At 73.1% G+C, this 57,671-nt stretch carries 42 protein-coding genes and 1 riboswitch (1 of these 43 only partly in view); of the genes, 24 read left to right on the top strand and 18 right to left on the bottom strand.

Annotated features, from left to right (window positions below):
• Positions 1-46 precede the first annotated feature (46 nt).
• From ACTWO6_RS21055 to ACTWO6_RS21035, 5 genes are all read right to left on the bottom strand, one after another.
• Complete coding sequence (locus ACTWO6_RS21055) at positions 47-1,321, bottom strand: protein NO VEIN domain-containing protein (protein ID WP_446215535.1); 1,275 nt, start codon at positions 1,319-1,321, stop codon at positions 47-49.
• Between the two features lie 83 nt (positions 1,322-1,404).
• A complete protein-coding gene (locus tag ACTWO6_RS21050) occupies positions 1,405-2,226 on the bottom strand; it encodes a hypothetical protein (protein WP_446215534.1) in 822 nt (273 codons plus the stop codon).
• A gap of 97 nt (positions 2,227-2,323) precedes the next feature.
• Complete coding sequence (locus ACTWO6_RS21045; protein WP_446215533.1) at positions 2,324-3,211, bottom strand: hypothetical protein; 888 nt, start codon at positions 3,209-3,211, stop codon at positions 2,324-2,326.
• A 1-nt stretch (position 3,212) separates the two neighbouring features.
• A complete protein-coding gene (locus tag ACTWO6_RS21040) occupies positions 3,213-5,414 on the bottom strand; it encodes a hypothetical protein (RefSeq protein ID WP_446215532.1) in 2,202 nt (733 codons plus the stop codon).
• Entirely contained in the window at positions 5,396-6,172 is a 777-nt protein-coding gene (locus ACTWO6_RS21035; RefSeq protein ID WP_446220717.1) for a hypothetical protein, read from the bottom strand. Before ACTWO6_RS21035 ends, ACTWO6_RS21040 begins: the two co-directional genes overlap by 19 nt.
• A 151-nt stretch (positions 6,173-6,323) precedes the next feature.
• On the opposite strand from ACTWO6_RS21035, the gene ACTWO6_RS21030 reads away from it, so the two are divergent.
• The 9 genes from ACTWO6_RS21030 (at position 6,324) to ACTWO6_RS20990 (ending at position 21,158) form a co-directional block, all read left to right on the top strand.
• Positions 6,324-6,914 (top strand): hypothetical protein, encoded by a 591-nt coding sequence (locus ACTWO6_RS21030; RefSeq protein ID WP_446215531.1) that lies wholly within the window; start codon positions 6,324-6,326, stop codon positions 6,912-6,914.
• An 81-nt stretch (positions 6,915-6,995) separates the two neighbouring features.
• Complete coding sequence (locus ACTWO6_RS21025; RefSeq protein WP_446215530.1) at positions 6,996-7,688, top strand: Crp/Fnr family transcriptional regulator; 693 nt, start codon at positions 6,996-6,998, stop codon at positions 7,686-7,688.
• Positions 7,689-7,943: 255 nt separating this feature from the next.
• Complete coding sequence (locus ACTWO6_RS21020; RefSeq protein ID WP_446215529.1) at positions 7,944-9,155, top strand: AAA family ATPase; 1,212 nt, start codon at positions 7,944-7,946, stop codon at positions 9,153-9,155.
• Between the two features lie 74 nt (positions 9,156-9,229).
• Positions 9,230-9,802: a hypothetical protein gene (locus tag ACTWO6_RS21015; RefSeq protein ID WP_446215528.1), complete on the top strand. Its 573-nt coding sequence runs from the start codon at positions 9,230-9,232 to the stop codon at positions 9,800-9,802.
• Between the two features lie 164 nt (positions 9,803-9,966).
• Positions 9,967-11,151, top strand: a complete 1,185-nt coding sequence (locus ACTWO6_RS21010) for a DUF262 domain-containing protein (RefSeq protein WP_446215527.1) — start codon at positions 9,967-9,969, stop codon at positions 11,149-11,151.
• 115 nt (positions 11,152-11,266) lie between these two features.
• Positions 11,267-14,995 carry a BREX-2 system ATPase PglY gene (gene pglY / locus ACTWO6_RS21005; protein ID WP_446215526.1) on the top strand — a complete coding sequence of 1,243 codons (3,729 nt, stop codon included), beginning with the start codon at positions 11,267-11,269 and terminating at the stop codon, positions 14,993-14,995.
• Entirely contained in the window at positions 14,992-17,733 is a 2,742-nt protein-coding gene (pglZ, locus tag ACTWO6_RS21000) for a BREX-2 system phosphatase PglZ (protein WP_446215525.1), read from the top strand. Before pglY ends, pglZ begins: the two co-directional genes overlap by 4 nt.
• Positions 17,730-19,043 carry a BREX system ATP-binding protein BrxD gene (gene brxD / locus ACTWO6_RS20995; RefSeq protein ID WP_446215524.1) on the top strand — a complete coding sequence of 438 codons (1,314 nt, stop codon included), beginning with the start codon at positions 17,730-17,732 and terminating at the stop codon, positions 19,041-19,043. Before pglZ ends, brxD begins: the two co-directional genes overlap by 4 nt.
• Positions 19,044-21,158, top strand: a complete 2,115-nt coding sequence (locus ACTWO6_RS20990) for a DEAD/DEAH box helicase (protein ID WP_446215523.1) — start codon at positions 19,044-19,046, stop codon at positions 21,156-21,158.
• A 23-nt stretch (positions 21,159-21,181) separates the two neighbouring features.
• On the opposite strand, the gene ACTWO6_RS20985 is transcribed toward ACTWO6_RS20990, so the two are convergent.
• The 3 genes from ACTWO6_RS20985 to ACTWO6_RS20975 form a co-directional block, all read right to left on the bottom strand.
• On the bottom strand, positions 21,182-22,261 hold the full coding sequence (locus tag ACTWO6_RS20985; protein ID WP_446215522.1) for a hypothetical protein: 1,080 nt from the start codon (positions 22,259-22,261) through the stop codon (positions 21,182-21,184).
• Positions 22,262-22,500: 239 nt separating this feature from the next.
• The gene (locus tag ACTWO6_RS20980) at positions 22,501-24,747 is read right to left on the bottom strand and encodes a hypothetical protein (RefSeq protein ID WP_446215521.1); all 2,247 of its coding nucleotides are present in this window, start codon (positions 24,745-24,747) and stop codon (positions 22,501-22,503) included.
• A gap of 132 nt (positions 24,748-24,879) precedes the next feature.
• Positions 24,880-25,281, bottom strand: coding sequence for a lamin tail domain-containing protein (locus ACTWO6_RS20975; RefSeq protein WP_446215520.1), 402 nt, complete (start codon positions 25,279-25,281; stop codon positions 24,880-24,882).
• 463 nt (positions 25,282-25,744) lie between these two features.
• Here ACTWO6_RS20975 and ACTWO6_RS20970 point away from each other — a divergent pair, with 463 nt between their 5' ends.
• Positions 25,745-28,657: a M36 family metallopeptidase gene (locus ACTWO6_RS20970; protein ID WP_446215519.1), complete on the top strand. Its 2,913-nt coding sequence runs from the start codon at positions 25,745-25,747 to the stop codon at positions 28,655-28,657.
• A 98-nt stretch (positions 28,658-28,755) separates the two neighbouring features.
• Here the strand turns inward: ACTWO6_RS20970 and ACTWO6_RS20965 are convergent, their stop codons facing one another.
• Positions 28,756-29,475 carry an HD domain-containing protein gene (locus ACTWO6_RS20965; protein ID WP_446215518.1) on the bottom strand — a complete coding sequence of 240 codons (720 nt, stop codon included), beginning with the start codon at positions 29,473-29,475 and terminating at the stop codon, positions 28,756-28,758.
• 125 nt (positions 29,476-29,600) lie between these two features.
• Positions 29,601-33,731, bottom strand: a complete 4,131-nt coding sequence (locus ACTWO6_RS20960) for a SpoIIE family protein phosphatase (RefSeq protein ID WP_446215517.1) — start codon at positions 33,729-33,731, stop codon at positions 29,601-29,603.
• Between the two features lie 212 nt (positions 33,732-33,943).
• On the opposite strand from ACTWO6_RS20960, the gene ACTWO6_RS20955 reads away from it, so the two are divergent.
• The gene (locus tag ACTWO6_RS20955; protein WP_446215516.1) at positions 33,944-34,591 is read left to right on the top strand and encodes a DedA family protein; all 648 of its coding nucleotides are present in this window, start codon (positions 33,944-33,946) and stop codon (positions 34,589-34,591) included.
• Between the two features lie 98 nt (positions 34,592-34,689).
• On the opposite strand, the gene ACTWO6_RS20950 is transcribed toward ACTWO6_RS20955, so the two are convergent.
• Together ACTWO6_RS20950 and ACTWO6_RS20945 are read right to left on the bottom strand one after the other, a co-directional pair.
• A complete protein-coding gene (locus tag ACTWO6_RS20950; RefSeq protein WP_446215515.1) occupies positions 34,690-35,133 on the bottom strand; it encodes a hypothetical protein in 444 nt (147 codons plus the stop codon).
• 10 nt (positions 35,134-35,143) lie between these two features.
• A complete protein-coding gene (locus tag ACTWO6_RS20945) occupies positions 35,144-36,376 on the bottom strand; it encodes a DUF6745 domain-containing protein (protein ID WP_446215514.1) in 1,233 nt (410 codons plus the stop codon).
• 130 nt (positions 36,377-36,506) lie between these two features.
• Here ACTWO6_RS20945 and ACTWO6_RS20940 point away from each other — a divergent pair, with 130 nt between their 5' ends.
• Positions 36,507-36,890 carry a cupin domain-containing protein gene (locus ACTWO6_RS20940; RefSeq protein ID WP_446215513.1) on the top strand — a complete coding sequence of 128 codons (384 nt, stop codon included), beginning with the start codon at positions 36,507-36,509 and terminating at the stop codon, positions 36,888-36,890.
• A gap of 30 nt (positions 36,891-36,920) precedes the next feature.
• Here ACTWO6_RS20940 and ACTWO6_RS20935 read toward each other — a convergent pair whose 3' ends face one another.
• On the bottom strand, positions 36,921-37,436 hold the full coding sequence (locus ACTWO6_RS20935) for a nitroreductase/quinone reductase family protein (RefSeq protein WP_446215512.1): 516 nt from the start codon (positions 37,434-37,436) through the stop codon (positions 36,921-36,923).
• A 123-nt stretch (positions 37,437-37,559) separates the two neighbouring features.
• Here ACTWO6_RS20935 and ACTWO6_RS20930 point away from each other — a divergent pair, with 123 nt between their 5' ends.
• The gene (locus tag ACTWO6_RS20930) at positions 37,560-37,982 is read left to right on the top strand and encodes an NUDIX domain-containing protein (RefSeq protein WP_446215511.1); all 423 of its coding nucleotides are present in this window, start codon (positions 37,560-37,562) and stop codon (positions 37,980-37,982) included.
• 60 nt (positions 37,983-38,042) lie between these two features.
• Here ACTWO6_RS20930 and ACTWO6_RS20925 read toward each other — a convergent pair whose 3' ends face one another.
• On the bottom strand, positions 38,043-38,174 hold the full coding sequence (locus tag ACTWO6_RS20925; protein ID WP_446215510.1) for a hypothetical protein: 132 nt from the start codon (positions 38,172-38,174) through the stop codon (positions 38,043-38,045).
• Between the two features lie 65 nt (positions 38,175-38,239).
• Between ACTWO6_RS20925 and ACTWO6_RS20920 the strand changes: the two genes are divergently transcribed.
• The gene (locus ACTWO6_RS20920) at positions 38,240-39,460 is read left to right on the top strand and encodes an FUSC family protein (protein ID WP_446215509.1); all 1,221 of its coding nucleotides are present in this window, start codon (positions 38,240-38,242) and stop codon (positions 39,458-39,460) included.
• A gap of 6 nt (positions 39,461-39,466) precedes the next feature.
• Here ACTWO6_RS20920 and ACTWO6_RS20915 read toward each other — a convergent pair whose 3' ends face one another.
• Positions 39,467-40,162 (bottom strand): alpha/beta hydrolase, encoded by a 696-nt coding sequence (locus ACTWO6_RS20915; protein WP_446215508.1) that lies wholly within the window; start codon positions 40,160-40,162, stop codon positions 39,467-39,469.
• Between the two features lie 118 nt (positions 40,163-40,280).
• Positions 40,281-41,270: a LacI family DNA-binding transcriptional regulator gene (locus ACTWO6_RS20910; RefSeq protein WP_446215507.1), complete on the bottom strand. Its 990-nt coding sequence runs from the start codon at positions 41,268-41,270 to the stop codon at positions 40,281-40,283.
• Positions 41,271-41,435: 165 nt separating this feature from the next.
• Between ACTWO6_RS20910 and ACTWO6_RS20905 the strand changes: the two genes are divergently transcribed.
• Complete coding sequence (locus ACTWO6_RS20905; RefSeq protein ID WP_446215506.1) at positions 41,436-42,653, top strand: MFS transporter; 1,218 nt, start codon at positions 41,436-41,438, stop codon at positions 42,651-42,653.
• Between the two features lie 101 nt (positions 42,654-42,754).
• Positions 42,755-43,093: a hypothetical protein gene (locus ACTWO6_RS20900; RefSeq protein ID WP_446215505.1), complete on the top strand. Its 339-nt coding sequence runs from the start codon at positions 42,755-42,757 to the stop codon at positions 43,091-43,093.
• 34 nt (positions 43,094-43,127) lie between these two features.
• Here the strand turns inward: ACTWO6_RS20900 and ACTWO6_RS20895 are convergent, their stop codons facing one another.
• Together ACTWO6_RS20895 and ACTWO6_RS20890 are read right to left on the bottom strand one after the other, a co-directional pair.
• Positions 43,128-44,726 carry a glycosyltransferase 87 family protein gene (locus ACTWO6_RS20895; protein ID WP_446215504.1) on the bottom strand — a complete coding sequence of 533 codons (1,599 nt, stop codon included), beginning with the start codon at positions 44,724-44,726 and terminating at the stop codon, positions 43,128-43,130.
• Between the two features lie 197 nt (positions 44,727-44,923).
• A complete protein-coding gene (locus ACTWO6_RS20890; RefSeq protein WP_446215503.1) occupies positions 44,924-45,319 on the bottom strand; it encodes an MBL fold metallo-hydrolase in 396 nt (131 codons plus the stop codon).
• Between the two features lie 294 nt (positions 45,320-45,613).
• Positions 45,614-45,790: riboswitch (cobalamin riboswitch) on the top strand.
• Between the two features lie 353 nt (positions 45,791-46,143).
• Here ACTWO6_RS20890 and cobN point away from each other — a divergent pair.
• The 8 genes from cobN to cbiE all read left to right on the top strand — a co-directional run.
• The gene (gene cobN, locus ACTWO6_RS20885) at positions 46,144-49,947 is read left to right on the top strand and encodes a cobaltochelatase subunit CobN (protein WP_446215502.1); all 3,804 of its coding nucleotides are present in this window, start codon (positions 46,144-46,146) and stop codon (positions 49,945-49,947) included.
• Between the two features lie 29 nt (positions 49,948-49,976).
• The gene (locus tag ACTWO6_RS20880; protein ID WP_446220716.1) at positions 49,977-52,259 is read left to right on the top strand and encodes a VWA domain-containing protein; all 2,283 of its coding nucleotides are present in this window, start codon (positions 49,977-49,979) and stop codon (positions 52,257-52,259) included.
• Between the two features lie 98 nt (positions 52,260-52,357).
• Positions 52,358-52,969 carry a cob(I)yrinic acid a,c-diamide adenosyltransferase gene (cobO, locus tag ACTWO6_RS20875; RefSeq protein ID WP_446215501.1) on the top strand — a complete coding sequence of 204 codons (612 nt, stop codon included), beginning with the start codon at positions 52,358-52,360 and terminating at the stop codon, positions 52,967-52,969.
• Positions 52,963-54,321: a cobyrinate a,c-diamide synthase gene (locus ACTWO6_RS20870; protein WP_446215500.1), complete on the top strand. Its 1,359-nt coding sequence runs from the start codon at positions 52,963-52,965 to the stop codon at positions 54,319-54,321. Before cobO ends, ACTWO6_RS20870 begins: the two co-directional genes overlap by 7 nt.
• 32 nt (positions 54,322-54,353) lie before the next feature.
• Positions 54,354-55,094 carry a precorrin-2 C(20)-methyltransferase gene (gene cobI, locus ACTWO6_RS20865; protein WP_446220715.1) on the top strand — a complete coding sequence of 247 codons (741 nt, stop codon included), beginning with the start codon at positions 54,354-54,356 and terminating at the stop codon, positions 55,092-55,094.
• Entirely contained in the window at positions 55,091-55,951 is an 861-nt protein-coding gene (gene cobM, locus ACTWO6_RS20860) for a precorrin-4 C(11)-methyltransferase (protein WP_446215499.1), read from the top strand. The genes cobI and cobM overlap by 4 nt, the downstream gene beginning before the upstream one ends.
• Positions 55,948-57,093 carry a cobalt-precorrin-5B (C(1))-methyltransferase gene (locus ACTWO6_RS20855; RefSeq protein WP_446215498.1) on the top strand — a complete coding sequence of 382 codons (1,146 nt, stop codon included), beginning with the start codon at positions 55,948-55,950 and terminating at the stop codon, positions 57,091-57,093. The genes cobM and ACTWO6_RS20855 overlap by 4 nt, the downstream gene beginning before the upstream one ends.
• Positions 57,094-57,200: 107 nt before the next feature.
• Positions 57,201-57,671, top strand: partial view of a precorrin-6y C5,15-methyltransferase (decarboxylating) subunit CbiE gene (gene cbiE / locus ACTWO6_RS20850; RefSeq protein ID WP_446220714.1) — the 5' end (the start) only. 840 nt of this gene lie beyond the right edge of the window; only the first 471 of its 1,311 coding nucleotides appear in the window; the start codon lies at positions 57,201-57,203; its stop codon lies off the right edge, out of view.

The following is a 57,671-nucleotide window of genomic DNA, read 5'->3' as shown; positions in this document are numbered from 1 at the left end:
CCCACGCGCTACATCATCCGATGCCAAGATCCTTTGAAGGCACCGCCTAGAACCGTCGGAGGTCGACCTGGAACATCATGGGTTCGGCCGCGCGTACCGCCGTCTCCGCGTCGAAGAACTGCACCTCGGGTGCCGCCAAGGCCTTCGTGACGACGGCCAGCCGCCACCCCTGGTCCTCCCTGGCGGAACGGAACTCATTCCGCGTGAGCAGGATGCTCGGGTCTGAGCCGCTGACGCCCTTGACCTCCACCCGGTCCACCGCCCCGGTCGGTGACGTGCAGGTGACGTCCCAGCCGTAGCAGTGCCTGCTGTCGTCCGTGACCTGCCAGCCCATCGCCTCGTAGTGGGCGCGGACCGCGTCCATGGCGGCGGTCTCCACGAGGCGGTTGGTGATCGGGTTGCCGAAGCCCGCGCCGGACGAGCTGACCGTGATCTGCTGCGGTTGCGCCGGCAGGAGGGCGTCGAGAACGGCGAGTTCCTCCTTGCTGACCACCAGAGGGTTGCCCATCTGCGGTTGGCGAAAGACCTCCATGCCGGCCAGCCGCGGGTCGTCCTTCAACACTTGACGGGGGATCGGCCGCTCGAACAGGTGGATGTCCACGGGCGCGAAGTGCTGGGTCCGCTGGCGCTGCCCCTCGTCGAGCCAGAAGCCCGGGTCCTCACCGGTGATGTCCTGCCGCCAGGCCGGGCCGAGCACCGTGCCGGCACCCCACAAACCAGCCTCCGGGTAAGTTCCGTCCCGGCCGGTCACCCAGAACAGGACGCGCTGCCCCTCCGCCATCAGCCTGGTGCGGTAGCTCGGCACCACGGACCAACGGGTAATCACCTCCTCACCGCTGTCGAGGAAGGTGGCGAGATCCCACTTGGCGGGGTTGCACTTGACCATCCAGGCGCCGAGGTTGTCGAGGGTCACGGGCCCCCCGCGTTGGCTCTGCGTCAGGGCGTTCTCGGCAAGCACCTGCCGCAGTTCGTTCCACCAGATCTGCTGGTTGTCACCCCTGCGCTGAAACGGCACCCGGCGGGCGAGCCGGTAGAAGCCACCGGACGGTTCCGACGGCCGGCCGTTCGTCCCCTGCTGGACGACGAGCGCGGAGATCATCGCTCGTCCCGCGGCCTGTTCCCGGAGGGAGGCCTCCTCGAGGATGTGCGGCATCGGCCCCTGGTAGTAGGGGATGTGCACGCCCCGCTCGGCCAGCCGCTCGCTCAACTGGCGGTAGGTGATCAGCGCGTCGGACTCCGTGCGTGAGTTCCGTGCCACCTCTCGCAACAACTCGATCGTCGCTTCGACAGCTGCGTCGAATTCCGCGTCCCCGGCTCGCATTGGTCCATCCTCGTGCGGCCGCGACCGGCGCCCATCCTCGGAACGGCCGAGATGCCGCGACCGACGGCCAGCGCCACCGGCCGTCACCGTAGCCGTCGGGAGATCACGCTGCGGGTACGTTCGCTGAGCTGGGCGCCGATGAAGCTGTTGAGCTTCTCCGGGTCGGGCTCGACACGTCGCGCCTCCTCCAACTCCTCCCAGGTGTCGTAGTCGTACGGGTCGCCGGCCGTCACCACCCCGATGCCGTGCGCCCGGGCGACCGCGGCAACATCCTCGACGTCATCCCTGAGTGAAGCCGCGCGGTTCAGTGGGATGTAGAACAGCACGTAGGATCGGGTGGCCGCGCGACGATGTGCCAGCGCCTCGTAGACCGCCTGGACGTTCACGGCGCTCGGGGACTTGATCTCGAAGGTGTTGACGTCCAGGTGCTTGCCCGGCACGTACTCGAAGGTCCGAACCTCGACGGTAGTGATGTCCGGCCGGGACCAGATGCCGTCGGGTCGGCCACCGCCCAGCGCGGTGATCTCCACGGCCAGCAGGTCCTGTCGGTGTTCCTGGGCCCAGTCGCGCTCGATCACATCGCGCATCGGTGGGTACAGGCTCAACTCGTTGGTGATGGCGGCTTCGATCCGCTCCACGTCCGGCGTGCCGTCCTCGACCATGATGGCGACCAGATGGGTGTCGCCCTGGGTTTCCGCTTGGGCCCGGCGGACAACCCCGCCGCGACCGCGACCCCGGAGCACCAGCCCCTTGTCGACGAGCCCGTCACGGGCCAGGAAGTACCGATTCCTGTTCCAGTGCAGATATTGGCGCAACGACGGGTTGCTGCGCGAGGAGCCGTCCACGGGCAGCGCGTTGTACAGCGTGCACTCGTCCTCCGAAAGCGCTGACAGGTCCGCCGCCATTTCCCGACGTTAACCACCCCGCCGGCGTCCATCCTGACGCCGTGACATGTGGGCCTCTCACTTATCGACGAAAGGCACAATTCATACCCTCAGCGGGTCAGTCTCTGCCGGGGTCGGGGGTGGAACCGTTCCGGGCCGGCTTCCTCGGCTCCGCCGACGCTGCCCGTCCTTGGGCCTTCAGCCGCTCGGCCAAGATGTCGAACGAGGTGGCCTGTTCGAAGGCGTCGTCGCTGCGCAGTCCCTCGGCGAGCAGGTCATCCAGTCGCTGTGCGGCGGCCTGCTGCTTAGCGATGAGTTCCTGCACGACGGCGGCGAGGCTCTCGTTGGTCATCTTCGCTGCGCCCCCGGCGACCGGACTGTCCACCAGCTTCTCCAGAATCGACAACCACTGCCGGCTGAGCCGATCGGCATACTGAGCCCGCTTCACGTTGACGTCGTACTCGCAGTCGAGCTTGATGAGCTGCTCCCAGTAGGGCCGGACGGCCTGCTTGACACCTTCGTCGAGCTCCACCCACACGTACGGCTGACAGGTGACCTGCGCACCACCGCGCTCGTAGCGCCACGGTCCCGTCTCGGCCAGCGCCCGCTGCAACTCCACCTCAAGATCCCTCGCCCGGTGCGCGGCGAAGTTGCGAGCGCGGGCAGCGGCCAGGCGAGTCAGCGCGCGAATGGCGTACGGCATGAAGTACTGCGCCGAGCCGCTCAACATCTCCCGCGGTATCCCCTCGGATGACCAGACGAACGCGGCGCGGATGCGGAAGGTGAACACGTACCCGCGTGCGGGCACGATGATCGGCGCTGACACGTCTCGGCGCTCCGTCAACCGACCGGGCGGTGGCGGCGGTGGCGCCGGCGAGATCGACGCCGGGATGGGCTCCGGCTCCTGCAGCGCCACGAGCAGACGACGCCACAGCGTCAGCAACCACGTCCCGAACCGGCGCCACAGTCCCACCCGCGGCTCTTCTGTGCTGAAGGGGTCTGTCATCTCACCACTCCCTCATCGCGTTCTCGAGCCACCCGGGCAGGCCGTTCTGGAAGTCAGCCAGCCGTACGAGATGGAACTGCAGTCGGCGCCGTAGGGCCGGAACGGCTGCCAGGTCGGTCACCAACGCACCGATTGACTTACGGAAGGTTTCATCGGAATCGGCCTTGTGTAGCCACTGGCCGAAGATCCGCCACGCCCGACGGGACGGGAGCGTGGCGAGCAGCGACACCTGCCAGAGACGAGCGAGATCGGCAGCGTCGACCTGGCTCGCCGCGAGCTTTGTCATCAGGTCGGGAGGGGCGCTAGGAAGATCGTCGGCGGCCCGTGACGCCAGGGTGAGGAGGGCATTGCCGGCGTGCCGTTGCAACTGGCGGTCATCCGACCACCGCGCCAGCTCGAAGATGATCTGGTCCGCGCGATCGGGGGAGTGGATGTAGAGCTGGTGGACACTCTCGGCCACCGCGTAGGTGTGCTGCTGCATCCGATCCTCGGCGATGCGGCGCAGGTCTGCCAGACTCCAGCTCAGGTCTGGTTGCTGAAGTCCGCTGGCGTAGACGAGAGCGGCCGCGTCCCGCTGGTAGTTGCGGTGGCCGCCGGCCCAGTCCCGTACCTTCCGGCGGACGAGGTGGTGCACATGGCCGCCCATGTCCGCCGCAACGATCGCCCAGGCCGCAGCTTGACGGGTCCGACCCCTGGGCGCGGACGCCCAGCCGTCTATCAGGTCTGTGCAGACCCGGTCGAAGTCGTGGTGGGCGAGTAACCCCGCCGCCTCGGCGGCCGCGCGGCGCACCGGCTCGTCGTCGGAAGCGACCAGGGTGTCGAGCCATTTGAGTAGCGCAGGTCTGGTGCTGTCGAATTCGTGCCACGCCTCGTCGATGATGGCGCCTCGCATGGCACCGTCGTGCAGCCATGCCGACCGGGACACACCACCGCGTGAGCGCGCGGTCTCCCGGCCTTCCCGCCAGTCGACGTCGAGTGGCCCGAGCAGCTCGGACACCGGGTGCTGCAACGCCATCCGGCCCCAGTCCGGCCGATTGGCCTGCCCGTCGATCTCCTCGAGCAGCAGGCCCGCGGCTTCGAAGACGTAGTGCAGCGGTTGCCAGGCAAAGACGGCGTACCCGATGCGGAAGGCTCGTTCGTGCTGGTCGGCTCGGCGGGGACGTCGTTCTACGCCCGCAGCCTCCGAGCGGAGGATTTCCGCTGCGCGTGCCCTTCGCCTCGGCTGGGATATTCCTACGATCTCCGCGAGTGCATTGTCGTCAGCGGGATGGCGATCCGCGACAGCCGTCGCGAGCGGCACCACCTCGCGGGGCCCGTATGTGCTCTCGAGCGCCGCACTGAGATCCTCATGCTGGAGGTATGTCTCGACCTGCCGCTCGCTCTCCTCGTCACTCAGGTCCGGACGATCGCGTAGCTGCTGCTGCAGGTGTCCGCGGAAGACGGCCAAAGGGTCGGGACCGCGGTGCGGCACCTCCGCGCTGTGCCTACTGCCGGCGCGTGAGTCGTCATCCCGAATCAGGAGCAAGCTCGCCGAGCGTTGCCGGAAGACCTCAGCGAGCAGACGCATCGCCTCGACATGTCTGTCGCCCGGCAGTCGTAGGACGTAGCCATGACCTTCCGCGAGGCTGTCAGCCGCGCGGTGGAGGGCCTCCGGCCCGACCTCCTCGGGCAGCAGCACCTCGTGTACGCGGTCCGCGCCGTGGCGTCGAGCCAGTGCGACGCACGCTGTGCTGAATCGGCCGGTGTTGGGACGGCCGGTCAGACAGGCGGTGGACCGCTCATGGAGCAACGCGGAGAGTTTGCTGTCCGCAGCCGCCTTCGCGTAGACCTTGAGGAGGTCCGGCACTCCGACGAGATCCCGGATGATGGGCTTGGCGGGTGGCTGGCCTTGATAGCTGATGTGGCGGATGGTGTTGTTGTTGCCAAAGGCGTTCACCCCGCTGGCGTTGACGTGGGAGTAGCTGGCGGAGAACTGGGTGCCGTACAGCTCCTCGCCAACCCGTGGGTCCAGCCGAAGTGAACCCGGAGGGATTTCGTCCTCCTGATCGCTGTCCGACTGGCCGCGGGCCTCTGCCTGCGCGGACGAGTCGTCCAGCGGAGCCTCTTGCTTCACGACCGCCTTACGCCCACCGCCGTCCTCAGAGGTGCCAGGCGCGATGGCAGTATCTTCGGGCTGCGTCTCGCTCACGAGTTCGACCGCCATGGATCCGCGATGTCGTGCGCGCCTGATGTGGAAATGACGTTGCCGTTTCCGTACGCGTTGACCCCGTGGGACGTGATGTTGTTGAAGACCTGCCCGCCGCCGAAGGGCTGCGGGATAGGGACACGGCTGCGACGGCCGGCGGCGTCACCATCCTCCTCAGAGTCATTGGGAGGACGGAAGCTTCTCTCACCGTCGTTCATGACAGCGGCACCAGCGATGTTCTCACCGGGTACGTAAATCCAGGCGACGGCTTCGAAGATCTTTTCCGGCAGTTTGGCTGTCACACATAGGAAGTGCTCCGGCCGTAGATCGTGGTAGTGCCGGACGATGTCCTGGTAGATCCGGTCCGAGACGATCAGCGCGACCGCGGCGCCCGGGAACTGCCGCAGCGCAGCCTTCAGCTGTGGTGAGTCGACCAGCCGACAGACAGTTACGACCGCATCGCCGGGGTAGCCGTTCGCGCCGTCGAGATGGACGAGCCCCTGGTGCACGCCGATCCGCAATCGGATTCGAGCCTCCGGAACCAGACCGCGGTTGTGCTCGCGCAGCAGGCGATCGACCGTGGGCGCCAGCCGCGTCACCACGGCCCGCTCACTCGTTCCAGGAGGCAGGATCGCGAGTTCCCCGTCGCCTCCCTGTTGGATCAGCCAGTTGACCCGGTCAAAGCCCAGCTCCTCGCAGGCGTCCTTCATGATCTTCTGAAAAGCCAGTTGAGCCCGGTACTGCAGGACGTTGTCCCGTCCGCTGTAGCTCTCCATGTCGACGGCGACGAGAACGCGGCGGTCCGGATCTGCGAAGTCAGGCACGCGATCCACCCCTCGATGACGGCGGTGAGCTGGTCAACGTCATCTCTATCGGCTCGGCGCGCTGGAAATTCCATAGAAGTACGGGTTGTCGCATCACCGTCGGGTGGACGACAACCCGTACTTCGACTCCATGTCCACGCCGGCACCCGCCTTCACTCGAAGCATGGGAAACGTTCGGCGAACGGCCAGACAGCCTCACCTCGATCCTTGGCGCGATCTCCAGGTTGGCCTGGCCACGGCAGCCTCGCTCCAGACCTCAATTCGTCACGCGGACACCAAGGCCTTTGCACTCCTGGCGATCGAGGGCGGGGTGGCCACCGCGGTCGTGGACAGAGTCGTGCCGCACGTGGTGGGCGGTGCCCCGATCCCCGTCTTGCTAGCTGCGTTCCTGGTGATCCCCTTCGTCATTGGGCTTGCGTCGGCCACCTGGCAGCTCGTCCTGGCGCTTCGACCCCGTCTCGACGGTGCCAGAAGCGCCAACCGATTCGGCTTCCCGAACCTCGTCCGAGGAGAGGGCCGCCCGTCCGCGGCGTCGATTCGACGGCACAGGGACGAAGCGTGGGATCTCGTCACCGTGCTCGCCCGCATCGCGATGGCGAAGCACCTGCGGGTACGCCGGAGCATGCCATGGCTCCTGTTGGCGATGGCGTCTGCTGGGGGCCTGATGATCCTCTCGACTTTCGCCGCACGGTGATGTCGTGAGCCGAGACAGCAACCGGTAGCGATCTCGGAGCTAAACGTGAATGATGATCTCGTAGACGGATGGAGGCGGTGCGTGGACGACATGGCCTGGCCGCCCGGGACCTTCCTTGGTCGGCTCGACAAGACCGCTCGGGATCGCCTCCTGGCCGTCGGGATTCGTCGCTCAGTCAAGGAGTCCCAGATCGTGCTGCGGGAGGGCGCCCTCGAGTCGCACGTCATCGTGCTAGACGATGCCCTCGCCAAGGTCACCGTCGCCATGGCTGACGGCCGACAGGCGCTGCTGGCGATCCGCATGTCCGGTGACATCGTCGGTGAGATCTCCGCACTGAACGGCACGCCGAGGACTGCCACGATCACCACCTGCCGGTCGTCGATCGTTCGGATCATCCACCGGAACGCGTTCCGTGCCTTCCTTCGCGCCAATCCGGACGCCGCCCTGGAGGTCGCCGGCATTGTGGCGGACCGTCTGCGTTGGGCGAACCGGCGGCGGGTCGACTTTGCCTCCTACCCGGTCAAGGTCCGCTTGGCGCGCGTGCTCTGGGAGATTGCCACTTCCTACGGCCAGCGAAACTGGCAGGGACTCGTCATTAACGTCCGACTCACCCAGAGCGAGTTGGCGACTCTCTGTGGTGCGGCCGAGATCAGTTTGCACAAGGCGCTCGGAAGTCTGCGGGCGGCCGGCATCATCGCCACGGGTTACCGCGAGATTGTCATCCGAGACAGTGATGGCTTACGTGCCGTCGCTGATCTTGACGGCTCCGCCTGACGGTTGTCCGTCTGGATGGCCACGCTTGTAGGGCGGTGGCGCCGGGCGTGGGCTTCCTTGCCTGGTATGGCGACGAGAGAATGGAGACGATCCGGGTACGGCCAGTACGAGACGCTCCCGTCGCGGCGCCCAGCCAGGCCATACGCGGTCGTACGGGTGGACGCGGGCGGGCATGGGACGGCGGGCGTGATGTTTCGGTCGGGCGACGGTCGCGGCGTGCGTGGCGCGAGCTGATCAACACTGTAGGCTCTTTCCGTGGCCGTTCGGCATCCCCCGTATCTGCTCAGGCTCAAGGTGACCAACTTCCGCAGCCTGCGCGACGTGGAGGTGCGCCTTGCGGCCCTCAACGTGCTGGTTGGCCCCAACGGTGCGGGAAAGTCGAACCTCTTGGACGTCATCGCTTTCCTGGGTGACGCGACCCGCGATGACCTCGAACCGGCGCTCGAGCGTCGCGGAGGCATCCACCGGGTGCTGTTCCGAGGCAGTCGTGATCCGAGGAGCCCGATCGGTATCGAGGTCGAGACGGCGGTCACCAGGAACAGCAGCTTGGCGGCTCCAGACACCTACTCCCTGACCTTCTCTTCACAGAAGCCGCTGGTGCGGACCGACCGGCATGTCCTGCGCCGCGCGGAGAGGTTCACGTTCGAGCGCGCCACAGGGCCGGGGCAGCGCATCACGATCGATGGCGGGAAGATCACCTTCCACAGGCCCGAGGGCGGTGAAGAGACAGCAAGCCTGCGGGAAGGCTCTCTCGGCTTGTCAACGCTGCCAAAGCTGATCTCTGAGGACGACGCCGAGCTGGTAGAGGCGTTGGCCGATCTTTTCTCCAGCTTCCGCGTCTTCGACGTGGATGTGGCTGCAGCGCGTAGGCCGGCTCAAGAGCGGATCAGTGAGCGCCTCTCCAACGACGCCAGCAACCTCGCACCGTTCCTGGCATACCTCGCCGAGGAGCACCCCGACAGGTTCGCCGCGCTGCACCGCGATGCCCGCTCCTTCATTCCTGGCCTGGCGAGCCTGGAGTTCACGCCCATTGGTGGGGCTGGCGAGGGAGTGGTGCTCAATCTCGTCGAGGCCGCGCTGCCTGGATCCACCAAACTGCAGGAAGCCTCGTACGGGTCCATCCGTGCGCTGGCGCTGCTCGCGCTCCTGTATGACCCGTCGCCGCCGCGGTTGACGTGCATCGAGGAAATCGACCACGGGCTGCATCCGCACATCCTGGACCGCCTCGTCGAACTGCTGCGCCAAGCCTCCGAGCGCACCCAGTTCCTGATCGCCACCCACTCGCCGGCGCTGGTCAACCGGCTGACCCCCGACGAGTTGATCGTCTGCGAGCGTGGCGAGGATGCCTCTTCTCGGATACCAGCGATCGACCCGGAGACCGTGCGCGCGATGGAGCGGGAGTTGCGGGGCGAGATCGGCCTCGGTGAGTTGTGGTTCTCCGGCGCTCTGGGGGGCTGCCCCGAATGACACCCCGGCAGCGACAGCAGCCCAGGACCGTCGTCATCCTAGGCGAGGACGACAATGATCGGAAGACGATCGCGGTGCTGGTGGCGGCGCTGCGGCGAGACATCTCCCGCGCCGACCTCAAACCACTCCGCAAGCCGATGGCGTTGGTGCGCAACGTGCCGCCAAGCAGGCTGCCCAGTCACGCCGACCGGGTGTCCGGTCTGCTGCGTGCCCTGAACGTTGCGACGCCGATCCGCTGCGTGCTCATGCACGAGGACGCCGACGACGTGGAGCCGGCACACGAGGCACTCATCTCCAAGATTGAGGATTGCTACCGATCGCTCCCGTGGCCGGTCCTGCCGGTCGTGCCGGCCTGGGAGATGGAAACGTGGTGGTTCCTGTTCCCGGAGGCGGTCCGTCAGGTGCGGCCCAGCTGGCAGCCGCCGAGGCAGTACGCCGGTCGCGACGTCGGACAGATCCGCAACGCCAAGGAGCAACTCAAGAAGGCGGTACGACCGGCCGGCGCCCGTCCGACGTTCCAGTCGTACGTCGAGGCCGACAGTGTGCTGATCGCCGAGAAGATCGTCTCCACCGGGCAGCTGTCCCCGCCATGGTTCGCCCGCAGCCGAAGCTGGCAGTCCTTTCTCGACGCCGTCGCCCGGATCTAGGTTTCGTTCCCCGCTGACGTGGTGGTCCTCTGAAGCGGGCCGGTGACTGTCCACAATGCGTCAGGGGGCACGTCGACCGCCGGGAAAGCCGCTAGGCTCCTGCGCCGGAACATCGCTCGCATCCCGGTCAGCTCGACCGGTGCTGTCGGATCGAGGTGGCGCACGTGTCCGATCCCGCCGAGGACGTTGTCGAGGAACTGGATTCTCTCGGGCACCTGACCGGTGTCGAGGTCGAGGACGACCCGGACGGCACCGAGACGGGTGGGTCCGATGACCTGATCCAGACCCCGTTCGATCCAGAGCTGATCGACGTGGTAACTCGCAACACGACCGTCGATCTGCTGCTCTCCCGGGTCCGCACCCGACGGGTCGACCTGCAACCCGACTTTCAGCGGCAGGCGGGCATCTGGCGTGCGCAGGCCAAGAGTCGCCTCATCGAGTCGCTCCTCCTGCGTATCCCGCTGCCGACGTTCTACGCCGCCGAGGCCGACGATGAGGTATGGGCGATGGTCGACGGCATCCAGCGGTTGACCACGATCGTGGAGTTCGTCGAGCCGGAGGCCATCGGTGTTGAGCCGCTGCGCCTTCGCAATCTCGAATACCTCGGTCAGGAGTACGACCAGGCGACGTTCGCGGACCTCCCGGCGCGGTTGCAGACCCGGCTCCGAGAGACCGAGCTGATCGTCCACCTGATCAGGCGGGGCACCCCGGAGGAGGTCAAGTTCAACATCTTCGCCCGGATCAACACCGGTGGCCTGCCGCTGTCTCGCCAGGAACTCCGGCATGCGCTCATTCCCGGTGAGGGGCGGGCGATCCTCAAGGAGTGGGCCGACTCGGAGGCGTTCAAGTCCGCAACCGGGTACGGCGTGCGGAGTGACCGCATGGCGGATCGCGAGATGATCCTGCGGTTCCTCGCGTTCCGGCTGACCGATCCCAGCTCGTACACGGACGACGACTTCGACCTCTTCCTGCGCACCTCCATGCGGGCACTCAACAAGCTGCCCAAGGCGGCGGTCTCCGAGCTGTGGGAACAGTTCGACAAGGCGCTGCACGGGGCGTACGAGATCTTCGGCGACTACGCGTTCCGCAAGGTGGAACGAAAGGGCGGCAGCCGAAGGCTGCCGATCAACAAGGCTCTCTTCGAAGCGGTCTCGGTGAATCTCGCGACGATGACCGAGGACGAGATCACCGTCCTGATCAGGCGCCACCGGCGAGTCGAGAAGAAGTTCCTCGACCTCATGTCGGACGTCGACTTCCAGGCGGCCATCTCGCAGGGCACCGGGGACCCGGCGAAGGTCCGCTTCCGGTTCGACGCGATTCACGAGATGTTCGCATCAGCCGCCGCTTAGCTGATCGGTGCCACGGGCACTGAGGGCGCCTCCCGGCGGGTTCGACCGGTGCCTTCCTGGCGCGTCGGTGGCTCAGGGTGTGACGCCCTGTTGAGTGATCGGTACGGTAAGCGGCATGTCTTCGCCCACCCCTGCGCCGCTGCTCCGGGAGTTCATCGAGATCCCGGAGCGCACGAGCACGAGCGACTTCGTGCTCAAGCTCGCCGACAGTGTCGCCGACGCCGATGCCACCCTCCGCGACTACGTCGTCACGGACCGGCTGTTGGGCAACTTCGACGAGGCGCTCGGGCTGATCCGCTCGGCGGTCGAGGGGCACGCCTCCAAGGCCGCCTACCTGCACGGCTCCTTCGGCTCCGGTAAGTCGCACTTCATGGCGGTGCTGCACGCGCTGCTGCGCGGCGAGGCGGCCGCCCGGGGCCGCGACGAGTTGGCCCCGCTGGTCGCCAAGCACAGCGTCTGGCTGGACGGGCGAAAGTTCCTGCTCATCCCGTACCACCTGCTCGACGCCCGCTCGCTGGAGCAGCGCGTCCTCGGCGGCTACGTCGACCGGGTCCGCGCGCTGCACCCCGACGCGCCGATCCCCGCGGTGCACCGGACCGACTCGCTGCTGGACCAGGCCGCCCTGATGCGGGAGAAAATCGGCGATGCCCAATTCATCGCCGGGCTGCCCGGCGGCGACGTCGAGGACGAGTGGGGCGACAGCGAGACCTTTTGGACCACCGAGCGACTGGACCAGGCGTTCGCCGGCGCGTACTCCGACGGGCTGCGCCGCAAGCTGGTCAACGACCTGCTGACCAGCTGGAACGTGGGCTTCTTCAGCAACGCCCGCGAGGACGCCGAGGCCTTCATCTCGCTCGACCGGGGCCTCACCGAGATCAGCCGGCACGCCAAGGAGCTCGGCTACCACGGCCTGATCCTCTTCCTCGACGAGCTGATCCTCTGGCTGGCCAACTCGATCGGCGACCAGCAGTTCGTGTCCCGCGAGATCCAGAAGATCACCAACTTCGTCGAGGGCGGCGACACCCGCCGACCGATCCCGGTGGTCAGCTTCATCGCCCGCCAGCGTGACCTGCGCGAACTCGTCGGCGAGGAGGTCACCGGCGCCAACGAGCTGAGCTACCAGGACACCCTCAACCTGGCCAGCGGCCGGTTCGACGTGATCAAGCTGGAGGACCGCAACCTCCCGGAGATCGCCCGCCGCCGGCTGCTCAAACCCCACGACACCACGGCCGCCGAGGCGATCGGCAAGGCCTTCGACGCCACCACCAAGGTACGACGGGAGGTGTTCGACACCCTGCTCGGCACCGACTCCGGCAGCGGCGCCGACATCGACGCCTTCCGGTCGACGTACCCGTTCAGCCCGGCGTTCCTCTCCACCCTGGTGCACGTCTCCAGCGCGCTGCAGCGCTCCCGGACCGCGCTGAAGCTGATGCGCCAGCTGCTGGTCGACCGCCGCGACACGCTGCGCCTCGGCCAGCTCGTGCCGCTCGGCGACCTCTACGACGTGATCAGCAGCGGCGGCGACCAGCCCTTCACGGAGAAGCTCAAGGCCGAGTTCGAGATGGCCCAGAAGCTCTACGACCTGAAGCTGCGTCCCTACCTGCTCGGCCAATACGACCTCACCGACGACGATCTGGAAGCCGCCCGTCGGGGCACCGCGCTGCCGGGCGAGGTGGCCGGGCGGGTGCGCGCCTTCACCGGCGATGACCGGTTGGTGAAGACGCTGCTGCTGGCCGCCCTCGCGCCCAGCGTGCCGGCCCTGCGGAACCTGACCGCCCGGCGGCTCTCCGCGCTCAACCACGGCAGCATCACCAGCCCGATTCCCGGCGGTGAGGTTGCCCAGGTCAACCGCAAGCTCACCGACTGGGCCGGCCGGTTCGCCGAGATCCGCATCGGCGAGGGCGACGACCCGATCGTCTCGCTGGAGCTGGTCGGCGTGGACGTCGACAGCGTCCTCGCCACCGCCAAGCACTACGACAACGAGGGCGCCCGTAAGCACATCGTCCAGCGGCTGCTCTGGCAGCAGCTCGGCGTGCCGTGGAGCGACTCGTTCTTCGCCGAGGCCGGGCTGAGCTGGCGGGGCAGCCGCCGCAGCATCGAGCTGGTCTACGGCAACGTGCGGGACGTCAACGACATCCGGGACGAGGCGTTCCACCCGAACGACCCGACCGGCTGGCGGATGATCATCGACTACCCGTTCGACGACGGCAGCCACGGCCCGGCCGACGACCGGCAGCGGGTCCAGGACCTGATCAGCCGGACCACCTCCCGCACCGTGTGCTGGATCCCGGCCGCGCTCACCGTGGAACGCCTCACCGAGCTGGGCAAGCTCGTCATCATCGACAAGCTGCTCGAGGGGCAGCGCTTCGACAGCCACGCGGAACATCTCAACCCGGACGACCGGCGCCGCGCGCACGGCGCGTTGACCAACCAGCGCAGCGCGCTGCTCGCGAAGATGCAGGCCGTCCTGCGTCAGGCGTACGGGCTGGCCGGCAAGCAGGCCACCGACGTCGTGCTCGGCTTCGACGACCACCTGCAGTCGCTGACGCGGGCGCTCGAGCCGAAGCTGCCGATGGGCGCCACCTTCAACGACGCGCTGCGCAGCATCGGCGACCAGATGCTCAGCCAGCAGTACCCGGCCCACCCGGACTTCGACCCCGACCGCAAGGGCGACCCGATCCGGCTTGCCGACGTCAAGGTGGTGCTCGACCACGTCCGCCGGGCCGTCGAGTCCCCCGAGGGACGCGTCGAGGTCGACCGTACCCACCGGCAGACCGTGCGCCGCATCGCCAACCCGCTAGGCCTGGGCACCATGCACGAGGCGGCGTTCGTCATCGAGGGGGAGTGGGTCCAGCACTTCCAGCACAGGGCGGCCAGCGAGGGCATCACCGGCGAACTGCGGGTGGCCGACCTGCTGCGCTGGATCGACGACCCGAAGCCCCGCGGCCTCGACCCGATCGTCGCTCAGCTCGTCGTGGCGACCTTCGCCGAGCAGACCGACCGCGCCTTCTACTTCCACGGCAGCGAGGTGATTCCGGCTCCCGAGCTGGGCAAGATCAGCGCGGATCACACTCTTCGCGAGGAGCGGCTGCCGAGCGCCGATGACTTCGAGGTCGCAAGAGGCCGGGCCGCCGCGATCTTCGGCATTCATCCTGTGGCGCTTCGCCGCGGTCGCCTGTTGGCAATGTTCGGCCGTGACCTGGTCAGCCAGGCCGCGCATCACCGCAACGAGGCCCGTGACCTGGTGGCCCGGCTCGAGCAGCACTCCTCATGGCTGGGCATTGACCAGGAATCGACCACCGGCCGGCTTGCCACCGCCCGGGCAGCCGCGGACCTGCTCGACGGGCTCGACAGTAGGCGTCCAGCGGTCGAGATCATTGAACGCCTTGCCCGAGCTGAGCTCGGCGGTCCCGCGGACAGGGTTGGTAAGAGCATCAAGAGCGCGGCCCAGGTGTCTGCCGCACTTGCTGCAGCACCCTGGGACAACTTCGAGATCGTCCGTGGGCTGGCCGAGCCCTACGTGACCGAGGCCGCAGCCATCGTTGATCAGCTTCGCAGCGCTGCGCAGGCCGACGAACTGACCACCCCGCTGGCCCCGGCGTTGAATCGCGCTCAGACCGACGCCACCGCGCTGATTCGCAGGGTCACCAACCCCGGACCGAAGCCGCCGATCATCGAACCTGATCCCAAGCTGCCTCCCATTGGTCCAGGCCCTAGCCCTGCCACCGTTGGTAAGCAGCGAGTTCCGGCTGGAGCGCTGGCCGAGGCTGTCCGGGAGTTGCAGAAGTTCGCGGATGCCCATCCCGGTGCCGCCATCGAGGTGACCTGGAGAATCGTGCCGTGACTCAGGCACCCGCACCATCCCAGGCGCTGCGGATCAACCCGGTGGCGCTGCGGCAGAAGGTGACGCAGCAGCTCGACCGGCACCGCAACGGTGACGCGTACCCGGTGATGGTCGTGCGCGCGGAGCCGGCCTGGCCGCACGACCCGGCGATGCTGCTGCCCGGCGGACGCCCGGCCCGGGTCGTGCCGTGCGTCTCGCCGCTGGCCATCTGGGAGCACCTTGCCGCCGACCGCGGCGACGAGGTGCTGGTCCTGCTCACCGACATTCCCGAGTCCAGCCTCGGGCACGGGGTGCGGAGCCGGATCTTCCGGCAGCGGGTGATCACCGTCGAGCCGTGGGACCTGGTCGTGGACGCCTTCGGCGCGCAACTGCCCGACAGCGCCCTGGAGCGGGAAGGCTGGGCCGGGGAGGCGCTGCTCGACGCGATGCCGCCCGCCGGCTGGCCGAAGCTCACCACCGCCGTGCTCACCCGCGACGTGGCGCTGCGGCACCTCGCCGCCGTGCGCCTCGGTCTCGACCGCCGGGGTGACAGCCCCGACGACCTGGACGTGACGACGCTGCTGCGGTGGAGTGCCGAGCCGGGGGCGGTCGAGGCGTTCGGGCTGCTCCGGGAGGGGGAGCGCGACGGCCTGGCCGGGTGGCTCATCGAGCAGTTCGAGCGGCCCGCCAAGGCGCTCTTCGCGCTCATCGCCGCCGGGCACGGCGCCGACGCGCTTCCGCTCGGTCTGGTCTGCGACGCCCTGTGGACCACCGACACCGCCGAGGCGGTACGGGCGCAGGGGCGCATCGACCAGTACTTCGGCAACCTCAACGACGACGCCACCCTCCACGGCTTCGCCGACGCGGCGGTGCAGGTGGTGAGCGCGATGCTGACCGCCCGCGACCGGCAGACGCGGCTGCAGGGAAACGCGGCGCTCGACCGGGCCGAGGAACTCCTCATCCAGTTCAACGCGGCGGCCAGCGCCGGCCACAGCCCGATCCTCCGCACCGGCTTCATCCGGCGGATCACCGCCGCCGCGCGGGCGCTGCTGGCCGCGCTCCGCGACCCGGCCGACCGCGCGCTCGACGACGCGGTCGAGGAGCTCGCCGGGCACCGGCTGGCCGACCTGGAAGCCACCCGGGTCAACCGGATCCGGATGGCCCAGCGGCTCGTGCGCTGGCTCGGCACCGAGCAGGAGCCGCCGGCGAGTGTGGCCGACGGGGTGGACCAGCAAATCGGCCAGTGGGGCTGGGTCGACGTGGCGCTCAACCACGTCTGGGCCGGAGACGACGCCAACCCCGAGCTGCAGACCGCGTTCCGGGAGATCCACGACCGGGCGCAGCAGCGGCGGCGGGACCTGGACCAGGCGTTCGCCGGTCGCCTCGCGGCGTGGGCCACCGCCGGCCCCGGCAACGACGGCGGCCTGCTCACCGTGGAGAACCTTCTGCCCCGGGTCATCGACCCGCTGGTCAAGGCCGACCGGCCGGTGCTGCTCGTCGTCCTCGACGGGATGAGCGCCGCCGTCGCCGTGCAGCTCGCCGACGAGCTGTCCCAGCACTGGGTCGAGTACGACCCGCTCGCCGGTGCCGCCTCAGGCCGCCGGCGGGGGATCGTGGCCGCCCTGCCCACAGTGACCGCGGTGTCCCGGACCTCGCTCTTCGCGGGCGCTCTCCGCGCAGGAAACCAGGACCACGAGAAGAAGCTCTTCGCCGACGGCCGGTGGGGTAAGGGTTCCCGGATCTTCCACAAGGGGCCGGCCAAGGGCGGAGCCGGCTGGGCGTACGCGGGCGAGTTGGCCGATGCGGTGGCCGGCACGGCGCCGGTGGTGGCCGTCGTGATCAACACCGTGGACGAGTCGCTGGCCTACGGCCGCGAGGGCGACGAACCCGGGTGGCAGCTCGACGACCTCGGCTTCCTGCGCAGCTTGCTCGACCAGGCCCGCTCCTCTGGACGCGCCGTCGTCATCACCAGCGACCACGGGCACGTGCTGGAGCGGGGTGGGCAGCATGTCAACGCCGCCGACGCCGCCTCGGCCCGGCACCGCACCGGCCCCGGCCCGGTCGCCTCGGGAGAGGTGGAGCTGACCGGCCCCCGGGTGGTGGCCGACGGCAAACGGATCATCGCGCTGTGGGACCCGATGCTGCGCTACCGCCCCAGCAAGGCGGGCTACCACGGCGGCGCGTCGCTGGCCGAGGTCACCATTCCGCTGCTGGCGTACCTGATGCCGAACGCGACGCAGCCGCCGGCCGGCTGGGCTCCCGTCGAGACCAGTCCACCGGACTGGTGGCAGGCGTCCGCGACCGCTCCGGTTCCGGCTGCCCCCACGGCTCCGGTGCCCGCACCCCGGTCGCGCCGCAAGGCGCCGGCTGTCACCGGGGACGCGCTGTTCGACGTACCGGAGGTGGCGAGCGCCCCCGCCGCGGCGCCGCCGGCCGGCGACGGCGATCTGGTGAGCGCGGTGCTGGCCACCGAGCTGTTCGAGGCCCAGCACGGCCTCACCCCGCGCAGGGTGGACCGTCAGAAGATCGAGGCGGCGATGCGCGCGCTGGTCGAGGCCAAGGGTGTGCTGCCGCTGGCCGTGCTCGGCCAGCGGGCCGGTGAGCTGCCCGGACGGGCGGGTGGCTTCGTCATCACCCTGCAACGGATCTTCAACGTCGACAACTACGCGGTGCTGTCCCAGATCGACGAGGGGCGCACCGTCAAATTGGACACCGCCCTGCTCCGGACGCAGTTCGGCCTGCCCGGGGGCGGTCCGTGACCGCCGTCAGCCCGGCCCGGCGGCGCGAGGTCATCGACGCGCTGCGCCGGGGAGCCGTCCCGTCGGCGGGCCTGGACCTCTTCGCCGTCGGGCTCGACCGGTTCACCAGCGCGGTGGGGGAGGACCTGGACACGGTCGCCACCGGCGGCTCGGTCTTCAAAGCGGTCCGCGGTGAGTACGGCTCCGGCAAGACCTTCTTCACCCGGTGGATCGCCGAACGGGCGAAGCGCGCCAACTTCGCCACCGCCGAGGTGCAGATCTCCGAGAACGAGACCCCGCTGCACAAGCTGGAAACCGTGTACCGCCGGCTCACCGAGCGGCTCACCACCTCGACGTTTCCGCCGAGCGCGCTGCGGCCGGTCGTGGACGGCTGGTTCTACGCACTGGAGGAGGACGTCCTCGCAGCGGGCGAGGTGGCCGCCGACGACCCGGACGCCCTCGACCGGGCGGTCGGGGTGCTGCTCGACCAGCGACTCGCCGCGGTCAGCCGCACGGCACCCGCCTTCGCTGCCGCGCTCCGCGGCTACCGGACCGCCTCCCTCGCCGGTGATCCCGCCACCGCCGAGGCCGTCCTGGCCTGGCTGGGCGGTCAGCCGCACGTCGCCGCGTCGGCCCGGCGGGTGGCCGGGGTCCGCGGCGATCTTGACCATTTCGCCGCACTCAGCTTCCTGCAGGGCCTGCTCGCGGTGCTGCGCGACAGCGGGCACCCCGGCCTGCTGCTGGTCCTCGACGAGGTGGAGACGCTGCAGCGGGTCCGCTCGGACGCCCGTGACAAGGCACTCAACGCGCTGCGGCAGCTCATCGACGAGGTGCACTCCGGCCGCTTTCCCGGGCTCTATCTCGTCATCACCGGTACCCCGGCGTTTTACGAGGGGCCGCAGGGCGTGCAGCGGCTCGCGCCGCTCGCCCAGCGGCTCGCGGTGGACTTCACCACCGACCCGCGCTTCGACAACCCTCGGGCGGTGCAGATCCGGCTCGCCGGATTCACGGGCGACTCGCTGGTCGAGCTCGGCGGCCGGGTGCGGGACCTCTACGCCGACGGGTCCGCGACGCCCGAGCGGGTGCGGGCCCTGGTGGACGACGATTACCTGAGTCAGCTGGCGCGGGCCGTCGCCGGTGGCCTGGGCGGCAAGGTGGGCGTGGCACCTCGGCTGTTCCTCAAGAAGCTGGTGGGGGACGTGCTCGACCGGGTCGACCAGTTCGCCGACTTCGACCCGCGGCAGCACTACGCGCTCACCCTCGCCACCACTGAGATGACGGACGTGGAACGCAACGCGACCAGCGCCGACGAAATCGCCCTGGACGTCTAGGTGCCCGCCGAGCAGCTGCACCCGGTCGTACTGCACCACGTGGTCAACTCATTGCAGTGGCCGGGGCTGCGTCCGTTGCAGGAGGCCGCCGTCCAGCCGCTGCTCGACGGCGAGGACGCTCTGCTCCTCGCCCCGACGGCGGGCGGCAAGACCGAAGCGGCGATGTTCCCTCTGCTGTCCCGGATGGCGGAGGAGAACTGGGCGGGCACCTCGCTGCTCTACGTCTGCCCGCTCAAGGCCCTGCTCAACAACCTCCTTCCTCGGCTGGAGACGTACACCGGGTGGCTGGGACGGCGGGCAGCCATCTGGCATGGTGACGTGACGATGGGCCAGCGCCGGAAGATCCTGCGGGACCGCCCCGACGTCCTGCTGACCACTCCCGAGTCCCTGGAGTCGATGCTGGTCAGCGCTGCCGTCGACCACAACGAGTTCTTCCGTGGCCTGCGGGCCGTCGTGGTCGACGAGGTGCACGCGTTCGCCGGCGACGATCGGGGGTGGCACCTGCTGGCCGTACTCGAGCGGCTCAGCCGGGTCACCGGTCGGCCGGTGCAGCGGATCGGCCTCTCGGCGACGGTCGGTAATCCCGACACACTGCTGACCTGGCTGCAGGGGTCCGGTCGCGGGCAACGGCCGGCGCGGGTCGTCGCTCCCGAGCTCGCTGCCGCTCCAGCCGTGTCCGTCGCCCGACCGGCGGGCGAGGTTGAGTTGGACTACGTCGGCTCGGTGCACAACGCCGCGAAGGTGATCGCCGCCCTGCACCGGGGTGAGAAGCGGCTGGTGTTCTGCGAGTCCCGGGCGTTGGTCGAGGAACTCGGCCAACGGCTGCGGGCGCTCGACGTCACCACCTTCCTGTCCCACGCGTCGCTCTCCGTGGACGAGCGGCGCCGTGCCGAGGAGGCGTTCGCGCAGGAACGGGACTGCGTCATCGTCGCCACCAGCACCCTCGAGCTGGGGATCGACGTCGGCGACCTCGACCGCGTCATCCAGGTCGACGCGCCGCGCAGCGTCGCGGCCTTCCTGCAACGGATCGGCCGGACGGGCCGTAGACCTGGCAGCAGCCGGAACTGTCTGTTCCTTGCGCTGGACGGTGACGGGCTCCTACATGCGGCCGGGTTGCTGAACCTCTGGGCCCAGGGCTGGGTCGAGGAGGTGGTGCCGCCGCCCGAGCCGCGGCACATCGTCGCCCAGCAGATGCTGGCGCTGTCGCTGCAGCAGCACCGGGTCGGAGATCAGCTCTGGGCGCAGGAGTGGAACGGCCTGGCACCCTTCGACAAGACCGCCGACGTCATCGTGCGGCACCTCGTCGACCACGGCTACCTCGACTCCGACTCCGGCATGCTCTTCATCGGACCGGAGGCGGAAGCGCGCTTCGGACGTCGGCACTTCATGGACATGCTCGCGGTGTTCACCGCGCCGCCCCAGTTCACGGTGCTGTCGGGCCGCACCGAGATCGGTCGTACCGACCCCGCGCTGCTCACCGCGAAGGTGCAGGGGCCGCGGCTGCTGCTGCTCGCGGGCAGGAGCTGGCGGGTCACCTACATCGACTGGACCCGTCGCCGCTGCTATGTCGAACCCGCCGACGGCGGCGGGAAGGCGCTCTGGATGGCCGGGGGCCCACCACAGGGCCTGTCGTACCGGATGGTCCGGGCGATGCGCGAGGTCCTGATCGGTGCCGACCCGCCGGTCCGGCTCACCGGCCGGGCCGCCACCAGGCTGGCCGCGCTGCGAGACGACGCGACCACCCTGGTGCACCCCGGCGGAACGGTCATCGTGCGGGACCAGGCCGGCGAGGTGCACTGGTGGACCTGGGCCGGCTTTCGGGCCAACGCCACCCTGATCGCCACCCTGGGGGACCTCGCCGACCCCGCACAGCGGTACGACGACGCGGCCATCCGGCTGCGTTCGGACCTCGACCGACAGCTGTGGCGAGCGGCGACGGCCGACGCCGCGGAACGGATCTGTCTGCCGGACGTCACCGACAAGGCGCTGGCCGGGCTCAAGTTCAGTGCCGCCCTCCCTCATCGACTGGCGACCGCCACCCTCGCGGCAAGGCTTGCGGATGTCGAGTCCGCCGCGGCGGTGCTTCAGGAACCCGCCCGATTCGCCTACCTGTGATGACCTGTTGCCGCTCCGGATGCTCAATCCTGGTGAGGCTGATCGGGGCCTCCTGAAGATCCGTCGTCTGTTGCTGCTGAAGCGACCGGAGCCTGGCGTGGTTTCTGCGGCTGACCGTTGGGCCGCGGTCTCGGGGTGTCGCTCGATGTAGCTCGTCCGAAGATGTCGCTGTCGCGCAGCGTTTCCCGGAACTGATCCTCGAGTCGCCGCAAGGTGGCCCTGTGCTCCGCCAGCAGGCGTTCCACGTCGCCGGCCAGTTTGTCGTTGGTCCGCTGTCCGGCGCCGCCGGCGGTGAGGCCGCCGGCAAGGTGCTCCAGGATCGTCACCACGTGCCGACTGAGCTGCTCGGCGTACTCCGCTCGCTTCTTCCGTACGTCGAATTCGCAGCCGATTCTGATCAGCTGTTCCCAGTAGGGCAGGGCGATCCGCATGGCCCGCTCATCAGGCCGTACCCGGACCTGGGGCTGACACTCGGCCGCCGGGTCGTCCTGTGGGTAGGGCCACGGGCCTTCCTCGGAGAGCAGCTGGTGCAGTTTCGCTTCCAGTTCGGCCGCACGGTGTGGTGCGAACGTGCCGGCGTGCGCCGCCGCGAGGTGCGTCAGCCTCACCATGACATCTGGCATGTGGTAGTGCGCGTAGCCACTCAGCGCCTCCCGCTTGAGCCGGTCGGACGACCAGGTGAAAGTGGCATGGACGGTGAAGTTGAAGACACCGCCCCGGGCCGAAACCGGGATCGGCGCCGGCGCATCGCGTCGTTCCGTGTGTCGACGGGGCGGGGTTGATGATTGCCAGGCCGACGTCCGGCGGGTTTCCTCCTCGTGCAGCGCGTTGACCAGGCGCCTCCAGAGGTCGCGCACGTGGTCCCAGAACGTCACCGCGCCCCGTAGGAGAGCCTCTGCCCGGTCGCCCAGCCGTCGCCACCGATCGGGGGACGGCGACTCATTGCCGGCGGCGTCCGTCGTGTCACCGTCGTCGGCGGACGTTGATTCCCTGCGGGAGGCGCCGTTGTGGGCCTGCGTTGAGTCCTCGCCGGAGGCGGCGCTCATCTCACCGTCGTCCTTCCGGATTGGATCCACTCCGGAACTGTCGGCCTCGCGGTCCATTCCTCACGGTAACCATGGCATGACCGATTTGTCGCCGGTCGCGTCCCGGCCACGGCTTGGTATCCACATATTCCGACTAATGCCTTTTACTCGGTATATAGACCGCCCTCCGGGCGGCGGCTGACGCCCCATCACCTGGGACTGCCACGTCACCCGGGTGGCAAGCGGGGCCACCCGGCGGTGCGGGGCGCGGCTCGTGATGCGAGCCGCGCCCCGTACGTCAGCGGGTCAATTCGGGATCACGGGCAGAGGAATCCCAGTACCTTCGCCGTCCCCGGGTAACCGGGGTTCGGTGCATAGCCGGGGTTGACCAGCACCACGGCGATGCGCGGCTTCGTACCGGTGATCACGCTGCCGGTCTTCGTCACGCTGTCCGTGACCAGCACGGCGGTGTATTCCGGCACGGCGGCGGCCGGCGGCGCGCTGTTGCCGGGGTCGCTCCGCCAGGTGCCGCCGCAGGTCGTCATGCCGGCCGGGACGTTGGCGAACCCCTTGAAGCTGGCCGGGGCGGTGCCGCCGCTGACGGAGTTCTGCGCGGACCAATTGCTGTGCCAGAAGGTCGCCGTGGCGCCGACGGTGGCGTTGCCGTCACCGATCACGAAGTTGCCGCCCGGCGTCCAGGCGAACACCACGACCGACGCGGTGGTCGACGACGGCAGGTAGTTCACCCCGCCGGCGTAGTTGACCAGGACCTGGCCCGCTCCGAGTGGCTGGTTGACCGAGGCGATGGTGCAGGTCGCCACCCCTGCGGCGTCCGTGACGTCAGAGCAGGTCTGCGCGCCCGCGCCCGTGCCGAGGGTGATGTCCACGGTCTCGCCGGACACCGGGGCGGACAGGAACGTGTCGGTGAGGACCGCCGACAGGACGGCCGGTTGACCGTTGGCGACGAAGGCCGGCCCGGTGTACGCGACGGACGTCGCGTGCTTCGCCCAGACCACCGTGGTCTGCGTCGTCTCGCCGGAGTCCTGGGTGCCGTCCTCGTCGAGGTCGGCCCAGACCGTGACGGTGTCGGACCCGGCGGTACCGTTGGAGTAACTGAACGTGGCCTGGCCGGCCGCGTTCGTCGTGCCCGAGCCGCTCGACACCGACGGGGTCCCGGCGCTGCTCACGGTGAACTGCACGGGGATGAACCGCTCGGCCTCGGAGTGGGCACCGGCCACCGTGGCCGTGACGGTCGTGACCTGTCCCCAGGGCACGGGGTTCGGGCTGGCCGTCGCGGCCACCGTGGTCGGCGGCGAGAAGTCGATCCTCGCCGTGAAGCCGTCGGTGGCCCCGCCGGCACCGGCCCGTCCGTCGCCCCACGCCGGATGCACCACGTCGTCCGACCCGACGTCCACGGCCAGGTAGTCGCCGATGAAGCCGGTCGCGATCGGCGTCGGTTGCGAGTTGACCTGGATCGCGGTGAACGCGGGAGTCGCGGCGACCGCGCCGAAGGACAGGAAGACGTTGTGGTTGCTCGTCTCGTTGTCGTGGGCGTAGTACGCCACGTGCACCCGGCCCTGCGCCACGTCGACCCAGGGCATGAACTGGTCGTCCGCCTCCGTCTCCACATCGACGTCCGACGGCGCCGTCCAGCCGGCGTTGTCCAGCGAGGAGGAGATGAGGATGTCCGCGTCGCCGCCGTCGGTGTCGGTGTAGTCCGCCCAGACGACGAAGAGTCGACCGGTGACCGGGTCGGCGTCGATGCTCGAGAAGGACCGCGTACGGAAGCCGGTGGCGATCGCCGGGTTGACGTTGTCCAGGGTGGCCACCTGGACCGGGGCGCCGAAGGTCTGGCCCAGGTCGGTCGACCGGGCGACCCAGACGGAGGAGTCGGCGCCGTCGCCGATGCCGTTGCAGAACGTCGTCCAGGCCACGTACAGGTCGCCGTTGGTTTCCTGGGCCAGCTCGGCGCCGTGGTTCAGGCAGCCGTTCTGCGCGGCGTCCGTCGACAGCACCAGCGGAGCAGAGAACGCAAAGCCGTCGCCCGCGCCGTTGAGGTCGCGGGAGAAGACGACCTCCCGGTCGTTGCCGCCGCCGAACGGGGTCCACGCCACGTAGACGTTGTCGTTGTTGGCGCGGTCGACGAGGATGAACTCCTTGTCGTTGCAGACCACGGGGCTGGTGCCGCCAGCGGCCACGACACCGTTCGCCGCGTCGGTCCAGTTGACGCCGTCGTCGGTGGACGACGTGACAAACAGGGTGCAGGGGTCCTCGTTGTCCCGGTGTGCCAGCGCCGAATAGTAGATGCGTCCGCCGGCGCCGAAGTCCACCGCCGGATCGCTCATCAGCAGCGTGTCGCCGTCGTTGCCCACGTCCGGGACGGTGAGGGTGCCGAACGGCAGGTCACCGGTGGTCCAGTTGCGGCCGCCGTCGGTGGAGGCGTACCACTGCTGGCTGTTGCCGCCGCCCCGCTCGTTCGCGCCGCCGGCCAGGTGGTCGGGGTTGTTGGGATCGACGGCGATGTGCAGCTCACGCTCGTTGGCGGCGAGGTTGCCCATCGTCATGTCTCGTACGGTGGGATTGGTGACGTGGCTGGCAGCGGCAGGCCCGCCGCTCGTCGCGACCCAGGTCAGCGGGATCAACGTGCAGGCGGTCAAGGCCCGCGATACTCGATGCCTCACGGCCCCTCCTCGGGGTCAGCAGGTGTTGATGCCGACCGCCAGCCGACCGTCGTCCACCCGGTCGGGCAGCCGGAACCCGCGACCGAACGTCCAGGAGCCGTTCCGCTGCCGGAACCACACCTGGTCGTCCCGGGCCCGATCGGTCAGCGACGGTGTCCGGTCCACCAGTCGCCCGCTCCGGTCGAGAAGCGACAGTGTGTCCGCGGAGTCGAACAGGACAGATTCCGGGAGCAGGCGGAGATAGCCCCCCGGCGGCAGAGCGTGGCCGGTCATGATCCGGGCGGACTTACCGGTGACCGTGGAGCGCACCGTCCAGCAGGTGAGGTCGACCGGTCCACCGCTGCCATTGACCAGCACCACGAGCTGTCCCCCCGGATACGGGTCCTCCGGTAGCAGCTCGACCGCGGTCAGGCGCACGGTTCCCGCCGTCGGCGTGGTAGCCGGCACCGCGGTCGGTTGACGGGTGTTCGGGGAAGCGTCCGGCGTGCCCGAGCCGGCGGGTGTCGTGGTCGGCGCGGCGAGCGAGGGCGGCCCCGTCGGTCCGACCTCGTCCCGATCGGCCGCTGAGCAGCCGGCTCCGAGCGCGACGGACAGACCGACCCCGGCGCACAGCATCGCGCCGCGGCGATGGATGCGGCCCCTCACGATGGTTCCTCCAAGCCTCTCATCCCCGTACTGATCTGCGGTTTTATGCTCCTCTCCGGACTCTTCGACGGGAAGGCGGCGGCCGAGGCGACTGTTGTCGGATCGAGGACCCATCGAGCATTCGGCATTTGTGGATGTTCAGCCAATGCCGGATCACCACGACGGGCTGGTCGGATGGCAGGACGAACATCGCCGTTCGACGACAGGAGGGACCGTGCGCACACCATCCCGTGCGTTGACGGGGACCACCGCGCTGCTACTCGCGGCCGGGCTGGTCCTGACCGCAGGAGCTGGCGGCCAGGCGGCACCCCGGGAACAGACCCCCACCCAGGCCCGACCCGGCGACCTGCCGGGCGACCGCCAGGACAGCAAGGCCAGAGACAACCGACAGGGGCGGATCGCCCCGACCGACCGCCAGCGCGACCGGGCCGCCGCGCTCGGCGCGCGGGCCCGCTGGAACACCTTCGGCACCCCCGCCACCCTCGCCTCCACCGGCCGGCCGCTCGCCACCGGCCTGCCCGCCGACCCGGCCGCCGCGGCGCGGGCCTACGTGGCCGCCAACCGGGACCTGCTGGGGCTGACCGCCAGCGGCGCGGCGGCACTGGAGGAGTTGACCGTCGCCCCGATGGGCGACGGCGCCACCGTCCTGTTCCGCCAGCGCTTCGGCGACCTGCCGGCCGCGGTGGACGGCGTCCTCGCGGTCGGCGTCCGCGACGGCGCGGTGTGGCACGTCGGCTCGTCCCTCGCCCGGGACGGGGCCGCGCCGGCACCGGCCACCCTCACGGCGGCGCAGGCGCAGCGGGCGGCGGCGGCCGACGCCGGTCTCACGAACCCGAGATTCCTGCGCACCTCGCTGGTCGCGGTGCCGACCGCCGACCGGGGCGCGCGGGCCGCGTACGAGGTGATCCTCGGCGCGGACCTCACCGGCGCGGACCCGGCCGCCTTCTCCACCTACGTGGACGCCCGGGACGGCAGCGTGCTGGTCCGGGAGGACCTCGTTGACCACGAGGCGGACGACCCGCAGTGGGAGGTCTTCCCGAACTCCCCGTCGACCGACCACTCGTCGGCCGACACCCGGGTCCGCTGGTGCTTCCAGGCCGGCGCCGGGTGCGACGAGGTCGTCGGCACCGCCGCGTCGCCGCTGCCCTGGGACGTCGACCCGGCCACCGGGGCGTCCACCTTGACCACCAAGGGCAACAACACCATCGCGGTGCAGAACTGGAACAGCAACGACCCGTTCAGCGTGGGCACCGAGACGGCCACGCCGCGGCCGGACCGCAACTACGCCTACCCCTGGGCGAACCAGTGGTACGAGCAGAAGTGCAGCCCGGACACCTTCACCTCGCCGCAGGCCAACGACATCGACGCCGCCCGGGCCAACCTGTTCGGGATGCACAACCGGATGCACGACTGGTCGTACCACCTGGGCTTCACCGAGGCGACCTGGAACCTGCAACAGGACAACTTCGGCCGTGGCGGCCTCGGCGCCGACTCCGAGCAGGGCAACGCCCAGGCCGGCGGGATCAGTGGCGGCCCGCCGAACTTCGCCGCCCGGGACAACGCCAACCAGATCACCCCGGCCGACGGCGTCGCCCCGATCACCAACATGTACCTGTGGCAGCCGATCGCCGGTTCGTTCTACGCGCCCTGCGTGGACGGCGACTTCGACATGTCGGTCATCGCCCACGAGTACGGCCACGCCATCAGCAACCGCATGATCGCCGGCCCGAACGCCGGGGTCAGCTCCCCGCAGGGGATGAGCGAGAGCTGGTCGGACCAGCTGGCGATGGAGTACCTGTACGAGCACGGGTACGCCGCGCCGGGCCGCCGCGGGTTCACCATCGGCGAGTACGCCACCGGCGACCCGGACGTCGGCATCCGGAACTACAACATGAGCGCCAACCCGCTCAACTACAGCAGCGTCGACTACGACTTCGTCGGTCTCCAGGTGCACGCCTCCGGCGAGGTGTGGAGCGCCACCAACGTCGACATCCGGGCCGCGATGATGCGGCGCTACGGCGCGGGCGACGCGGCGCTCCAGAAGTCCTGCGCCAACGGCGCGACGCCGGTCACCGCCTGCCCGGGCAACCGGCGCTGGATCCAGCTCGTCTTCGACTCGTTCCTGCTGATGGCGGTCAGCCAGGTGAGCATGGTCGATGCCCGGGACGCGATGCTCGCCGCCGACCGGATCCGCTTCGGCGGGGCGAACCAGGACCTGCTCTGGAACGCCTTCGCCGCGCGCGGCCTCGGCGAGACCGCGGCCAGCGTCGGCAACGGCGACGTCGACCCGACGCCGGGCTTCACCTCCCCGTACGCGGACGAGGCGACGCTGACGTTCCGGCCGGTCGTCGACGACGTGGCCGTACCGGGGGCGCAGCTCTTCGTGGGCCGCTACCAGGCCCGGGCCGTGCCGGTCGCGGACACCGACCCGGCCACCCCGCTCACCGACCAGGTGCGCCTGGTCCCCGGCACGTACGAGTTCGTCGTCCGCGCCCCGGGCCACGGTCACGTCCGGGTCGGCCCGGTCACCGTGAAGGCCGGGCAGGTGCGCGACCTGCCGGTGCAGGTACCGGTCAACCTCGCCTCGGCCATCGCCGGCGCGGCGGTCAGCGGCGACGGCGTCAACCTGGCCCGGATCGCCGACGACGACGAGGCCACCAACTGGGCCTCGTTGGGCAGCCCGGTCGCCGGCCGGCAGGTCACCGTCGACCTGGCCGGCGGCGCCCAGCAGGTGCGTCGGGTGCAGGTCAGCGCGATGCTCCGGCCGCCGGTCACCGGCGACCCGGACGCCGGCACGCAGAGCCGGTTCTCGGCGCTGCGGCAGTTCCGGGTGCTGGCGTGCACGGCGGAGGGCGCGGTCACCTGTGCCGACGCCGCCGACTTCCACGCCGTCTACACCAGCCCGGCGGACGCCTTCCCATCGGTGGCGCCCCGGCCCCGGGCGCCGGAGCTGATCCTCCGGTCGTTCGACATCCCCCGGACGAAGGCGACCCACCTGCGCGTCGAGGTGGTGACCAACCAGTGCACCGGCGCGCCGGACTACGCCGGTGAGCAGGACGCCGACCCGCGGGCGGCGACCGACTGCACGACCGCCAGCGTCCAGGCGAACAACGTCCGGATCGCCGAGTTCCAGGCGTTCGCCCAGTAGGCGACCGACCGGGGTGCGGGTGGGCGGGTACGCCGCCCACCCGCACCCGCCCCGGTCGTCGCGGCTGGTTCGACGACATCGCGCCGCCGCTGAACCGGTCAGTTGGGCCGGTCGAGGATCGCGCTGAACCGCTCCTCGGCCAGGTCGAGCTGGGCGAAGATGTGCCGCTTCACCGGCGCGGACAGCGGGGTGTCCGGCCGGGCGATCAGGTCCCGGAAGACCGGCACCAGCGGGCGGTACTTGGCGGCGGAGCGGGCCACCTTCGGCCCCACCGTGTGGATCACGCCCACCCCGTTGTCGGTGAAGTCGGACATCTTGATCACCCGGGCCCAGGGCTCCCGGTCCAGGCTGGCCGCCACGTGCTCCCGGTACTGGACGTGCCGGTCCCGCTCCGGGTCGTACGCCGGGTTGGTGACCGCACCGACCAGGCGGGCGACGCGCGGGCCGAACCGCGCGGCCAGCGCGGCCAGCGCCGCCTCCGTCGGGTCGCCGGCCGCGTCGGGGCCGGCCAGCTCCGCCGGGTGGTCCTCCACGGCGTCGTGCAGCAGGCCGGCGACGATCACATCGACGTCGCGCACCTGGTAGTGGTGCATCATCCGGATCGCCACCCGCAGCAGGTGGTTGAGGTAGGGCTCGCGCACCCGCCGGTCGTCGCGGTGCAGCTCGGCGGCGAGGTCGAGCGCCTCGGTGAGCCGATCCCGGGCGGCGGCGTCGAACGCCCGGATCTCCAGCCGGAACCGCTCCAGCAGCCCCGGTTCGCCGTGGATCTCGGTGATCGCGTGCATCGGCATGGTGGCCAGGTACGCCGGGAAGTCCATGTGTCACTTATAGCTGATCTTCACCGCCCGCCGGACCTCGGCGTCGGCCTTGCGACGGGAGGTGGACACGGCCCCACCGGCCCGTCCGGCGGGGCCGGGCCGGCGATCGGGCAGGTGGCCGGCGCTCAGGACCCGCCGGAGAGCCGTTTCACCAGCCGTACCGTCGTCCCCTCGGGCGTGCCGACGATCGTCGCCTCGTCCATCACCCGCGCCATGATCAGCCGCCCCCGCCCCCGGTCCGCGCCGGCGTCCGGGTCGCTCGCCCGCCAGCCGCCGTGGTCGATGACCTCGATCTCCAGCCGGTCGTCGTGCAGCTCGGCCCGGAGGGTGGTGATCGCGCCCGGGGCGAACCGGTAGCCGTGCTCGATCGCGTTCGCGCACGCCTCGCCGGTGGCGATGAGTACCGTCTCGACGTCCCAATCGCTCACGCCGAGGCCGTGCAGCCAGGCCCGGAGCCGCTCCCGGGTGGGGGCGAGCTGGGCCGGGTCGGCCGGCACCTCGGCGGTGAAGACCGTCGGCCCCCGGTGCCGGTAGACCAGCACGGCGACGTCGTCGCTGCCGGAGGCCGGCAGCAGGTCGCGTACCAGCCGGTCGACCAGCTCACCCTCGGAGATGTCCCGACCGGCGGCGAGCACGTCCACCGCCCGGGAGATGCCCGCGTCGATCAGCTCCCGGCGCCGCTCCACCAGGCCGTCGGTGTAGAGCAGCAGCGTCGAGCCGGGCCGCACCCGGGCGACCGTCTCCGGACGCCGGTCGACCGCCACGCTGGCCAGCGGCACCGAACGGGCCCCGTCCAGCAGCTCGGCTGCGCCGTCCGGGTGCATCAGGATGCCCGGCGGGTGGCCGGCGGAGGAGTAGCGCACCTGGCCGCCCGCGCGGTCGATGATCGCGCAGAAGAGCGTGGTGCAGGCGCCGCCGGGAATCAGCCGAGCGAAGCCGTCCAGCGCGGAGAGCACCTCGGCCGGGCTCTTCGCCTGGAGCAGCATGGCCCGGCAGGCGCTGCGCAGCTGCCCCATCACCGTGGCCGCCGACAGCCCCCGTCCGACGCAGTCGCCGACCACCACGCCGACCAGGTCGCCGGGGAGCGGCACCACGTCGTACCAGTCGCCACCCACCTCCAGCGGGCGGACCGCCGGCTCGTAGCGGACCGCGAAGCCGGCCGGCAGGTCGGTCGGCCCGAGCATGGCCCGCTGCATGGCCAGCGCCACGCCCCGCTGCGTCTCGTAGGCGTGGGCCCGGACCAGCGCCTGGGCCAGCGCCCCGCAGAGCTGGCGGATCAGCGGCGCGTCCACCGCGGTCATCGCCCGGGGCGCGTCCGGCTCCAGCCAGATCCCCCCGGTGCCGACGCCCACCCCGATCCGGGCCGCGATGCCGGTCACCCGCCCGGCGTCGTCCCGGGCCAGGTACGGGTCGGCCTCCGGCAAGGTCGCGTCGAGGATCCGCCGGATCTCCGGGGTCAGCTCCCGTCCGGCGCTCACCACCACGGGCGTTCCGGCCGGGTCGGGACTGACCGCCACCCCACGCGCCCCGCCGAGCAGCTCGGCCAGCTCGGCGAGGCCGCCCGCCAGCACCTCGGTGATGTCGCTGGCGCTGGCCAGCCGGGTGGCCAGCGCGGCCACCGCGGTCTGCCGGGCGGCGCCGCGGACCTCGGCGGTGACGTCGCGCATGGTCGCCACGTGCAGCCGCTGGCCGGTGACCGGCTCCCGCAGCGCGTTGTGGACCGTCTCCACCCAGATCCGGTGCCCGTCCGCGTGCCGCAGCGGCACGGTCACCCGCCCGCCGTCGGCCTTCCCCATCTCCCGCACCATCGCCTCGACCCCACGCCGCTCCGCCGGCTCGGTCTCCGGGTCCGGCCACCACGACTGCGGGGCCGGTGCCGGCAGCTCCAGCCGGTCGAAGCCGAGCAGCCGGCAGAAGGCGTGGTTGGCCTCCACCAGGGTGAAGCTGGCGTCGTAGACCACGAAGGCGTCCTGCAACGAGTCGATCAGGGCGCTGCGCCAGGTCGCCTCCCGGTTGCGCAGCCGGGACAGCTCCAGGTGCGCCCGGACCCGGGCGAGCAGTTCCAGGGAGGAGAACGGCTTGGGCAGGTAGTCGTCCGCGCCGGCCCGCAGCCCCTCCACCGCCGCCTCCTCGCCGGCCCGGGCGGAGAGCAGGATGACCGGCACACCGGCCGTGCGCCGGTCGGCGCGCAGCGCGGCCAGCAGGGCGAAACCGTCCATCCGCGGCATCATCACGTCGGTGAGGACCAGGTCCGGGGGCTCGGTCGCGACCAGGTCCAGCGCCGCCCGGCCGTCGCCGGCCGCGAGCACCCGGTAGCTGGGCGCGAGCAGGCCGACCAGGAACGTCCGCAGGTCCTGGTTGTCGTCCACCACCAGCACGGTCGGGGCGTCCGCCGGCGGGGCCTGGCCGCCGGCCCGGTCGGTCGCCGCCGGGCCCGGCAGCGCCTCCGGCACCCAGCGCAGGGCCTCCTCGCCGTACGCCCCGGGCCTGGCCTCCTCCGCGCCGGGCCGGACCTCGGTGGGCCGGCCGTACGGGATCCGCGCCGTGAACGTGGAGCCCTCGCCCTCGACCGAGCGCACGCCCACCTCACCGCCGTGCAGCCGGACCAGCTCCTGGACCAGGGCCAGCCCGATGCCGGCGCCCTCGTGGGTCCGCCCGCCGCCGCCGCGTACCCGGTGGAAGCGGCGGAACAGCAGCGGCTGCTGGTCGGCCGGGATGCCGACGCCGGTGTCGCTGACCGAGAGGGTGACCGTCTCCTGGTCGCCCGTCAGCCGGAGCCGGACGATGCCTTCGAGGGTGTACTTCAGCGCGTTGGAGAGCAGGTTGACCACGACCTTCTCCCACATGTCCCGGTCCACGTACCCGGTGCGGGGCAGCGGCCGCACGTCCACCTCGAAGGCCAGCCCGGCCCCCTCCATCGCGTACCCGAAGGACTCGGCGATGCCCCGGGTGAGGGCCGCCAGGTCGGTGGGCACCCGCTCCGCCTCCAGCCGGCCGCCCTCGATCCGGGCGAAGTCCAGCATGTCGTTGACCAGTTTGCGCAGCCGGCCGGCGTTGCGGTGCACCAGCTCCAGCCGCTCCCGCTGGGCCGGTGGCAACGGCTCCCGCTCGTCGGCGAGACTCTCCTGCACCGGCCCGGTGATCAGCGTCAGCGGGGTGCGCAGCTCGTGACTGACGTCGGTGAAGAAGTTGGTCTTGGCCGCGTCCAGCTCGGCCAGCGCGGCGGCCCGCCGCCGCTGCGCCTCGTACGCCAGCACATCGGTCAGCGCGGTGGAGACCCGGCTCGCCACCAGGTCCAGGAAGTGCTGATACGGCTCGTCGAACGGTAGGTAGGGGCTCACGCCCAGGACCAGCGCCCCGACCGGCCGGCCACCCCCGGTGGCCAACAGCGGCAGCGCCACCGCTTCGTCGACGGGAGCCGGCTCCCCGACGCCGTCCGCGCGCGCCAGCGGCCAGGTCGTCCCGGCCAGGCCGGTCACTCGCACCGGCCGCCCCGTCTTGATCGCCTCCGCCACCTCGGCCGGCGGGTCGGCGGCGGTCCGCTCGGCCCCGTCGACGAGGCCGAACGACGCCACCAGGCGCAGTCGCTCACCGTCCGGCGTCGGGCTGTCGCCGTGGTCCGGCAGCTCCCCGACCAAATAGACCATGCCCGCCGGGAGGTCGGCGGGCCCGCGGGCCAGGATCCGGGAAGCCGCCCGGACGGCGTCCGCCGCGCTGTCCGCCTCGGCGATCGAGAGTTCACCCAGCTGGCGCAACAGCGCCAGGCGGCGGTCGCCGACGATCTGGCGGGTGACGTCGCTGGTGGCCACGAAAACTCCGTCGACCCGCCCGTCGGCGTTCTGGATGGGGCTGTAGGAGTAGGTCCAGTACGTCTCCTCCAGGAAGCCGTGCCGGAGCATGAAGAGCAGCTGATTGTGGGAGTAGGTGGATCCGCCGGACAGCGCCCGCTCGGTCAGGGGTCCGACGACGTCCCAGATCTCGGCCCAGCAGTCCACCGCGCGCTGACCGACGGCCGCCGGGAACTTGTCCCCGAGGACGCTCGTGTACGGGTCGTTGAAGATCTGCACCAGCTCGTGGCTCCACCAGAGCAGCATCGGGATCCGGGAGGGCATGAGGGTCCGGACCGCGGACCGCAGCTCCACCGGCCACGACTCGACGGGCCCCAGCGGGGTCGCCGACCAGTCCGTCGCCCGGAGCGCCGCGCTGGTCGGGTCGTCGCCGGGAAACAGCTCGTCGGCGGCTGTCCCACCCTCCACGTCCGGCCCCCCGTCCCGTCCACGTCCCCGGGCCCGGGCGCTCGCTCGCGCTGTAACCCTCCCGTCGCCGGCTATTCTCCCCGGCACGCCCGCGATTCATTCCTCGACCCGGCCGTCCCGTGGGCGGGACCGCCCGGCGCCCGGCTCCCAGGGGTGCCGCCGGGTGGGGTGACGCGGGGGTGGGGGCCGGCCGGCGGGGCGACAATCAGCGGATGGACCGGGTGCTGAACCTGCTGGTGGCGCTGCCGCCGGCCCTGGTGCTGGTCCTGGTCTTCCTGCTCCCGGCGCTGGAGGCGTCGACCTTCCTCGGCCTGGTCGTACCGGGGGAGGTGGCCGTGCTGGTCGGCGGGGTCCTCGCCCACGAGGGGCGGTTGCCGCTCTGGGCGGTGGTGGTCGCCGCGCTGGCCGGGGCGGCCCTGGGCGACCAGGCCGGCTACCTGGTCGGCCGCCGCTGGGGCCGGCGGCTGCTGGACCGGATGCCGCGCCGGTTCGTCCGCTCCGGGGAGCTGCGCCGGGCGCTCGACCTGGTCCGGCGGCGCGGCGCCCTGGCCGTGGTGCTCGGCCGGTGGGCGGCCGCGCTGCGGGCGCTGGTGCCGGGTCTCGCGGGCATGAGCGGGATACCGCGGCGCACCTTCACCCTGGCCAACGTCACCGGCGGGGCCCTCTGGGCGGTGACCGTGGCCGTGCTCGGCTACCTGGCCGGCGCCTCGTATCGGCTGCTGGAGCGGCGACTCGGCCTGGGCGGAGAGGTGCTGCTCGCGGTGGTGCTGCTGGTCATCGCGGTACGGATCTGGCTGGGCCGGCGGGCGGCACGCCGGGAGCGGGCCGCGGAGCGCGCCGACGGGGTCCGGACGGAGTGACGGCGGCACGCCGGTGACGGCGATCGGTCGGGTGCGGGCGGAATCGGTCGGGCCGCCGCCGCCACGCTCGGTGTCGCGGCGGCGGCCCGACCCCGCCGTCAGTCGGCGACCAGGAAGTCGGCCTGGCCGCGCTGGGTGCTGCGCTCGCGCTGCCGGCGCACCAGGTACGTCCCCGGCGCGATGCCGGAGCCGCCGTGCTCGGGATGGATCAGGTACGCGGGCCGGGTCGCCCGCAGCACCCCGACGGCGAGCCGCTGCCGGTCGTGGACCTCGGTGGTCCACTCGGCGGCGCCCGGCTCGGCGACCAGCGTGTGCGGGTTGCCCCCGGCCGCGCCGCGCAGCAGTTCCACGCCCGAGGGCGGCACCGGACGCCAGCGCGCCCGCGCCGGCACGTCGACGTCGTCGAGCACCGCCAGCGGGATGACGATCAGGTCGCCCTGGGCCTGGAGCCCGTCGACGACGGGGATGCGCACCTGCTGCTCCAGGTGGTCGAGGACGGTCAGTCCGGTGCGGTGGGTCAGCTCTTCCAGGGTCAGGTCCATGTGATCACCTTCAGGTTCGTCGGAGGAGGCGGGCGTACTGCTCGCCGGAGAGGCCGTACGACCAGCCGGCGGCGGCCACCGGATCGTCGAGGTCGGCGGGGACGCTGAGGCCGTACCGGCGGCGGTGGCCGTCGCGTTCGACGGAGCCGTTGACCGCCAGCAGGACCCGGGCCGGGGTGCCCCACACGCGCTGGGGCAGGTCGTAGAGCTGGAGCCGGCAGCTGGGGTTGCCGGGGTCGGGCGCCTCGGCGACCAGCGCCAACCGGGCCTGGTCGAGGTACGCGTCCCAGCCGAGGCGCTCGATCGCGCAGCGGCGCACCTCGACGTTGCGCTCCACCCCGATCCGCGCCACGGTCGGCTCCTCGATCACCCACGCCGGTACGGCGGTGCCGTGCCAGGCGTGGCCGCCCCAGCCGTCGGCGTACCCGATCGCCGGCCCGTGCCGGTTGTGGGTACGGACCTCGCCGTGCAGCGCCCCCGGCAGTGCCTCGGTGTGCGCCACGCCGGTCCGCTCGGTGACCACGCAGACGTCCTCCCGTGGCCACCACCAGCCGCAGGAGCGGGCGATGTCCGCCCAGAGGTCGACCTGCCGGTCGTCGTCCGGGTGGAACAGCCCGGGCCGCAGCCGCCGCCGCACGTCGTGGTACGCCACCCAGGGCGCGTCGTGCTGCCCGTGCCAGCGCAGGCCGGGCGGTTCGCCGACCGCCTCGGTGAGCGCGGCCCGCAGCGGCGTCCGGAGCCCGTCGTGCACCGACCGGTCCAGCGAGTCGCGCACCCCGACGACGAGCAGCTCGGCCAGGCTGACGCCGTCGGCGAGCGCCTCGGCCGGCGGCCGGGTACGGGCGATCCGATCCGTGGGCCACCAGAACGTCCGGGCCGGGCCCGCCCGCTCGTCGAGCCGGCCGGCGAGCCGGTGCGCCGCGTCGGCGAGCTGATGGGCCACGTGCCACGGGGCGGTTGGGTCGACCGGCCCGCCGAGCCGGATCGGGGGTTCGTCGAGCAGGTCCACGGCCTGCCGGGGGCTGGCCACCCACTGGAAGCGGGGGCGGCGCCGGCCGAGCAGGGCGTACAGGCCGGTGATGGCCCGTTTCGCGGTCTCCCGGTCGGCGGGTTCGGTGTGCAGGGCGGCCCGCAACCACTCGTCGCGGATCTCCGCCGCCCGGTGCCAGCGGTCGAGGTGTGCCGCATGGTCCCGGCCGGTTCCGGCGCGGCGTCTCGCCCGCTGCCGGCTGCTGGCGCTCATCGCGCGAGGGCGCGCACGCCCTTTCTCTCGATCATGGACCCGATGCTGGCAGAGCCGCGCCGCTCCCGCAAGGCGGTATCGGGCCGGAGCCGGGCCGACCAGCCTGATCACCCTGCTCGCCGACGCCGACGTGACCGGCGGCGCGCTGACCGCCAACCGGGCCACCCTGCACCGCGGCTCCCCGGGCGCCCCACCCCACCTGCACACCAGCGCGGCCGAAAGCTTCTTCGTCCTCGACGGCGTGCTCGACGTGCTGGTCGGCGAGGAGATCCGTACCCTGCGCCGCGGCGACCTGCTGGTCGTGCCGGCGGGCACCCTGCACGCCTTCGCCCCGGCCGCCGGCGAGTCCGCCGACGTGCTGGTGCTCTTCACCCCGGGCATCGTGCGCTTCGACTACTACCGGCTGCTGGAGCGGGTGTATCGGGGCGAGGCCGACCCGGCCGAGATCGGGGCGAGCGGCGAACGCTACGACAACCTCTACGTCGACAGCCCCGTCTGGCGCGCCCGGGGCTGACCCCCACCGGCCACCCCGGGTCGGGCCGGCTCAGCCGGTCCGACCCGCGCCGGGGTCCGGCAGGATCCGGAACACCGGGAAGCCGGCGGCGACCCGGGCGAAGTCGGCCGGCGGGGCGTGCCGGTCCACCGGCACGTGCGGTCGGGCGCCGGGGGCGAGGGCCAGGTGCCGGCGCAGGATCGGGGGCCGGTCGGCCACCGCCACCTCCACCAGCCGGACCGGCTCCCGCCGGCCGTGCCGCAGCACCGCCCGACCACCGGCCGCCCGGACGTTGGCCACCCAGTTGGCCCGCTCGCCGAGCATCGCCACCAGGTACCGCCCGCCGTCGTGGTCCGCCACCACCAGGGGCACGGAGACGACCCGGCCGGTACGCCGGCCCGGCACCTCCAGCGTCACCCAGTGCCCGGGCGCCAGCCCGGCCGCGTACTGCCGCGCCGAGAGGCCGTTCAACAGCCGGGCCAGGGCGTTCGCCCGGCCGCCCCGGTACATCCACCGCGCGTGCCGGCGCCAGATCCCGGCGCGGTACGGGTCACCTGTCGCGGGCATCGGAACCTCCTCGTGAACGGCCGCCACCTCCCATTGGGGACCCCGGGCGCGACGCGCAGAAGGGCCGACCGGCCCGGTCCGGCCGGGACCCCGGCGGTGGGCGCCGGGCAGTAGGTTGGCCGGATGCACCCGATCGCCTGCGTCCTGCTGGTCGACCGCGCCGGGCGGCTGCTGCTCCAGCTCCGCGACGCGCACGCCCCGCACCACCCGAACGTCTGGGGCCTGCCCGGCGGGCACTGGGAGCCGGGGGAGGCCATCGACGAGACGGCCGTCCGGGAGCTGTGGGAGGAGACCGGGCTGCGGCCCGACGGGGAGCTGCGGCTCTTCGCGACGCAGGAGCTGCCCGAGATCGACCGGGTCAAGCACTACTTCTGCGGCGCGACCCGGGCCGGGCAGCGGGACGTGGTGCTCGGCGAGGGCGCGGCGATCCTCTTCACCGACCCGGACGAGCTCTTCGACGGCCGGCCGTACACCCCGGGCACGGCGGAGCTGCTCACCCGCTTCCTGAGCTCCCCGGAGTACGCCAGCCTCGCCACCGCCGACTGACGTCGCCGGCCGACCGCCCGGTCGCGCCGGGCGCGGCCACCGGGCCGGCGGGTCGGGCGGTCACCCGGGCGGTCGCCAGTCGGCGTACCCGGCCGTGCCACGCAACGCCATCCGGGACGGGGTGAGCCGGATCAGGGTGTTCCTCAGGGCGACGGCCGCCGGGTCGCTCGGCTGATCGGCGGGCTGCACCACCTGGTGTTCGGTGGCGCCGGGCGGGCGCCGGGCCGGCGGGCACGCGACGTCACCGGTGCCCGGAGGTGACCGGCGCCACCGGCGCGGGGCGGCCCTGGGCGCTGCCGTCCGGGCCGGGCCGGCGCACCATGGGTGGGTTCGACCCGGCGGCGGAGGAGGTGGCGATGGCACGCAAGGGCTGGTTCCCGGAGGCCGCGGTGCGGCTGCGGCGGGGCTGGCTGCCGGTGGTGGAGGCCACCCTCGCGGCGACCGTCGCCTGGGTCCTGGCCACCCGGCTGGTCGGCCACCCGCAGCCGTTCTTCGCTCCGGCCGCCGCGCTGATCGTGCTCGGCCAGGCCCGGGGGCAGCGGATGCGCCGGGCCGTGGAGGTGCTGCTCGGGGTGGCCGCCGGCGTGCTCGTCGCCGACCTGGTCGTCCAGGCGCTCGGTCCGCGTACCACGTGGACGGTCTTCACCGTCATCCTGCTGACCGTCGCCCTGGCGGTGGCGATCGGCGCCAGCTCGGTCTCCGTCGTGCAGGCCGCCGTCTCGGCGCTCTACCTGGTGGTGGTCGCGCCGCCGACCGAGTCGCTGATCCCGTTCCGGTTCGTCGACGCGCTGATCGGCGGCGCGGTGGCCGTCGTGGCGAGCCAGCTCGCCGACGCCCGTCGGCCGCTCGCGCCGCTGGTCGCCGAGTTCCGGCAGACCTTCCAGGGGTTGGCCGGGCTCCTCGACGAGATCGCGGCGGCCCTCGACCGGGGCGACGAGGCGGCGGCGCTGGCCGCGCTGGACCGGGCCCGGCACGCCGACGCCGGGGTGGAGCGGCTGCGCGGCGCGGTGCTCGCCGCCGGTGAGGCGCTGCGGCTCAACCTGCGGCGACGCCGTCACATCGGGCGGCTCCGCTCGGTGGAGGGCTCGATCCGGCAGATCGACTACGCGGTCCGCAACGTCCGGGTGCTCGCCCGGGCCGCGGTCACCCTGGTCCGGGGACCGGCGCCCGTGCCGGCCGACCTGGGCGCCGCCGTCCGCACCCTGGCGGAGGCCGTCCGCGCGGCCGGCGACGCGCTCGCCGCCGACCTGGCCGGGCAGGACGGCGCCGCCGACCGGCACGCCGAGCGGGCCGACGCGGCGGCGCTGGCGGCGGTCCGGGTCGCCGGGCGGCTCTTCACCCCCGGCCAGACCCTCCCGCTCGCCATGATCATCGGGCAGATCCGGGCCACCGCGATCGACCTGCTCCGCGGGGTGGGCGTGGACGACGACGCCACCGTGCTGGGCCGGGTGGACGCCGCGGTCACCGGACCCGCCTGACCGACGTCAGCCGGCGAGCCAGGCCACCGCCCGCTGCCGGATCTCCGCCGGCACCTCGTGGCCGCCGGCGAACTCGGCGTACTCCACCGGGTAGCCGAGGGAATGCAGCCGGGGGACCAGCCGCCGGCTGCACACGTCCACCGGCAGCACCCGGTCGTCGGTGCCGTGCGAGACGAAGGCGCGCGGCCGGCCGTGGGTCACCAGCGGCGCGGCGAAGCCGGGGGAGAAGGCCAGCACCGCGTCGACCAGGTCGCCGTTGGTCAGGCCCAGGGAGAGGGCGTACGACGCCCCGTCGGAGAAGCCGCCGACGGCCACCTCCGTCACCGGGTACGCCCCGAACACCGTGCCCAGCAGGTAATCGATCCGGGCCACATCGGGGCCGAACCCCTCGACGATCAGGTCCCAGCTGCTCGCCGTGGCCTGCGGGGCGAGCAGCAGCAGCCGGTGCGCGTCGGCCAGCGGGAGCAGCAGGTCGAGCCCCTGCTGGGCCGTCCCGCCGGCCCCGTGCAGCAGCAGCACCAGCCGGTACGGCCCGTCGCCGGCCGGGGCGCACAGCAGTGCCGGCGGGCCGCCGCCCGGCGCGGGCAACGGGGTCAGGCCGGTGGCGCCCCGGGCCACCGGCGGGGCCGGCCGCGCGTGGAGCCGGCCGTGCCGCGGGTTCTCCTCCTCCGGTCGCCGGTGCGGCGGCGCGGGCTCCGTCACCTCGTCTCGCCCCCTCCCGTCGGCCGATCCCCGGGCGGTTACCCCGCTTCCCGCCGGTCAACCGCCCGGTCGGGCGCTCTCCGGGCCAGGCTTCCTGCCGGTCGGGGCGCGCTGCCGGTCAGGCGCTCTCGCGGGCGACCAGCGTCGACGGGAATGCGGTGACCGGTGGCACCCGGCTGCCGTCCAGCACTGCGGTGGCCGCCGCCGTGGCGATCCGCCGGACCGGGTGGGTGGCGGTGGTGAGGGCGGGCGTGCTGACCGCCGCGTACGGGATGTCGTCGAACCCGGCCACCGCCACGTCGCCCGGCACCCGGAGCCCGCGCCCCCGCAGCGCGGAGATCACGCCGAACGCGGTGGCGTCGCTGGCCGCGAAGATCGCGTCGGTCTCCGGCCACCGGGTGAGGACCTCCAGCGCCGCCCGGCCGCCCCGGTCGGCGGTGAAGTCACCGGCGACCAGCCGCACCGGCAGGCCGGCCGCGCGCATCAGCGCCCGGTACGCGGTCACCGACCGACCGGCGCAGGAGAGCCAGCGGGGTCCGGTGACCATGGCGATCCGGCGGCGGCCCGAGTCGTACAGGTGGCGGAGCACCGCGTCGGCGCCCCCGGCGTTGTCCACGTCGAAGGAGGGCACGGTCGCCGAGCCGATGCCGATCGAGGCCACCCGGCCGCGCAGGCCCGCCGGCACCGCGTCCAGCACCGGTTCGGTGGTGTTGACCAGCACCACCCCGCAGACACCCCGGTCCTCGCCGAGCCGCCGCAGGCCGGCGGGGGCGCGCAGGGACAGCCACTCCAGGGCCACCCCGACCCCGTGTGGCGCGCAGACCCGGGCGGCGGCGCCCACCACCCGGTCGACGTACGGGTCGTCGAGGACCGTGGCGTCGGCGCCGGACACGGCGATCACCAGCCGGACCCCGGCCCCGCGTACCAGGGCGCGGGCCGCCTGGTTCGGCACGTAGCCGAGCCGGTCGGCGGCGGCGGCGACCCGGTCCCGGGCGGCGGGCGAGGCGAACCCGGTGCCGGCGATCACCCGCGAGGCGGTCGACCGGGACACCCCGGCCGCCCGGGCCACGTCCTCGAGCGTCGCCGGGCGGGTCGTCGGCCTGCTCATGTCGTCCTCCACCCGTCCCCGGCCGGCCCCCGCACCCGCCCCACCCCGGCATCATGCCGGTTCGCGGCGGTCGCCGGTAAGGGGCGGATCCGGCTTGTGGTGGTAGCGCTCTCAGGTGTGCGATCGTCGGCGAGGCAGTCCATCCGGGGAGAGGAAGACAGCGCTGTGAGCAGCACCACCGACACACCGACCGCCGACCGGCGGGCGGTACCGCGGCCGGTCCTGGCCGCCCGTACCGGGGTGGCGGTCGTGTTCGCCCTCAACGGGCTGGCGGTGGCCACCTGGTTCTCCCGGGTCCCGGCGGTCAAGGAGTCCCTCGACCTGAGCGCCGGCCGGCTGGGTCTGCTGCTGCTCGCGATGTCCGTCGGCGCGCTGCTGGCGATGCCGACCGCCGGCCTGGTCACCCAGCGCCTCGGGCCGGCCCGGACGGTGGCCACCTCGACCCTGCTCGTCGCGGTCGGCATGACGGTGGTCGGGCTCTCCGCCGGGCTCGCCGGCTCGCTGGCCGGCGTCGCCGCCGGGCTGTTCGCCCTCGGCTACGGCTCCGGCGCCTGCGACGTGGCGATGAACATCGAGGGCGCGGCCGTCGAGAAGCGGCTGGGCCGGACCATCCTGCCCCGGTTCCACGCCGCCTGGAGCCTGGGCTCGGTGGCCGGGGCGGGGATCGGCGCCGGGGCGGCCCGGGTGGGCGTACCGGTCGGGGTGCACCTGACCGTGCTGGCGATGGTGGTGCTGATCGGCACGCTGCTCGGCGCCCGGTCCTTCCTGCCGGCCGCCGCGGGGGCCGACGGCGCGGCGGAGCCGGCGGCCCGCCGGCGGGCGCTGCTGGCCGCCTGGCGGGAGCCCCGGACCCTGCTCGTCGGCCTGCTGGTGCTGGTGATGGCGTTCACCGAGGGCAGCGCGAACGACTGGCTGGCGGTCGCCTTCGTCGACGGGTACGGGGTCAGCGAGGCGGTCGGCGCCGCCGTCTTCGGCGTCTTCGTGGTCGGCATGACGCTCGGCCGTACCGCCGGCACCGTGGCCATCGACCGGTGGGGACGGGTGCCGGTGCTGCTCGGCACCATCGGCCTTGCCGCCGGCGGGGCCACCCTGGCGGTGCTGGCCGGCTCCGGGCCGCTGGCGGTCGCCGGCGTGGCGCTCTGGGGGCTCGGCGCCTCGCTCGGCTTCCCGGTCGGGATGAGCGCCGCCGCCGACGACGAGGACCGGGCGCCGGCCCGGGTCAGCGTGGTCGCGGTGATCGGCTACACCGCCTTCCTGGGCGGGCCGCCGCTGCTCGGCCTGCTCGGCGACCAGGTCGGCACGCTGCGCGCGCTGCTGGTCGTGCCGATCCTGCTGCTGCCCACCCTCGCTCTGGTCCCGGTGCTGCGCCCACCGGCCCGCTGACCCGCCCGGGCCCGACGGTCAGTGTGCTGCCATCCGGCTCGCAGGTGACTGTCAGGAAAGGGTGCTGCACTGGGAGGGACGCCGAGGAGAGGAGCCGGGCAATGGGCTGGTTCAGCCGACGGTCACGCGCTGCCGACACGACGACCCCGACCAAGCTCGACCGGGAGGCGACCGGGGACGACCTCGCCGCCCTGGAAGCATTCGCCATCAGCCGGCAGGGCGTGGAGTTCTACCTGGAACCGGAGACCACGGCGACCGACACCACGGTGGTCGCGATCGCCCACGACGGCGAGTGGATCCGCCGCCGCACCGGCTCGCCGCGCGCCGCCGGGAAGATCGCCCAGAAGCACGCCATCCCGCTGTACGAGGCCGGCCGCACCGGCTACCCGGAGCGGATGCGGGCCTGGAACCGGGCCCACCCGGAACGCCACGCCCGCTGAACCTTTCCGGGTTGCCGCGGGTCCGCCGGGACGGTCACTGCGGCGCGCGGAACGCGGCGGCGAGCTCGTCGTCGTACGTGGCGATCGGCCGGCCGTCGGCCGCGTAGGCGACGAGCCGACCGTGTGCCATCGTGGCCGACCGGAACGAGAAGGTGCGCGACCCGGGATAGGGGGCGAGCAGGGGGATGACCCGGGGCGCGCCGCCGGGAGCGGAGTAGTACTCCAGGCGGGCCACCTGCGGGGAGACAATTCCGTTGACCCGTACCTTGGTCTTCTCGGTCCTCGTGCCGAAGGTGACCGGCGGGCGGGTGCCGTACGCGGCGCAGGCGGCGGGCCCGCGGCAGACGAAGAAGTACCGCGGGTTCACCACGTCGTCGAGGGTGTAGGCCTTGAACGTCGGGTCGGCGCCGGCCGGTAGCGGCTGCACGGCGAAGAACGCCAGCGTCGCCGTGGCGGCCACGCCCACCCGCAGCCACGCCCGGCCGACGGTCGGCTGCCGGTGCGGCCGGGACGCCGCGACCGCGATGCCGCCGAAGCCGGCCAGGCAGAGCGCGCACACGCCGAGCGCGCGGGCGTTCTCGAACAGGAACTGCACGCCGGGCCGCGTCGAGACCGGACCCAGCACCGCCCCCAGCGACAGCACCATGGTCACCAGCAGGGCCGCGCCGGCGACCTTCCGGGCGGGTCCGGACGCGCCGATCAGCAGCATCGCGGCCAAAACCGGCCAGACCTGGTGGTGGGTCCAGGACACCGGCGACGCGGCCACGGTGGCGCAGCCGACGAGCACCGCGGCGTGCCCGGGCCGGCCGTGGCGGGTGAGCTGCCGCGCGCGCAGCAAGGCCACCGCGCAGATCGCGCCCACCAGCGCGGCCCAGACCAGCGGCAGGGACGCCTCGTCGACGCCGAGCCGCAGCAACATGCCGTGCAGCGACTGGTTGCCCAGGGAGGCCAGGTTGCCGATCCGGGAGGTCTGGAACACGGTGCCGGTCCAGTAGCTGCGGCTCTCCGCGGGCAGGACGGCGGCGGCGATCCCCGCGCACGCCACGAAGGTGAGCGCCGCGCGACCGGCGTCGCGGTACCGGCCGCTGGCGAGGAAGTACACCACGAACAGCAACGGGGTCAGCTTGATCGCCGCGGCCACCCCGACCAGGATCCCGCGGAACCGGGGCGGCGCGACCCCCATGCCGTCCAGGAGCGCCAGGAGCACGACGAAGATGCTGACCTGCCCGAAGCGCAGGTTGCTCTGCACCGGCGCGGAGAGCATCAGCACCGCGGCCACCGTCGCCACGGCGAGCGGGCGTCGGGACCGCCCGCTCGCCAGCACGCCACCGACCGGCACGGCGATGGCGACCACCGCCGCGACCGTCAGCAGCAGCCAGATCACCTGTGCCACGGACTCGGTGACCGCGGTGACCGGCCAGAGCGCGACCGCTGCGAACGGCGGGTAGGTGAACGGGCCGCCGTTCTCCGCGACGTACGCGTACAGCGGGCGCCCGGACCGCAGCTGGGTCAGCGCCCCGTAGTAGATGTGCAGGTCGGAGAGGCGGTCCGGACGCCGCAGCACCAGCACGGTGGACACCAGCGCGGTCACCGCGAACCCGGCCCACACCAGCACGACCCGGCGGTCTCGCATCGCCTGAGGATAGGGCAGTCCGGGCTCGGATCGGGGGCCGTGGGCCGGTCAGGCCGCCAGCGCCTCCCGGGCCTGCGCCAGGGTCATCGGGTCGCTGTGGCTGGAGACGTACCAGCCGTAGTCGTCGTCGAGCAGGCCGCCGGAATGGCCAGGTCGGGACCGTCCGCCGGGGACCGCAGGTGCGCCGGCGGCGGGTATCAGCAGTCGCGGAGCAGCAGCACGCCCGAGTCGGGCACCAGCACGACGGACGAGTCCGGGGCGTGCCGACCCCTGACGTGCCGCACCCCTACGCCCGCCTCGGCGCGCAGCGGCTCGACGCCGGCGGCGTGACCGACGATCTCGACGTCGGGCCAGGCGCAGGCGCCCCAGACGTGGTCCCAGTAGTGGTGGGTGTAGACGAGCCACCGCGCGGCGGGCAGGTCGGCCGCGCGCAGCGCGGCCTGGATCTCCCGGGCGTGCGCCGGGCTCTGCCCCGCGTCGACGATCACACTTCCGCCGTCGCCGGCGACGACGGCCACGCCGGGCCGGACGTTGTCCGGGTCGGGATCGCCGGGATGGAGCCACACCCGGCAGGCGAGATGTCGGAGCGTCACGGTGTCGATGGCGGCAATTCCTCACGGGGCCGCGGCCGAGGTCCACTGTCGACCCCCGTTGCTAGCCGCCCGGGCCCTCCCGCCAGGGGCGGAGCGGCCGGCGCCGGAGTGGGAAACCGTGCGGCGGGAATGGCGTGGAAGGGCGCGGCGCGGACCGGCAGAATGTGCGCCGGGCATCGGCGTCCGCCATTCTGCTCCGGGTCGGTCGCGGGTCAAACACATCGACCGCAGGTGATGCTGCTGCCGGGGCCAGTCCCGGCGAGGCGGCCGTTGACCGGCGGCGGGCGGGTGTGGCAGCATTCGCGGCCTGACGGCAGTGAAGGAAGCCGGTGTGATTCCGGCGCGGTCCCGCCACTGTCACCGGGGAGCGATCCCCCCTCGTGAGTCACGGCCGTGTGTCTGCGGTTGGAAGGCCGGGGGTGAGCGTCGATCCGGGAGCCAGGATACTTCGGCCGTCGGGAGTTGACCCCAGGGCGTGGACACCCGAGGAGGACCCGATGCACGGCTGCTCTGCCATCGACGATGATCGTCGCATTCGGCCGGCGCGCACCGACGCGCCATTGACCGCCCACCCCGCCGCACCGCGTTCCGGTCGCGCTCCAGTGCGCCCGACCGTCCGCGTGATCCGGCGCCGCGCCGCCACCGGTCCCGTCCGGCTCGTCGCCGCTCTCCGCTGAGTTCCGTCCCGCCCCGGTCCGCCGCCGGCCGCGTCCGCGTACCCACGCGTCGCCGGTGAGCCGGCCGACCGGCGGCTGAACCCCGCACCCACCCCTGCCCGTCGGCGGTCGACCCGCCTCCTCGGGTGTCACTCTCCGGAGCTGTCCGTGCGCATCCTGCTGCTCTCCACCGCCGACACCGACCTGCTGGCCGCCCGCGCCAGCGGCGCGGGCTACCGGCTGGCCAACCCCGCCCGGGTCGCCGCCGACGCCGTGCCCGCGCTGCTCGACGGCGCCGACCTGGCCGTCGTACGCCTGCTCGGTGGCCGGCAGGCGTGGCCGGACGGGCTCGCCGCCGTGCTCGCCTCCGGCGTGCCGACCGTGGTGCTCGGCGGCGAGACGCTGCCCGACGCCGAACTGATGGCGGCCTCCACCGTGGCTGCCGGGGTGGCCACCGGCGCGTTGGCCTACCTGGTCGAGGGTGGCCCGGACAACCTCGCCCAGCTGGCCCGGTTCCTGTCCGACACGGTCCTGCTCACCGGCGAGGGCTTCGCCCCGCCCGCGCCCACCCCGCCGTACGGCATCCTCGGCGACCCCACCCACGACCGCGCCCGCACCCCGCACCGCGACCGCGACGGCGACGGCATCCCCGACCGCGACGGCGACCGCATGCCCGACCGGGCCGGCGAGCGTGGCCGGGTCGCGACCGGCACGACCGACGCCGGGGGCTGCCCGCCGGAGGACGGGCGGCCGACGGTGGGGATCGTCTTCTACCGGGCGCACGCCCTGGCCGGGAACACCGCCTTCGTCGAGGCCCTGGCCGACGCGGTCGCGGCGGCCGGCGGGCGCCCGCTGCCGATCTTCTGCGGCTCGCTGCGCGGGCTCACCCCCGGCGCCGGACCCCTCGAGCTCTTCGCCCGCTGCGACGCGCTCGTCGTGACGGTGCTCGCCGCCGGCGGGACGGTCGCCGCCGACGCCTCCGGCGGGGGCGACGAGGACGCCTGGGACGTCGGCGCGCTCGCCGCCCTCGACGTACCGGTCATCCAGGCGCTCTGCCTGACCAGCACCCGGGAGCAGTGGGCGGCCGGCGACGCCGGACTCTCCCCGTTGGACGCCGCGATGCAGGTGGCCATCCCCGAGTTCGACGGGCGGATCATCACCGTGCCGTTCTCGTTCAAGCGGATCGACGCCGGCGGGCTCTCGGTCTACGAACCCGATCCGGAGCGGGCCGCCCGGGTCGCCGGCATCGCGGTGCGCCAGGCCCGGCTGCGGCACGTGCCGAACGCCGACAAGCGGCTCGCCGTCGTCCTCAGCTCCTACCCGACGAAACACTCCCGGGTCGGCAACGCCGTCGGGCTGGACACCCCCGCCTCGGCGGTACGGCTGCTCGCCGCCCTCGCCGACGCCGGCTGGCACCTCGGCGACGGGCCGGTGCCCGACGACGGGGACGCGCTGATCCACGCGCTCATCGCGGCCGGCGGGCACGACGTCGAGTGGCTCACCCCGGAGCAGCTCGCCGCCGCCGAGGCGCGGGTGCCGGGGGAGACCTACCGGCGCTGGTTCGACGCGGCCCCGGCCGGGCTGCGCGAGCGGATGCGGGAGCACTGGGGCGGGCCGCCCGGACAGCTCTACACCGACGGCGGGGACGTCGTCCTCGCCGGGCTGCGCTTCGGCAACGTGGTGCTGCTCATCCAGCCGCCGCGCGGCTTCGGGGAGAACCCGATCGCCATCTACCACGACCCCGACCTGCCGCCCAGCCACCACTACCTGGCCGCGTACCGGTGGCTGGCCGCGCCGGCCGCCGACGGCGGCTTCGGCGCGGACGCCGTGGTGCACCTCGGCAAGCACGGCACCCTGGAATGGCTGCCCGGCAAGGGGCTCGGGCTGGCCGCCGAGTGCGCCCCCGACGCCGTCCTCGGTGACCTGCCGCTGGTCTACCCGTTCATCGTCAACGACCCCGGCGAGGGCACCCAGGCCAAGCGCCGCGCCCACGCCGTCGTCGTCGACCACCTGGTGCCGCCGATGGCGCGCGCCGAGACGTACGGCGAGCTGGCCAGGCTCGAACAGCTCCTCGACGAGTACGCGACCGTGCAGGCCCTCGACCCGGCCAAGGCCCCGACGGTGCAGGCGCAGATCTGGGACCTGGTCCGCGCCGCCGAGCTGCACCACGACCTGCACACCGAGCAGATGCCGGACGCCGCGGACTTCGACGACTTCGTGCTGCACCTCGACGGGTACCTCTGCGAGGTCAAGGACGTGCAGATCCGCGACGGGCTGCACGTGCTCGCCCAGGCGCCCACCGGCGAGGCCCGGGTCAACCTGGTCCTCGCGGTGCTCCGCGCCCCGCAGGTGTGGGGCGGCGCCCGCGCCCTGCCCGGCCTGCGCCAGGCCCTCGCCGCGAGCGTCGGCCTGGACGAGCAGGAGCTGCTCGCCGCGCCCGGCGCCCGGGTGAGCCTGCCCGAGGCGCTGACCGACGTGGTGGACGGCCCCGCCGCCACCGCCGCCGACGCGGTCGACCTGATCGAGGCGCTGGCCCGCCGCCTGGTCGTCGGCATGGAGACCCTCGGCTGGGACGCCGGCAAGGTCGACGCCGTCGTCCGGGAGGTCGCCGGGCGGCCGATCCCGGACGCCGCCGACGTGCTGCGCTTCGCCGCCCGCGAGGTGGTGCCCCGGCTGGACCGGACCACCGACGAGCTCGACCGGGTGCTCGGCGCGCTCGACGGCCGCTTCGTCCCGCCCGGGCCGTCCGGCTCGCCCACCCGCGGCCTGGTCAACGTGCTCCCCACCGGCCGGAACTTCTACTCCGTCGACCCGAAGGCGATCCCGTCGCGCAACGCCTGGGACGTCGGGGTGGCGCTCGCCGAATCGCTGCTCGCCCGGCACCTCGCCGACACCGGGGCGTACCCCCGCTCGGTCGGGCTGACCGTCTGGGGCACCAGCGCCATGCGGACCCAGGGCGACGACGTCGCGGAGATCCTGGCGCTGCTGGGCTGCCGGCCCACCTGGGACGACCGGTCCCGCCGGGTCACCGGCGTGGCGGTGGTGCCCCTGGCCGAGCTGGGCCGGCCCCGCGTCGACGTGACCGTCCGCATCTCCGGCTTCTTCCGGGACGCCTTCCCGCACGTCGTCGCGCTGATCGACGACGCGGTCCGGCGGGTCGCCGCCCTCGACGAGCCGGCCGGCGACAACTACGTCCGGGCGCACGTCGCCGCCGACCTGGCCGAGCACGGCGACGAGCGGCGGGCCACCGCCCGGATCTTCGGCTCCAAACCCGGGGCGTACGGGGCGGGGCTGCTGCCGCTGATCGACGCCCGGAACTGGCGCACCGACGCCGACCTGGCCGAGGTGTACGCCGTCTGGGGCGGCTACGCCTACGGCCGCGGGCTGGACGGGCGGGAGGCGCGCGCCGACATGGCCCGCTCCTTCGCCCGGATCGCCGTCGCCGTCAAGAACCAGGACACCCGCGAGCACGACATCGTCGACTCCGACGACTACTTCCAGTACCACGGCGGGATGGTGGCGACCGTCCGCCACCTCACCGGCGTCGCGCCGGCCGCGTACGTGGGGGACTCGGCGATGCCGCACGACGTGCGGACCCGCACCCTCGGCGAGGAGACCCGGCGGGTGTTCCGGGCCCGGGTGGTGAATCCGAAGTGGATCGCCGCGATGCGCCGGCACGGCTACAAGGGCGCGTTCGAGCTGGCCGCCACCGTGGACTACCTCTTCGGCTACGACGCCACCGCCGGCGTCGTCGACGACTGGATGTACGCGCGGCTCGCCGAGGCGTACCTCTTCGACCCCGACACCCGGGAGTTCCTGGAGCGGTCCAACCCGTGGGCGCTGCGCGGGATCACCGAACGCCTGCTGGAGGCCGCCGAGCGGGGCATGTGGGCCGAACCCGATCCGGCCGTCCTCGACCGGCTCCGCGAGACGTACCTGGCCAGCGAGGGCGACCTGGAGGAGCGACGGTGACCGGCTACCCGTTCAGCGCGGTGCTCGGCATGGACGAGATGCGGCTCGCCCTGCTGCTCAACGCGGTCAACCCGGCCATCGGCGGGGTGCTGGTCCGCGGCGAGAAGGGCACCGCCAAGTCGACCGCCGTCCGGGCCCTCGCGGCCCTGCTGCCCCCGGTCGACCGGGTGGCCGGCTGCCGCTTCGGCTGCGACCCGGCCGCGCCCGACCCGGCCTGCCCCGACGGCCCGCACCCGGCCGGCGGCCACGCCGAACGCCGCCCGGCCCGGCTGGTCGAACTGCCGGTCGGCGCCGCCGAGGACCGGGTGGTCGGCGCGCTCGACCTGGAGCGGGCCCTCGCCGAGGGGGTACGCGCCTTCGAGCCCGGCCTGCTCGCCGCCGCCCACCGCGGCGTGCTCTACGTCGACGAGGTGAACCTGCTCCACGACCACCTGGTCGACCTGCTCCTCGACGCCGCCGCGATGGGGCGCTGCCACGTCGAGCGGGAGGGCGTCTCGGTCAGCCACGCCGCCCGGTTCCTGCTGGTCGGCACGATGAACCCGGAAGAGGGGGAGCTGCGCCCGCAGCTGCTCGACCGGTTCGGGCTCACCGTCGAGGTGGCCGCGAGCCGCGACCCCGCCGTCCGGGTCGAGGTGGTCCGCCGCCGGCTCGCCGCCGACGCCGACCCGGTCGGCTTCGCCGCCGGCTGGGCCGGGGCCGACGCGGAGGTGGCCCGCCGGGTCGTCGCCGCCCGGGACCGGCTGGACCGGGTGCGGCTCCCCGACGCCGCGCTGCGGCAGATCGCCGAGGTCTGCGCCGCGTTCGACGTCGACGGCATGCGCGCCGACATCGTCACCGCCCGGACCGCCGTCGCGCACGCCGCCTGGCAGGGTCGGGAGCGGGTGACCGCCGACGACGTCCGGGTCGCCGCCCGCCTCGCCCTGCCGCACCGCCGCCGGCGCGACCCCTTCGACACCCCCGGCCTGGACGAGAAGCGCCTCGACGAGGTGTTGCGACGGGCCCGGGACGAGCACCCCGACGACGACCCGCCGGACGGCGACCCTGGCCGCGACGGCGGTCCCGACGAGCCCGGCCCGGCCGGCGGACCCGGAGGCGGCGGTGCCAGCGGCGGACCCGGAGGCGGCGGTGCCAGCGGCGGGCCGGGCGAAGGCGTCGACGGTGGCGACCTGGCGGGTGCCGACGAGGGGCACGGTTCCGCGGGCCACGGCGGGACCGACCGGCACGGACCGTCCCGGGACCAGCGCCCGCCGGCACCCGCCGGCACGGACGACGCCGTGGACCGCGCCGACGCCGCCGCGCAGGCCGACGGAGAACGGGGGGACGGCGACGATGTCCGGTCACCCGCCCGCGGAGACGGGGCGGCGTACGGCGACGACAGCTGGCCGGACCGGCTCGGTGACCGATCCTTCGGGGGTCGCGACGATGGACCCGACGGCCGGCGGGGCAGCCGCGGGCGGCGCGGCGACGCCCAAGGCGACCCGACCGGGGACCGGGCCGGCACGGGGGTGCAGCAGGTGGCCGTACCCCGAGGGGGCCTGAAGGCCCTCCTGCTCACCGCCCCCGGGGTCGGCGACGGCGTGCCCGGCCGGCGGTCACGGGCCCGGACCGGGCGGGGCCGGACCACCGGCGCGCGGGTGCCCCTCGGGCGGCCCGGCGCGCTGCACCTGTCGGCGACCCTGCGCGCCGCCGCCCCGCACCAGGCCGCCCGGGGCCGGGCGGCCGGGCCGCTCCGGCTGCGCCCGCACGACCTGCGCGAGGCCGTCCGGGAGGGGCGGGAGGGGAATCTCGTCCTCTTCGTGGTCGACGCCAGCGGCTCGATGGGCGCGCGGCAGCGGATGACCGCCGTCAAGGACGCGGTGCTCGCCCTGCTCACCGACGCCTACCAGCGCCGGGACAAGGTGGCGGTGATCGCCTTCCGGGGCGCGGGCGCGCGGACCCTGCTGCCCGCCACCTCCTCGGTGCTGTCCGCCTCGACCCGGCTGGCCGAACTGCCCACCGGCGGGCGTACCCCCCTCGCGGAGGGCCTGCTCGCGGCCACCGACCTGCTGCGAGTGGAGCGGCTCCGCGACCCGACGCGCCGCCCCCTCGTCCTCGTCGTCACCGACGGCCGGGCCACCGCCGGCCCGCGCCCGCTCGACCGCGCCGCCCACGCGGCGGCCGCGCTCGCCGCCACCGGCGCCCCCTGCGTGGTCGTCGACTGCGAGTACGGCCCCGTCCGCCTCCACCTCGCCCGCCGCCTCGCCACCCAACTAGCCGCCCCCCACCACCCTCTCGACGGCTTGACCCTCTCGACCCTCACCAGCCCTCGGTGATCTTGCACTTCGAGCCCCGGCGGAACGGACGAAACCGCCGATATCAGGGGCACAAACCGCAAGATCGCGGGGAACCGACCCGACAGGAGCGTTGCCTGATGCCGCAGGGAAAGCCGTCCGTCGTACCCGCCGACGGGTTGACCACCCGGCAGCGGCGCCACCGACCGCTGACCATCGTCCACACCGGACAGATGAAGGGGAAGTCGACCGCCGCGTTCGGGCTGGCCCTGCGCGCCTGGACGGCCGGGCTGCCGATCGGGGTGTTCCAGTTCGTCAAGAGCGCCAAGTGGCGGGTGGGCGAGGAGAACGCCTTCCGCGCCCTCGGCGAGGTGCACCAGCGCACCGGCCAGGGCGCCCCGGTGGCCTGGCACAAGATGGGCGAGGGCTGGTCCTGGATCCAGCGCGGCGGCGAGACCGACCACGCCGCCGACGCCCTGGAGGGCTGGCGGCAGATCCAGCGCGACCTGACCGCGCAGCGCTACGGCCTCTACGTGCTCGACGAGTTCACCTACCCGATGAAGTGGGGCTGGGTGGACGTCGGCGAGGTGGTGGAGACCCTGCGTACCCGCCCCGGCTTCCAGCACGTCGTGATCACCGGCCGGGACGCCGACCCGCGCCTGGTCGAGGCCGCCGACCTGGTCGCCGAGCTGACCAAGGTCAAGCACCCGATGGACGCCGGCCAGAAGGGCCAGAAGGGGATCGAGTGGTGACCGGGGCATGGGCGTTGCCCCGGCTGGTGGTGGGGGCGCCGGCCAGCGGGCACGGCAAGACCACCGTCACCACCGGGCTGCTCGCCGCGCTGCGCCGCCGCGGCCTCACCGTCAGCCCGCACAAGGTCGGCCCCGACTACATCGACCCCGGCTACCACGCGCTCGCCGCCGGCCGGCCCGGCCGCAACCTCGACCCGTGGCTGGTCGGCGCGGAACGGATCGCGCCGCTGCTGCGGCACGGCGCGAGCGTCCCCACCCCCGCCGACATCGCCGTGGTGGAGGGGGTGATGGGCCTGCACGACGGCGCGGTCGGTCGCGGCGCGTACGCCTCCACCGCGCACGTCGCCCGGCTGGTCGAGGCGCCGGTGCTGCTGGTCCTCGACACCACCGCCCAGGGCCGCTCCGCCGCCGCGCTGGTGCTCGGCATGCGCGCCTTCGACCTCGCCGTGCGGATCGGCGGGGTCATCCTCAACCGGGTCGGCTCGCCCCGGCACGAGACCCTGCTCCGCGACGCGCTCGCCGAGGTGGGCGTACCGGTGCTCGGGGCGGTCACCCGGGCCGCCGAGGTGGCCGCCCCCTCCCGCCACCTCGGGCTGGTGCCGGTCGCCGAACGGGCCCCCGAGTCGCTCGCCGTCGTCGCCGCACTCGCCGACCTGGTCGAGTCCACCGTGGACCTCGACGCGGTGCTCGAACTGGCCCGCACCGCCCCGCCGCTGACCGTCCCGGCCTGGGACCCGGCCGTCGCCGTCGGCGGCGCCGCCGGCGCCGCCCGCCCGGTCGTCGCGGTCGCCGGCGGTGCGGCCTTCACCTTCTCGTACGCGGAGACCAGCGAGCTGCTCACCGCGGCCGGCGCGGACGTGGTGACCGTCGACCCGCTGCGCGACCCGGCCCTGCCCGCCGGCACCCGGGCCGTCGTCGTCGGCGGCGGCTTCCCCGAGGTGCACGCCGATGCGCTCGCCGCCAACGTCGGGCTCCGCGCCGAGCTTGCCGGCTTCGACGGCCCGGTCGTCGCCGAGTGCGCCGGCCTGCTCTACCTCGGCAGGGCCCTCGACGGGGTGCCGATGTGCGGGCGGCTCGACCACACCGCCCGGATGACCGGCCGGCTCACCCTCGGCTACCGTGACGCCGTCGCCGCCAGCGACTCCCCGGCGCACCGGTCCGGCGACCCGGTACGCGGACACGAGTTCCACCGCACCGTCACCGACCCCGGGCACGGCGACCGGCCCGCCTGGCGCTGGGACGGCGCCGCGCACGGCTTCGTCACCGGCCGGGTGCACGCCTCGTACCTGCACACCCACTGGGCCGGCCACCCGCACGCCGCCCGCCGCCTGGTCGAGGCGGCGAGCCGGTGAGCGCCCGCGACGGGGACCGGCCGAGCGCCGGCGTGCTCACCGGCGTCGGGGTCGGGCCGGGTGACCCGGAACTGCTCACCCTCCGGGCGGTCCGGGTGCTGCGCGAGGCGGACGTGGTGTTCGTACCCGTCATGGACCGGCCGGCCGCCGAGGATGACGCGCCCCCGGGCCGCGCCGAGGCCACCGTGGCCGCGCACGTGGCCGCGGACCGGCTGCGCCGGCTGCCGTTCGCCCTCGACGACCGGGGCGGCGTGACGGCCCGCCGCGAGCGGGCCTGGAACGACGCCGCCCGCGCGGTGGTGGCCGCGATCGACGCCGGCGCCCCGTCGGCCGCCTTCGCCACCATCGGCGACCCGAACGTCTACTCCACCTTCGGCTACCTCGCCCACGGCGTGCGCGCGCTGCGCCGGGCGGTCGAGGTCCGCACCGTGCCCGGCGTCACCGCCATGCAGGAGCTGGCCGCCCGCAGCGGCGTCCCGCTCTGCGAGGGCCGGGAGCCGCTGACCCTGCTGCCGGCCACCGCCGGGCTCGCGCCGGTCGCCGACGCCCTCGCCGGCCCCGGCACCGTCGTCGTCTACAAGGGCTGGCGCCGCCACCCCGAGCTGCTTGACGAGCTGCGCCGGCAGGACCGGCTCGGCGACGCCGTGCTCGGCCGGGCGCTCGGCCTGCCCGACGAGCGGATCGGGCCGGTCGACGACGACGTCGACGACCTGCCGTACCTGTCGACGCTGCTGGCCCCGGCCCGCCGGGACCGCCGGGGAGGAAAACTGTGACCGCCACCGGAAAGGTGTGGTTCGTCGGGGCCGGCCCCGGCGCCGCCGACCTGCTCACCCTGCGCGCCGCCCGGGTGATCGCCGAGGCCGACGTGGTGGTCTGGGCGGCCAGCCTGGTCCACGCCGACGTGCTCGCCCACGCCCGCCCGGACGCCGAGATCGTCGACTCCTCCCAGCTCCCCATCGAGGGGGTGCTGCCGCTCTACCGGCGGGCCGCCGAAGACGGGCTGACCGTGGCCCGGATCCACTCCGGCGACCCGGCGCTGTGGGGCGCGGTGCAGGAGCAGCTCGACCTCTGCCGGGCCCTCGGCCTGGCCGTGGAGATCGTGCCCGGGGTCTCCTCGTTCACCGCCGTGGCCGCGATCGTCGGCCGGGAGCTGACCATCCCCGAGGTGGCCCAGTCGGTGATCCTCACCCGCCTCGAAGGCGGGAAAACGCCGATGCCGCCGGGGGAGCGGGTCCGCGAGTTCGCCCGGCACGGCACCACCATGGCGCTCTTCCTCTCCGCCGCCCGCTCCGGGCAGGCCCAGGCCGAGCTGCTCGCCGGCGGCTACCCGCCCGACACCCCGGTCGTGGTCGCCTACCAGGCGACCTGGCCCGACGAGCTGGTGGTCCGCTGCCAGCTCGGCGAGCTGGCGGCCACCGTCCGCGAGCACAAGCTCTGGAAGCACACCCTCTTCCTGGTCGGCCCGGCCCTCGCCGCCGGCGGCACCCGCTCGCACCTCTACCACCCCGGGCACTTCCACACCTTCCGCCGGGCCGAGCCCGCCGCCCGCGCCGACCTGCGCCGCGCCCGCGCCGCTGCCGACCCGGCCGCGACCGGCGCCGACGCCGCCGGGGACGGGCAACCCCGATGACGTACGCCGAGCCGCCGCTGCGCGAGCCGGACCTGCCGCGCACCGCGAAGGTCCGGCCCACCGCGCTGCGTACCGGCTGGACCACCGGCGCCTGCGCCACCGCCGCGGCCAAGGCGGCGGTGACCGCCCTGGTCACCGGGGTGCCGCAGCGGCGGGTGGAGATCGGCCTGCCCGCCGGCCGGCGGGTCAGCTTCGCGGTGGCCCGCTGCGAGGTGGAGCCGCGGCGGCGGGCCGAGGCGGTGGTGGTCAAGGACGCCGGCGACGACCCGGATGTCACCCACGGCGCGGAGCTGACCGCCACCGTGGACTGGCGGGACAGACCCGGGCTGCGCCTGGACGGCGGCCCCGGCGTCGGCACCGTCACCAAGCCGGGGCTGGGCCTGGAGGTCGGCGGGCCGGCCATCAACGAGACCCCGCGCCGGATGATCGGGCAGGCCGTGGCCGAGGTGGTCGACCTGACCGAGGTGGGCGTGCGGGTGGTGATCAGTGTGCCGCGCGGCGAGATCATGGCCCGGAAGACCACCAACCGGCGGCTTGGCATCCTCGGCGGCATCTCGATCCTCGGCACCACCGGGATCGTCCGCCCGTTCTCCACCGCCTCCTGGCGGGCCAGCGTGGTGCAGGCGGTGCACGTGATGGCCGCCCAGGGGGAGCGGACCGTGGTGCTCTGCACCGGTGGGCGTACCGAGCGGGCCGCCCGGGCGCTCCTGCCCGAGCTGCCCGAGGTCTGCTTCGTCGAGGTCGGCGACTTCACCGGCGCGGCCGTCACCGCCGCCGTCGGCGACGGCATCACCGGGGTGGTCTTCGTCGGCATGGCGGGCAAGCTCGCCAAGCTGGCCGCCGGCATCCTGATGACCCACTACACCCGGTCGAAGGTGGACCTGTCCCTGCTCGGCGCGGTGACCGCCGAGGCCGGCGGCGACGACGAGCTGGCCGGAGCGGTCACCGCGGCGAACACCGGCCGGCACGCGTACGAGCTGTGGGAGGCCGCCGGCGTGCTCGGCCCCGCCGGGGACCTGCTCTGCCGTCGGGTCCGCCAGGTGCTGCTCCGCTTCGCCGAACACGCCGTCGAGGTCGACGTGGCCATGGTGGACTTCGCCGGCTCCCGGATCGTCGCCTCCTCGGGCCGGTGGACCGCATGACCACCCCGCCGCCGGCGGCCGGCGACCCGGTCACTCCCGGTGACGACGGCCGCCGGCAGTCCACCCGCGACCGATATGACTCCCAGTCATATTTATGCCTCAGCGGTATATCGCTCACCGGACAGGTGCCCGCCGCCGGGGCGCTGGTGACCGTGGTGGGGACGGACGCCGCCGGGCGCCCGGCGCACCCGGGGCTCGCCGAGGCGCTGGCCGGCGCGGGGCTGGTGGTCGGGGCGGCCCGGCACCTCGCCGCCGTACCGGTGCCGTCCGGCTGCGCCACCGTCGCCCTCGGCCCGCTCGGCCCCGCCCTGGACCGACTCCACGCCGCCGTCGCCGCCGGCACCCCGGCCGTCGTGCTGGCCAGCGGCGACCCCGGGTTCTTCGGCATCGTCCGGCGGCTGCGGGCGGCCGGCCTGCCGCTGCGGGTGCTGCCCGCGGTCTCCAGCGTCGCCGCCGCATTCGCCCGGGCCGAGCTGCCCTGGGACGGCGCGGCGGTGGTCACCGCGCACGGGCGGGACCCGCGGGCGGCGCTCAACGCCTGCCGCGCGCTGCCCGCCGTCGCGGTGCTCACCGCGCCC

The sequence above is a fragment of the Micromonospora sp. IBHARD004 genome (assembly GCF_052814115.1).
This window is presented reverse-complemented; position numbering and strand designations above follow the sequence as displayed.

Coding starts and splice junctions, on each gene's coding strand:
- ACTWO6_RS21055 (WP_446215535.1), bottom strand. CDS start 1,321: ATGCGAGCCGGGGACGCGGAATTCGACGCAGCTGTCGAAGCGACGATC.
- ACTWO6_RS21050 (WP_446215534.1), bottom strand. CDS start 2,226: ATGGCGGCGGACCTGTCAGCGCTTTCGGAGGACGAGTGCACGCTGTAC.
- ACTWO6_RS21045 (WP_446215533.1), bottom strand. CDS start 3,211: ATGACAGACCCCTTCAGCACAGAAGAGCCGCGGGTGGGACTGTGGCGC.
- ACTWO6_RS21040 (WP_446215532.1), bottom strand. CDS start 5,414: ATGGCGGTCGAACTCGTGAGCGAGACGCAGCCCGAAGATACTGCCATC.
- ACTWO6_RS21035 (WP_446220717.1), bottom strand. CDS start 6,172: ATGGAGAGCTACAGCGGACGGGACAACGTCCTGCAGTACCGGGCTCAA.
- pglY (WP_446215526.1), top strand. CDS start 11,267: ATGTCTTCGCCCACCCCTGCGCCGCTGCTCCGGGAGTTCATCGAGATC.
- ACTWO6_RS20985 (WP_446215522.1), bottom strand. CDS start 22,261: ATGGACCGCGAGGCCGACAGTTCCGGAGTGGATCCAATCCGGAAGGAC.
- ACTWO6_RS20980 (WP_446215521.1), bottom strand. CDS start 24,747: ATGACGATGGGCAACCTCGCCGCCAACGAGCGTGAGCTGCACATCGCC.
- ACTWO6_RS20965 (WP_446215518.1), bottom strand. CDS start 29,475: ATGGACTTCCCGGCGTACCTGGCCACCATGCCGATGCACGCGATCACC.
- ACTWO6_RS20955 (WP_446215516.1), top strand. CDS start 33,944: ATGGACCGGGTGCTGAACCTGCTGGTGGCGCTGCCGCCGGCCCTGGTG.
- ACTWO6_RS20950 (WP_446215515.1), bottom strand. CDS start 35,133: ATGGACCTGACCCTGGAAGAGCTGACCCACCGCACCGGACTGACCGTC.
- ACTWO6_RS20945 (WP_446215514.1), bottom strand. CDS start 36,376: ATGAGCGCCAGCAGCCGGCAGCGGGCGAGACGCCGCGCCGGAACCGGC.
- ACTWO6_RS20935 (WP_446215512.1), bottom strand. CDS start 37,436: ATGCCCGCGACAGGTGACCCGTACCGCGCCGGGATCTGGCGCCGGCAC.
- ACTWO6_RS20930 (WP_446215511.1), top strand. CDS start 37,560: ATGCACCCGATCGCCTGCGTCCTGCTGGTCGACCGCGCCGGGCGGCTG.
- ACTWO6_RS20910 (WP_446215507.1), bottom strand. CDS start 41,270: ATGAGCAGGCCGACGACCCGCCCGGCGACGCTCGAGGACGTGGCCCGG.
- ACTWO6_RS20900 (WP_446215505.1), top strand. CDS start 42,755: ATGGGCTGGTTCAGCCGACGGTCACGCGCTGCCGACACGACGACCCCG.
- ACTWO6_RS20895 (WP_446215504.1), bottom strand. CDS start 44,726: ATGCGAGACCGCCGGGTCGTGCTGGTGTGGGCCGGGTTCGCGGTGACC.
- ACTWO6_RS20880 (WP_446220716.1), top strand. CDS start 49,977: ATGGACGAGATGCGGCTCGCCCTGCTGCTCAACGCGGTCAACCCGGCC.
- cobO (WP_446215501.1), top strand. CDS start 52,358: ATGCCGCAGGGAAAGCCGTCCGTCGTACCCGCCGACGGGTTGACCACC.
- ACTWO6_RS20855 (WP_446215498.1), top strand. CDS start 55,948: ATGACGTACGCCGAGCCGCCGCTGCGCGAGCCGGACCTGCCGCGCACC.